Here is a 56,487-nt window from a genome sequence, read left to right as displayed (position 1 = left end):
AGCGCCCGGCCGAGGGCGGCGAGCCCTCGCGCGATCGTGGACCTGGCCGTGCTCGCATTGACGCCCATGGTCTCGGCGATCTCCTGGTCGGACAGATCGAAGTAGTAGCGCAGGGTCAGCGCCTCGCGCTGCCTGCGCGGCAGCTCCCGCAGGGCGAGCAGCACCTCGCGCCGCTCCTCGCCCAGCAACACGGCGCTCTCGGCCGACCAGACCGGCGGCTCGTAGGGCACCGCCCGCCGGAACACCGTCGCCCGTCTGCGCAGGACGGACCGGCACCCGTTGAGCACGGCTGACCGCACATAGGCCAGCGCCCTGTCGGCCTCCCGCAGGCGGGCCCGGCCGGCGTGCGTACGTGCGAACGCCTCCTGCACGACGTCTTCGGCGGTGGCCTGATCACCGACCATGATCAAGGCGAGCCGCACGAGGCCCACATGATGTTCGGCGAAGATCGACGCCACATCGACCCGCTGCCGCTCCAGGGCCTGTTGTTGGGAGAGCAGTTCGACTTCCACGCTACAGAGACGCCTCACGGGCTCGTCTGCTGCTCCGGTCACCCGGATATCTTTCCGCCTGCACAAGATCTCCGGCAGGCGAACCCTCAGGCGCCCCGGAACCGGCGCATCGAGCCGGCCAGCGTGCGGCGCACCGCGTTCATGAGCATCGAGGGGTCGCCGTCACCACCGCCGTCGGATCACGAAGGCGAGGGGCCGCAGGCAGGGGCCGAGACCAGGTCAGGCCGCCGCACGCAGCGACAACATCATCGCCTCCACGGCCATCTGCGGGTTGACGTTGGCGCCCAGCCGTTCCCGGCACCGCATGATCGCGTCGATCCGCCGCAGCGTCTCCTCCGGCGTGGACGACTTGGCGAGCTGGTCGAGGTCGAACCGGATGTCGTCGTTGGCCAGCTCCACCCCCGCCCCGAACTGCATGGCCAGCACGTCACGGTAGAACGACACCAGCTCCAGCAGCGCGGCGTCGAGAGAGTCCCGCTTGATGCGGGTGGCCCGGGACTTCTGCCGGTCCTCCAGCTCCTTGAGGGCTCCGGCCCCGCCGCGCACCAGCCCCCGGTTGAGCCCCTTGCCCGTGGACCCCTCGCCGTAGAGCTTGCGCAGCTCGGACGTCTCGTTCTCGTTGAGCGCCGCCGTGGCCGCCGCGGCCTCTTCCTCGGCCGTCTTGACCAGGCGTTCGGCGGCGGAGATGCACTCGCCCACGCCGGTCAGCGAGCGCGGGATGCCCAGCACGGCCTCCCGCCGGCGACGGGAGCCCTCGTCGAGGGCCAGCGACCGCGCCCTGCTGATGTGCCCCTGCGCGGCCCGGGCGGCGAACGCGGCGGTCTCCCACGGCACGCTGTCACGCGTGGCCAGCACGTGCGCGACGGCCTCGGTGGACGGCGTGGCCAGCGTGACCTGGCGGCAGCGCGACCTGATGGTGATCATGAGGTCGTCGGGGGCCGGCGCGCACAGCAGCCAGACCGTGCGCGCCGGCGGCTCCTCGATGGCCTTGAGCAGGGCGTTGGCCGCCGACTCGGTGGCGCGGTCGGCGTCCTCGAACAGGATGACCCGCCAGCGGCCCTGGGTGGGGGCGCCCGCGGCCCGCAGGATGAGCTCGCGGGTCTGCTTGACGCTGTAGGACAGCCCCTCCGGACGGACGGACTCCAGGTCGGGGTGGGAGCCGATCAGCACCTGGTGGCACTGGTCGCAGTGGCCGCAACCGCCGTCGGGGCACAGCAGCGCGGCGGCGAAGGCGCGCGCGGCCTCCTCCCGGCCCGACCCCGGCGGGCCGGTGAACAGCCAGGCGTGCGTCATGCCGGCGCCGCGACCGCCCCTGACGGCCTCGCCGGCCGCCGCCGCGGCCCGCGACAACACCGAGATCGCCTGGTCCTGCCCGACGAGGTCATCGAAAACCGTCACGGGGTAAGGCTAGTCGCGGATGGCGGGCATCGTGCCCGTGGCGTCTTCGGACTCCCGGGGAACCGGGTCGGGCAGGATCTCACGAATGCGGTCCTGGATCTGGCGGGTCAGCACCTCGGGCGCCATCGTGCCGTCGACCACGAGGTAGCGGCCTGGATCGGCGGCGGCCAGCGCGCGGAACTCCTTGCGCACCCGCTGGTGGAACTCCAGCGGCTCGGACTCGATCCGGTCGGCCGCCCCGCCCAGCCGGGTCAGCCCCACCTCGGGCGGCGTGTCGATGAGCACGGTCAGATGCGGTACGAGCCCGCCCGTCGCCCAGGCGTTGATCTTGGAGACGTCTTCGGGATCGAGCGCCCGCCCGGCGCCCTGGTAGGCCAGCGACGAGTCGACGTAGCGGTCGCTGATCACCAGCGAGCCCCGGTAGAGCGCCGGGCGGATCACCTTCTCGACGTGCTCGGCCCGGTCGGCCGCGTAGAGCAGGGCCTCCGAACGGGCCGACAGGCCACGCTCGGCCGCGTCGAGCAGGATGGCCCGCAGCCGCATGCCGATCTTGGTCGAGCCGGGCTCCCGCGTCTGGACCACGTCGTAGCCCTGGTCGCGCAGCCAGATGGCGATCAGCCGCGACTGCGTCGTCTTGCCCGAGCCCTCGCCGCCCTCGAACGCCATGAACAGCCCCGGCACGTGTTCGGCCGGCTCGGCGGGGTAACGCTCGCCGCGCACCGCCGCGATCAGGTCGGCCGAGAGCGAGACGCCCTTCCTGTCGTCCATGTGGCGCAGCGCCAGGATGCCGACGGCCACCGCGAGCACGCCGCCGATGACCAGCACCAGGTTGGTGCCGTCGAACCGGTAGGCGATCGCGCCCAGGCCGAACTCGTGGGCGCCGAACAGCGCCGCCAGCGGGTTGGCCACCGCCACCACGAGCAGCAGCGTCACCCGCGCGGTGGACTGCAGGAACGAGAACGTGCGCCCGCGCAGCGTGTCGTCGACCTCCAGCCCGATCAGGGTGTAGCCGATGATCCACGCGATGCCCGCGCACGCCCCGAGCAGCACCGTCAGCATGACCACGATGGGCAGGTTGTGGATCAGCGCGATGGCCACGAGCACCAGCCCGGCCACGGTGATGGCCAGGCCGAACAGCCGCCGCCGCGACAGCCCGTGCAGCAGCCTGAGGCCGACGAACATGCCCAGCGCCATGCCGACGAAGACCGCGCCGAACACGACGCCGTAGGCCGCGTCGCCGCCGCCGAGGGCCACCACGTAGATCTTGGCCACGCCGACCACGGCCCCACCCGCGGCGAACGCGCCCAGCATGCCGATGATCAGCCCGCGCACGAGCCGGTTGCCGCCCACGAACCGCCAGCCCTCGACGATCTGCTTGAGCACCGAGGGCGTCGAGATCGCGCCGTCGCGCCTGGGGATGCCGCGCAGCGTGAAGATCAGGAAGGCCGACACCAGGTAGGCCAGGGCATTGACGATCAGTGCCGGGGCGGTCGGGTCCATGCCGCCGAGCAGCGGCAGGACGCTGCGGCCCATGTCGCCGACCAGGGACAGCGCGGCGAACAGCAGGGCCGCGATCGGCGCGCTGCCGTAGGTGACCAGCAGGTTGAGCCGGTTGGCGGATTCGAGCTGGTCCTTGGGCACCAGGTTGGGCACCGTGGCGTCCTTGGCGGGGACCCAGAACAGGTTGACGCACTCGACCAGGACGGTCGCGACGATCACCCACTGGTACGTGCCGATGACGGGGATCGACAGCACGACCGCGAACCTGGCCAGGTCTGCCGTGAACATGGTCAGCCGCCGGTCGAACCGGTCGGCGAACACCCCGGCCAGCGGCCCGAGCAGCACCGCGGGCAACATCTTGGCGATGAACACGCCGCCCACGGCCAGCGACTGCATGCGGTAGTCGCCCTGGTTGAGGTTTCCGGCGAGGGCGGTCAGGGCCAGGATGTTGAGCCAGTCGCCGAGACTGCACACCGACATGGCCGTCCAGAGCCGGCGGAACGGCGCATGGGCCAGCACATTCGCGGCGCGCCTAGGGGCAGTCATGATTTCAGCGTATCCAGGTGTCGGCCGGACATGGGAAGACAAGAAGACAACGCGGAATTACCCGCTTGTCCGTGGCTGAGGGTATTACGGAGTCGGGTCTGCGCGCAGGTCGCGCACTCGGAACAGCCCACCGAAATCATCATCGATTCATTACTCCGGCCTCTTGTCTGATCTCCTCCACCAGAGGGGACCAGGCGGCACGGACGGCGGACGGCAGGGCCAGCTCGCCCCAGAGCTCGACGAGCAGCGCGCCGTCGACGTGGTCGAGCAGATCGGCGGGACCGCCCTCGCACAGCAGCGCCGAGTAGGCCGCCCGGCGTTGGCCGCGATCGGCCAGGTCGTAGACCTGGCCGCCGAACCGCAGGACCCCCAGCGCCGCGGCCACCGGCAGCCGCCGCAGCCGGCTCGGGACGTGGAAGCTGCGGCCGGCCGCCGTCTCCACGGCGAACTCGACCTTGGGCTCAAGCGCCAGCCGGAACCCGGCCGCGTCGAGGATGCGCCCGGCCGTCTCCAGCGTCGGCGACTTCCTGCCGTGCTCGTAGGCAGACAGTGTGGTGCGCGAGGTGCCACTCCTGCTGGCCAGCGCCTTCTGGTTCATGCTCGCCGCGTGGCGGGCCTGCCGGAACAGCAGCCCGCCGCGCCTGGCCCAGAACGCGACGTCGGGCGCGAGCGCGGCCGCCTGGCGCAAGGCACCTTCGGCGGGAGAGGAAACCATGATCACCTCCTGCGAGTATCCGGTCGGATACTACGCCAGGATGACACCACGTGGCCACCGCGTCGCGCAAAGTCAGGAGCGCAGCTCCAGCATAGTGATCTCCGGCGGCGCTCCGACCCGTACGGGCGGCCCCCAGAACCCGGCACCCCTGGTGACGTACACCTGCACGCCGTCGATCGTGGCCAGGCCGGACACGACGGGCTGTTGCAGGCCGACCACCAGGTTGAACGGCATGATCTGCCCGCCGTGCGTGTGCCCCGAGAGCTGCAGGTCGACGCCGAACCCGGCGGCCTGCTCCACCTGTACGGGCTGGTGCGCGAGCAGCACCGTGGACCGCCCCGGCTCACGTCCGCCGAGCGCCTTGCCGAAGTCGGGCCCGTCGCCCGTGGCCTCGCCGTTGAGGTCGTTCACCCCGGCCAGGTCCAGTACGGCGCCCTGGTGCGTGATCTCCACGCGCTCGTTGCGCAACGAACGGACGCCGAGCTGGTCGAGCTCCTCGACCCATTCCTGGGGGCCGTTCTGGGTGTAGTACTCGTGGTTGCCGGTCACGAAATATGCCCCGTAGCGGGACTCAAGGCTCTTCAGCGGTCTGGCCAGGGAGCCCAGTTGGGCGACGGACCCGTCCACCAGGTCGCCGACGATGGCCACCACGTCGGGACGCAGGCCGTTGATCATCCTGACGATGCGCTCGGTGTGGCCGATGCCCGTGAGCGGGCCCAGGTGGATGTCGCTCACCACGGCGAAGCGCAGGCCGTTCAGCCTCGGGTCGAGCTTGGGCAGTGTGACCCGCACCGGCTCCAGGACGGGGTCGCCCAGGGCGCGGCTCACGCCGTAACCGACCGTGCCCAGCGCGCCGACCCCGGCCACCACCGCGGTGGTGCGTCCCAGGAACAGCCGCCTGCTCATGGGCGGCTCGGCCGCGGGCGGCGCGGGGGCGGCCGCCACCGCGGGAACCGGGCTCGCCATGACCGGGATCGGCTCCTCCACCGCCACCGTCCTGCGCTCGCGCCTGCGGATGAGCACCGAGGCGACGGCCCGCGGCACCTCCAGCACGAGCAGGAACACCACGAGGTAGAACATCAACGCCACCCACAGGTAGCCCGGCCAGGCCAGCCAGTTGCCCAGCTCCATCCGCGTCCCCACGAACGTGGCCACCACGAGCAGGACCAGCCCGACCAGGCCCCAGGTCAGCGCCTTGCGGGCACGCCCGGGGCGGGTCGCGGAGCGCACCATGCGATGCCACAGATACAGGTGCGCCACCAGGACCAGAGCGACGAAGACCAGCACGATCACACGTCGATGCTACTGACGACTTGTCCGCCGGCTTCTCCGCGGTGCCACTGACGATTCACCGCCCCCTTCGCGGTGCCGCCTACGATCCGGCCGCCGGCTCCTTCGCGGTGCCACTCACGATTTGGCCGCCGGCTTCTTCGCGGTCGTCTTCTTCGCCGGCGCCTTCCGCGTGGTCTTCTTCGGCGCGGGCGCCCGCTCGCGGCGCTCGGCCAGCAGCTCGGCGGCCCGCTCGATGGTGATGTCCTCGACCGTGTCGCCCTTGCGCAACGAGGCGTTCGTCTCGCCGTCGGTCACGTAGGGGCCGAAACGCCCCTCCTTGACCACCACGGGCTTCTTCGACGCCGGATCGTCGCCCAGCTCCCGCAGCGGCGCCGCCGCCGCGGCCCGCCGCCCGCGCTGCTTGGGCTGCGCGAACAGCTCCTTGGCCTGCTCGATCGTGACCGTCAGCAGGTCCTCTTCAGAGGAGAGCGAGCGGGAGTCGGTGCCCTTCTTGATGTACGGCCCGAACTTCCCGTTGTGCGCCACGACCTCCTCGCCGTCGAGCTCGCCCACGACCCGCGGGATCGCCAGCAGCTTGAGCGCGTCGTCGAGGGTGATCGTGTCCAGCGACATCGTCTTGAACAGGGAGCTGGTGCGCGGCTTGGGGGCGTCTGCCTTCTTCGTCCGCTTCTTCGGCGCCTCGTCCTCGGCCGGCTCGGGCAGGATCTCCGTCACGTACGGCCCGTAACGGCCGTCCTTGGCCACGATCGTGTGCCCGCTCACCGGGTCGCGCCCCAGCTCACGGTCGCCGGTGGGCCGCGAGAACAGCTCCTCGGCCTTCTCCGCCGTCAGCTCGTCGGGCGTGGTGTCCTCCGGGACGTTGACCCGCGCGCCGTCCCTGTCCAGGTACGGCCCGTAACGCCCGACCCGCAGGACGATGTCCGTGCCCCTGATCGGGAACGAGCTGATCTCCTTGGCGTCGATGTCGCCGAGGTCGGTGACCATCTCCTTCAGGCCCTCGTCGCCGTCGCCCGCGCCGTAGTAGAACCGCTGCAGCTCGGGCACCCGCTCGGCGCGGTCGTTGGCGATGTCGTCGAGCACCTTCTCCATCTCGGCCGTGAAGTCGTAGTCGACCAGGTTGCCGAAATGCTGCTCAAGCAGGTTGACCACGGCGAAGGCCAGGAACGACGGCACCAGCGCGGTGCCCTTCTTGAACACGTAGCCGCGGTCGAGGATCGTGCCGATGATCGACGCGTACGTCGAGGGCCGCCCGATCTCCCGGTCTTCCATCTCCTTGACCAGCGACGCCTCGGTGTAGCGGGCGGGCGGCTTGGTCGAGTGGCCGGCCACGTCGAGCCGCGACACGGTCAGCGCGTCGCCCTCGGCCAGGTTGGGCAGCCGCTTCTCGGAGTCGTCGCGGTCGGTCGAGGGGTCGTCGGCCCCCTCCACGTACGCCTTGAGGAAGCCGTAGAAGGTGATCGTCCGGCCGGAGGCACTGAACTCGACGTTCTCGCCGGCGGCCGAACGGCCGCTGACCTTGACGCTGATCGACTCGCCGACCGCGTCCTTCATCTGCGAGGAGACCGTGCGCTGCCAGATCAGCTCGTAGAGGCGGAACATGTCGCCGGACAGCCCGGTCTCGCCCGGCGTGCGGAACTCCTCGCCGGAGGGCCGGATCGCCTCGTGGGCCTCCTGCGCGCTCTTGACCTTGCTGGTGTAGACGCGCGGCTTGTCGGGCACGTACGCGGCGCCGTAGAGCTTGATGGCCTGCGAGCGGGCGGCCGCGATGGCGGTCTCCGACAGCGTGATGCTGTCGGTACGCATGTAGGTGATGAACCCCTGCTCGTACAGCCGCTGGGCGACCTGCATCGTGTACTTGGCGGAGAAGCCCAGCTTCCGGCTGGCCTCCTGCTGCAACGTGGTCGTCCGGAACGGCGCGTACGGCTTGCGCGTGTACGGCTTGCGCTCGACGGACTTGACCGAGAACGACGTGCCCTGGAGCCTGCCGGCCAGCTCACCGGCGGCGGCCTCGGACAGGTGGAGCACGTCGGCCGTCTTGAGCTGCCCGGTGCTGGCGAAGTCGCGCCCCTGGGCCACCCTCTTGCCGTCGACCGAGCTCAGCGTCGCGGTGAAGTCACGCGGCCGCTCCTCGGGCTTGCCGGAGTCGAACAGCGCCTGCAGGTCCCAGTAGTGGGCCGAGGTGAACGCCATGCGCTCCCGCTCGCGCTCCACCACCAGCCGCGTCGCCACCGACTGCACCCGGCCGGCCGACAGCCGCGGCTTGACCTTCTTCCACAGGACCGGGCTGACCTCGTAGCCGTAGAGGCGGTCGAGGATGCGGCGGGTCTCCTGGGCGTCGACCAGGCGGAGGTTGAGGTCGCGCGGGTTCGCGACGGCGTCGCGGATCGCCTGCGGCGTGATCTCGTGGAACACCATGCGGTGGACGGGCACGGTCGGCTTGAGTACCTCGCGCAGGTGCCAGGCGATCGCCTCGCCCTCACGGTCCTCGTCAGTGGCCAGGTAGAGTTCGTCGGCGCCCTTCAACAGCTGACGCAGCTTGCTGACCTGCGCCTTCTTGTCGGGGTTGACGACGTACAGCGGCTCGAACCCGTGCTCGACGTTCACGCCGAGGCGCGCCCAAGGCTCCTTCTTGAACGCCTCGGGGATGTCGTCGGCCCGCTCCGGCAGGTCACGGATGTGGCCGATGCTGGACTCCACCGTGTAGCCGGCGCCGAGGTATTTCTCGATCGTCTTCGCCTTGGCGGGCGACTCGACGATCACCAGGCGTGTTCCGCCGGAGCTGCCGTTCTTGGCTGGCACGCTGCTTCCTACCTCACTGTTCGCTTGCAATCCCCCTACCGGGAGTCGGCATAGATCTGAAAGGTAACCCGACTCGCGGAAATTTCCTTCCCCCGGGCTACCCACTAGCTTCCGGGTCCACCCACAAGCACGCAGAATAAGGCCCATCGAGCGGCATGGCGCCCTGACTCACCCTGGAGACTAATCGTTGTGCTCGACTACTCCTACATGGATATCTTCATTCCGCGCGACCTCACTCGCGAAGCCGCACGTCAACTGCTGACCGAACATGCAGAGTACGGCCAGTGGGAACTCGCGCGGGTGCGGGTGCACCCCGACGGGAGCCGGCACGTACGGCTGCGCCGCAAGGTCATCCGTGTCCGCAGCACGCTCTGAGCCTGGACATGGCTTTGCCCGCCCCGGGCCGCGCCCCCGGAACGGGCAAAGCATCTATCGCCTACCACTCACGGCGGCGAGCGGTAGCGGTATCTGCGGTTACCTGCCTATGCCGTATATCTACTTACGGCCGAACCGGAATCGGCGAGCGGTCGCGAACAGCGTGGCCGAAGCGGCGAACATCGAGCCGAGCAGCAGCGCGAGCAGCGAGCTGGAGTTCATCCCGGTGAGACCGGCGGGCTGGGCGGCGCTCATCAGGCCCAGGTTGCCGACGGGCAGGCCACCGGTGGCGGAGGTCACAGCGCCGCCGACCGGGGTGGAGGTGAGCAGGTCGGTGGCCGGCGAGAGCGGCGACGAGGGGCGCGGCGGCGCCTTGCGCACGTTGTCGGCCCTGTCGGCGAGGTGACGCTTGCCGGGCCGGGTGGGCACCCGGTTCTGCGACGGCGTGGCCGGCACCTCCACGTTGCCGGGCGCGGCCTGCGTCGGAGCCTGCGCCTGGCCGGGGAGGCCGGGCAGCTCGGGAAGGGCGGGCAGGCCCAGCGTCTTGGAGGCGTCGTCCACGAGCGGCAGCGAGGAGAGGCCGCCGCCGACCGGCAGGCCCGAGCCCTGGAGCTGCTGCGTCACGTTGCCGGGAACCGGCAGGCCACCCACGTTCGGCACACCGCCGACGTTGGGCACGCCACCCACGTTCGGCACGCCGCCGACGTCGGGCAGCGCGGACCCGCCGCCGACGCTGTTGAGCGCGGGGACGGCGGGCACCGCGGGCAGCAGCCCGCTCTTGGCCGCGGCCGTGTGGCCGGTAGAGCGCAGGAACTGGTTGTAGCCGCCGCCCGGGTAGCCCGGCTTGCCGACGTGCGCGCCGCCGAGGCAGCCCGCCGCGGCGTCGCCCAGCACGGCCACCGCGTTGCCGCAGACGTTGACCGGAGCGGTGATCGGCGCGACCACCTGGTTGCCGCTCAGCACGCCCGAACGCCCCGAGGTGTGGTTGCCGCCGCCGCCCACGCCGTCGTGCGGCCAGACGGTCGCGCTGCCCTTGCAGTGGGCGTTGGAGGCGCCGAGCACCGCGGCCGCGTTGCCGCAGACGTTGAGCGGAGCCGTGATCGGCGCGATCACCTGGTTGCCCGCTCCGACGCCCGACTGCCCGGAGGTGTGGTTGCCACCGGCGCCGCGGCCGCCGTTCTTGACCGACACGACACCCCTGCACCCGGCGAACGCCTTGCCGAACGCGGCCACCGCGTTCCCGCAGACGTTGACCGGAGCGGTGATCGGCGCGATCACCTGGTTGCCGCTCAGCACGCCCGAACGCCCGGAGGTCGTGTTCCCGCCCGCTCCCGAACCGGCGCGGGTGTTCAGCACCGTCGCGCCGCCCCGGCAGTTGGCCACCGCGTTGCCGACGGCGTTGCCGCAGGCCGTGATGGGCAGGTTGACCGGCGCGATCACCTGGTTGCCGCTGCCCGCGCCGTAGCGCCCGTCGGTGTCGTTGCCCGTGGAGCCCGGCGCGGCCATGTGGTGCAGCCAGCCGCCGCCCGAGTTGGTGACACTGGCGCCGCCCTGGCAGCCCGCGAACGCCCGTCCGAACACCGCCACCGCGTTGCCGCAGATGTTGACCGGCGCGTTGACCGGCGCGACCACCTGGTTGCCGCCCAGCGCGGAGGAGCGCCCGGACGTACGGTTGCCACCCACGCCCACGCCGCTGTTGTGCACGGCGGCGCCGCCCTTGCAGCCCGCGGTCGCGTCGCCGAAGATGGCCAGCGCGTTGCCGCAGGCGTTGATCGGAGCCGTGATCGGCGCCGTGAGCTGGTTGCCGCCGATGAGGCTGGAGTCGCCCGAGGTCTGGTTGCCGCCGGCCCCGCCCTTGCCCTTGTTGTGGACGGTCGCGCCGCCCCGGCAGCCCGCGTCCGACCTGCCGAACAGGGAGATCGCGTTGCCGCAGGCGTTCAGCGGCGCGGTGATCGGCGCGTTGACCTGGTTGCCGCCGAGCACGCTGGAGTTTCCGGAGGTGCGGTTGGGGATGTCGCTCGGGCCGACGTTCTCGACCGAGGCGCCGCCCTGGGAACCGGCGGTCGACTGGCCGGCCGCGCCGACGGCGTTGCCGCTGATGTCGATGGGCAGGTTGATCGGCAGGTTGACCTGGTTGCCGCCGCCGACGGAGGAGTCTCCCGAGGTGTCGGCGAGGGCCGCGCTGCTGCCGAACGACATGACCGCGACCGCCAGAAGGGCCGCAGGGGTGGATGCTCTAGCCCACGTACGCATGCTGAATGCTCCTAGTGGTTCTTGGGGGGATACCTGAAACGGTTCGCGGGCAGCCGAGGCCGTGCGAGGACGTGCGAGGTCGCGCACAGCGGTGACCTCGGATTCGCGAACAGGTTGACTGACGTCTCACCCGCCGACGGAGGGGAAATGACCACGCTCCGCCGCCGCTCTCCGGACGGGTCGTCCGGGGCGTGCCTGGATGGCGGGATCAGTCAGGTGAGAAGGAAGGGTCGTCCGCCGCTGTGCGGACGACGGGGGGCAGCACGCGCGCCATGACGGCGGGCTGGTACTGCAGCCGCGGGTCGACACCGGACCTCGCGACATCCCCCATACCGGGCCCGAACGGGCCACTGCCACCACCGTTGGGCACCAATCCGTTGGTGTCCAAGATCTTTCCGGCGGAGGATGGTGGTGGCAGACCAGGATCCTGCTGGCTGTTGAGACCGTCCACGGTGCGCCCCGCCATCGCCTCGGCGTTGTCCGACGCCGAAAGCTGAACGGGGGCCGAAAGAGGAGCCGGGGCCGCGTCGGCGGCTCCTGTGGTGGCCGCGGTGGCATCCGCGGCCGCCGGAGCGGCGGACATCATGCCGAACACGACGGCGAGCAGCCACCCGGCCGCCACGAGGACGCCCATCGTGACCGCTCGCACGACAACTCCGCGAGCGCCGGCCGCGAACCGCGCCATCCGGTCGGCCCGCTCGGCGGTCGTGTCCTGTTCCGGGAACGTCGTGTCCTGTTCCGGGAACGTCGTGTCCTGTTCCGGGAACGTCATGGGCACGCGGCGCACAGCGAGGGACGACGCCCCCGACTGTCCGACCTTCGTGCGTGCCACCTGATCTCCCAGCTTCCGGAACCGGCCTCACATCGTGAGGCCGGTCCGTGGACTCACCCCTCAACGATCCGTAACCGTAGCAGCACCCAAAGTTGCCGCAAGGGCTTTTCAGCAGAGACCCCGAAAAAGGCCAAGGACACGCTGGCCCGCTTCACGTGAGACACCTGGAAGGGTCATCCCGGGGGTGCGGCGGGGACGCCGGGGAGGTGTCGCCGGCCGCTGTGCCGATACTTGGTATGACTCACCCCCCAGAGTTTGCTAACCTTACGGAGCCGACGCGAGATGACGGTCCCGCGTGCAGGCACCAAGTCCGGGTGGCGGAATAGGCAGACGCGCTAGCTTGAGGTGCTAGTGCCCAGTGATGGGCATGGGGGTTCAAGTCCCCCCTCGGACACACACCGCACGCACATGTGGGGGTTCCGGTTCGTTCCGGGCCTCCACATATTGCTTTTCCGGGTAGTACATGAGCTTCAGGCCGAGCCGGACGTAGAGTTCCGCCTTGTCGTCGGGGTCCGCTTCGGAGACCAGCCGCACGAGATCCCCGACTTCTTCGATCATCGACCTGATCTCCGCGACGGTGACGCCTTGTGCAGCCGGGACAGCCTTCACTGTTCACCTATATCGTCCGGATCGCGCTGACCATGGTCGTGATCGTGGCGGCGCCCCTTGCGTTGATCTTGCACGCGTTGCCGATGACCGAGGGGCTCGCCCGGCTGTGGTGGCGGGCGCCGCGATCGCACCACACCACCACCGGTCTCCCGCGCCACCGAACTGCCGCTCGACGGCCCCTCCGCCACCAACACACCACCGGGGTTCCTGACCGGACGCGCCGGCTACAGGCTCGCTCTCCACACCCTCGCCGACGACGCGCACCCACTACCACCAGGGACGCATGTCTTTTGCTGCGCTGACCTCGACAGGCCTCCGCCCAGATGACGCCTCCGCACCCTGAATGGAACACGTGCCTACTCAACACCCCGCCCCCGCACACCCACCTGTGCACCGAGCAAGATGGCCGAGGCCGTGCTCGCGGTCCTGGCCGGCCTCCCTGCCAAAGTGGCCGCAGGCGCGATCAACGTCCGCACCGAGACCCTCACCGAGGCCATCGAGGCATACCAAGCAGCCGGATACCGGGCTCTGGAGGCCCGCACGACCGATCACGGCTGGTACAGCATCCGCGCCCAGTTCGCCGACTGGAACACCGCCGAGCAGGCCGCCGCAACCGACCTCGGCCCGCGCTTGGACCACCTCCAGGACCGCAAGCTGATCGGCGAGTGGTGGTTCATCCGCAAGCCCCCATGCTGGCGGCTCCGGCTACGCCCGCTCGGCAACCTCGTCCCCGAAGCGAAGGCCTTTCGAGCGAAAGCTCCGATCCAGGGCCATAACACCGTTGATGTGGGACTGCATAATCAAGGGGAGCCCATCTCGTCGGCAGCCTTTCGTACAGGAGGTGCGATGGACGTTGTCGCCGTGGCCAACCAGGTCATGCCGTACGTGATGTCGGCCATTGCGGCCTACGGGACCGCCGTGCTGACCAAGACGCAGGACCTGGCCGCCGACGAGTCCGTGAATCTGGGCAAGCGGCTGCTCGAACGTTTCACCAAGCGCGATGAGAGCCGGGCGCAGATCGAGGCCGCGGTGCAGGACGTGGCCGAGGTCCCCGACGACGAGGACTTCCCGGCGGCTCTGCGCGTACAGCTCAAGAAGGCGCTCGCCGTCGATCCCGTGCTGGCCGAGGACGTGGTCCAATTGCTCGGTTCGGCCCCCGCGCCGTCGGTCAGCCAGAGCGTGGCCGGAAGCAGGATCGGGGGCGACAACATCCAGATCGGACAAGCACGTGACGTCCACATCGGGCGGCGATCCGAGACGTAGACACCATGACGGCTCAGGGGCGTCATCGCCGGTCCGTGCTCTGGCTGGCACTGCTGTGCGTCGGCTGCCTCGCGCTGCTGTCCCCGGCGCAGGCGGTGTCCCCGGCTCCGGTCAAGATCCCCAGTGGAGTGCGCTCGCTGCTGTGGAAGAGCACGTTCAAGGATGGTCTGTCCAACATTCTGCTGCTGGATGACGTTCTCGTCATCACGCACGGCAAGCGGGTGGAGGGCAGGAACGCCGTCACGGGCACGGTCGTGTGGGCGTTCGACACCTCCACGGTCGGCCAGTTCACGCCGCCCGAGGAGGCCATCGCCGCCACCGGGGACATCGTCTCCGTCTCGGCGCCGCTCGGGTCCAAGGACGAGGACGAGGAAGGCGACGGCAACGTTCTGTTCGCCTTCAACGGACGGGTCGGACGGGGGCTGTGGGCACTGGCCTCCGGGGCGCCCGGTGAGGGGCTGCCGCATCCCTTCTTCTCCCTGGTCGGCGCCGGCGGTGGACGGGTCGTCATCAACGTTCCGGCGCTCAGCGCGATCAGAGGGCTGGACGCGGCGGACGGCGCACGGCGGTGGGACTCCCTCCTGCCCCCCGGCTGCGCCTTCGAGGCCGGGGATGCCGACGACCGGGTGACCGGGGTGCTGATGCGGTGCGGCAAGCGATGGCGGCTTCGCGCGCTCGACTCGGGCAGCGGCGCGACCCTCTGGGAGCATCCGGTGTTCCCGCTGGGCAATCCGCTGGTGGAGGTGGACGGCGGGGCGGTCGGGCTGGAGAGCGACAACGCCTTCGACCTCTTCGACACGTCGGGGCGGCGCCTGTATCAGCACATCGGGGAGACCATCTGCTCCTGCTCCTTCGTGGCGACCTCCGACGCCGTCGTACTTGCCCGCTTTGAAGACGCCACCACCGACGCGCTGCTCGAAATCCTCGACCGGTCCTCGGGGCGCGTCGTCCTCACCCGCAAGGACGCGCGCTCCTACACGATGTTCGGCACCTCTGGCGGTAGACCGTATTGGGGGGAACATCGCGCCCATGGCGGCGTGCTGATCCAGACGCTGGGCCCCGGGGGCGTCGTGACGCCCGTGGTCGCGTTCCCGGACGGGGATCTGCATGCCATGAACGACCAGGCGTTCCTGGTCGTCACCGGCGATGACAGCCCGCAGCTGAACTCCTACGGGCTCGGCCTGCCCGCCGAACCCGAACCCGGCGTCGTGGCGCGAGGCGGGGTGGCGCGCGCCGCGTGGCCGGACGCGTGTGCGCTCCTGCCGACGTCCGTGCTGGCCCGTGAACTGCCGGGCGTGCACTTCCGCGCCGTTCCCCGGCAGGCGGCGCCCGAGCTGGACCTGGACACGCCCGTCGGCTGTGATCTGCTCCCCGAAGGACAGGGCGGGCGGCCGACGATCAGCGTCGACGTGGTGTGGGTGGGCACGACGCCCGGCGAGGCGAAGGAGCTGCTGGCGAACATGCCGTACGCCAGTCCCAAGAAGCTCGCGCCCGCTCCGGCCGACCAGCTCCTCGCCGACGAGGGGTTGGCGGACACGATCGCCCTGCGGGTCGGGAGCACGGTGGTGCGGATCGACGGCGCGGGCGACCGCGACCTGACCGTACGGCTCGCGCGCCTGGCCGCCCGATCCCTTCGGGAGTTGCCGCCATGACGCCGGCGCCCCCGCCCCCGCCCCCGGCCGCTCAGTCGCTGCAGGACTCGTCGGTCGGCGGCGACAACATCCAGATCGGGGCCGCCCGTGACGTCTCGATCGCCACCGGCACCAGGGTCCCACGGAAGTATCTGCTCGTCGTCCTGGTCGTGGTGCTTCTCGGAGCGATGGCGGCGAGTGGCGTGCTGAAGAGCCTGTCCGACGTGGGCAAGGACCTCACGGACGCCCCGGTCCTGTCCAGCAGGGTCACCTCAAGAATCAACGTGGGTGACGTCGTGGCCATGCGGGACGTCCTGACCTCGGGCAGCGACCTGGCGCTTCTCCAGCGTGGTCCGAACGATCGCCAGCTACGGGACATGCTCGACCGCCACCACGCCGCCCGGGTGGGCTCGATGAACATCGTCATCGTCCTCCAGGGCAACCGGAACAGGCCCGTGCGGATCATAGACGTACGGCCCCATGTCATCACCTCGGGCGCGAAGCCGGCCGGCACCTGCATCCGGATTCCCTCGCAGGGCGACAGCTCGGAGTTCAAGCTCAAGGTCGACCTCGACAAGCAGCGGCCCGAGCAGGCGGACAGCTCTCGGTTCCTGCCGCACAGCGTGGATCTGGAGATGGACGAGCGCATGACCATCGACTTCACCGCGGAGGCCGACGACCGCTGGTACGAGTGGGACATCGAGGTCGTCTACGACGACGGGACCGGGACGGAGCTGAAGAGCACCTTCATCCGCGAACCGAGCGGAGAACCCTTCAGGGTCACCGGGCAGGCGAAGAAGTACGCGGTGGCCTACGGCGACAAGGCCATGAGCGGCTACCGCACCTCCAAGGAGCCATGGATATGCGGCGTCGGCGACTGAGGGCACCGGTCGTGCTCGCGCTGCTCCTGTGCGCCTTGGCTCTGTCGCCGGCCGGCCCGGGGGCGATCGGGAACGATCGCTTCACCACCGCCTGGCAGGTGGATGTCACCGTACCGAACGGGACGTTCGAGGCCGACGTGACGGCAGGCACCTTCCTCGCCCGCACCAACCAGGGGGTTCTCGCGTACGACACCGCCGACGGGAGCAACACGTGGGCGTACCGGCTGCTGACCGCCCGGGCCGTGAACTGGCAGCCGGGACCCGAGATGATCGCGGTCGCCTACGACCGGCCGCGGCTGAAGGACGCCGACCAGTTCCTGGTCGGGATCTCGGTGGCCGACGGCAAGGAGCAGTGGCGCAGGAATGGTCTGTCCTTTCCCCCTGGCTGGTACGCGACGTCCGTGGGCGAGGCGCGTCCGGCGGCCTTCGTGGCCGGAGATCGCAAAGGCCTGCGCGGTGTGGACGTCGAGACCGGCGCGGATCTGTGGCATTTCCTCGTGCCCGACGGCTGCAAGGCGACCACGACGACTGCCCGCGCCCGCTCTGCGCTGCTCGTCCTCACCTGCGGCGCGACCGCTCACGTGCTGCTGCTGGACGCGCTCACCGGTGCCACGCGCTGGAGCGTGTCCTTCCCCGCCGCGCCGCCGCCGTTCGTCCATTTCGCCGGCGACGCGGTCGCGGTCCGTCAGGATCATGCGATCACGGTGCTCGGCTCCCGGGGCGAGACGGTCTCCAGGCAGACCGGCTGCTGGCCCGATTGCACGGTCGTCGGCAGAGGCGGCGAACTGTACGCCTTATATCGCAGCGGCAACGCGAACACCCTGGCCGAGGTGGGCGGCCCCGCCTGGTCCAAACCCGCATACACGGGGCTGCTCAACGCCGGCCCCTATCTCGTGGGCTCCCGGACGCGCGAGCCCGGAAGCCTTCGGATGATCGACGTCATCGCCCCGGACACCGGGCGGTCCCGGTCGTACACGCTTTCCGTGCCCGGTCAGATCGTGGGGGCGGCGGGCGGACGGCTGTACACGTGGACCCGGTTGCACGGGGTCGGGCAGACCACGCGCGTCCGGTTCACCGCGTTCCGGCGCGTCCGCGCACCGGCGGGGCCCTCGCCGCTGTCCGGCGTCGACCCGCACCGCTGGCCGGACGCCTGTGCGTTGCCGCCGGGGCCCGCCTTCACCGCCACCTCGGCGCAGAGCACGCTGGGGGACCTTTCGATGCCGCGTCCTGTGGCGTGCACGTACACGGGGGCGGACGGGATCACGCTGTCCGCGCGGGTCGTGTGGGTGGCTCCGAGTGTCGAGGAGGCCGACGAACTCCTGCGGACGCTGGCGGAGGCCGACGCTCTGGTCGGCGTGGCCGGTGTCGGGGATCGGGCGGCGAAGACGTCCGGTCTGGTCGTGTTCAGGGTCGGCACCGCCGTCGTGCGCGTCACGTCGGACCACGCAGCCGTGCGCGGACGTCTGATCGAGCTCGCCGGGTCCATGGCCGCCCGTCTGCGCGTTCCCGCCGCCGCTCAGGCGGTCCCCGGAGTTCCGGCCGAAGGCAGCGGGCCGATCACGCTCGTCCGACTGCCGGGCACGCAGGTCACGGTGGAGCGGGACGTGCTGCCCGCGTACGTGGTGAAACAGAACGCCTATGTCGGCGGCGAGCGGGTGGGCGGCAAGGTGGACGTGCTCTCGCCGGACCTCGCGCACACGGCCACCGGGACGGAACAGTGGCCCACGACCGGCCATCGCGACCACGTGACGATCACCGACGTCGCCACCGGGGACACGCACGTCGTTCCCACGGTCGCCGCGCCCAGGGGCACGTGGCGCCTGGTCTGGTCGCCGGACGGGCGGCGGTTGCTCATGACCGCCTCCAAGGACAACGACTCACTTGACGGGTTCGTCATCGTCGACATGGCGACGATGCGTGCGCGCTTCACCCGAGTCGGCCATCCCGACCGTTACACCGGCCGTTTCGTCTGGGGAGACACCCGGGGCACGACGGTGGCAGTCCAGAACAGGCCGGAGGACGACGAGCAACCGGCCCTGGACGTCACCTTGTTCACCCTCGATGGCAAGATCTCAAGGAAACTGCGACACGTCGGGCAGCTCTTCGGCGGCGTGAACTGGCTGTCACCGTCGGGGAACCGGTTCATGACCCACTGTCCGTCGCGCACGGACCAGACGTGCGTCTGGGAGAGCGCCGGCGGAGCACTGCTCACCCGGATCGGGATCGCCCCCAAGGACGTGATCTCCTGGTGGGACGAGGACCGACTGCTCGGCTGGCGCGACCAGAACGCATACCAGCGGGCGGCCGTCCCCATCGACTTCCACAACGAGACGGGGCCGCAGGTCGCGGCGGCGCCCACCGGCTACTCGGTCGAGAACCTCCAGCTCTTCTTCAGCCGCCCCTGACCGGCGATCGGATTTTCCATACGTTTCCACGGCTGCGAGATGCCGGTGTTGAGCTGCGGGTTCGTCCGGTGTGTGCTGTTCGTGGTGGTGGGTCGCGATGGCGGGGCGATGAGTTTCGTCGGTGGGCTTGGTCAGTATGGGGGTGACGAGGACTGCTGATGAGACCGGGAACCGCCAGGCCGGCCGTGACGATGCCAGGCCCGAATCCGATAGAGGTATCGTGTCCAGCCCACAGCTTGAGTCATCCACCACGGGTGTGAGCGCCGGCTCGCGCCGCACGCCGGCCGTGATCCGGTTGCTGGTGCTGGCGACGTTCGTGGTCGTGCTCAACGAGACGATCATGATCAACGCGATCCCGCGGTTGATGGACGCCATGCACATCACCGAGCAGACCGCTCAGTGGCTGTCCACGGCCTTCATGCTGACCATGGCCGGGGTCATCCCGATCACCGGCTGGTTCCTGCAACGGGTCACCACCCGCACGGCGTACACCACCGCCATGGGGCTGTTCCTGCTCGGCACGGCGCTGGCCGCCGTCGCGCCGGTGTTCGGGGTGCTGCTGGGGGCCCGGATCATCCAGGCGTCCGGCACGGCCGTGATGATGCCGTTGTTGATGACCACGCTGATGCAGGTCGTGCCCGAGAAGGACCGGGGGCGGGTGATGGGCAACGTCACCCTGGCGATCTCCGTCGCCCCGGCCATGGGCCCGGCGATCTCCGGCGTGATCCTGCACTTCGGGTCGTGGCGGCTGCTGTTCGCGGTGGTGCTGCCGATCGCCGGGCTGATCACGTGGAGCGGGTTGAGGCAGCTCAGGAACACCGGCGAGCCCGAGATCAGCACGATCGACTGGTTCAGCGTGGCCACGGCGGCGGCCGGCTTCGGTGGCCTGGTCTACGGGCTGAGCCGGTTCGAGGGCGGGGACTCGCGCGTGGCCGTCGCGATCACGGTGGCCGGGCTGGTCACCATCGCCGTCTTCGTCGTCCGGCAGCTCGCGCTGCAGAAGCGCGGCACGCCGCTGATGGACCTGCGCACGCTGCGCCATCGCACGTACACGGTCGCGCTCGTCCTGATGTCGGTGGCGTTCATGGCGATGCTCGGCTCGATGATCCTGCTGCCGCTCTACCTGCAGAACGTCCGGGCGCTCAGCCCGCTGGAGACCGGGCTTCTGGTGATGCCGGGCGGCCTGGCGATGGGCCTGCTCGGCCCGGCGGTCGGCCGACTGTTCGACAACCACGGCGGCCGGGTGCTGGTCATCCCCGGCTCGATCGGGATCATGCTCGCGCTGGCCGGGTTCACCCAGGTCACGATGACGATGCCCTACTGGCAGCTCCTCGGCCTGCACGCGCTGCTCATGGTGAGCCTGGCGGCGACGTTCACCCCGGTCTTCACGCTCGGCCTCGGGGCGGTCCCGCCGCACCTGTACTCGCACGGCAGCTCGATCCTGAGCACGCTCCAGCAGGTCGCCGCGGCCATCGGCACCGCGCTCGTGATCACCGTGATGAGCGCGCGGGCCGACACCCTGCGGGCCGAGGGCGTCACGCAGGCGCTGGCCAGCCTCGACGGCATGCGGCTCGCGTTCATCGTGGGCGCGGTCCTGTCGGTGGCGGTGGTGGTCACCGCGCTGCTCCTGCCGGCCCGGGCCGAGCGCGCCGTCGAGCACTAGGGGCCGGTGGCGCCCAGGTAGGTGAGGACGGCCCGCACCCGGCGGTTGGTGTCGTCGTCGGCGGCGAGGCCGAGCTTGGCGAAGATCGTGGTCGTGTACTTGCTGATGGCGCCCTCGCTGAGGAACAGCCGGGCCGCGATCGCCGTGTTGGACAGGCCCTCGGCCATCAGTTCGAGCACCGAGCGCTCGCGTTCGGTGAGGGTGGCGAGGGGGTCGGCGTGCGCGGGGCGGCCGAGCAGCTTCGCCACCACCGTCGGGTCGAGGGCCGTGCCGCCGCCGGCGACGCGGGTGAGCGCGTCCATGAACTCGCCGGCGTCCAGCACGCGGTCCTTGAGCTGGTAGCCGACGCCGCCCTGGCCGTCGGCCAGGAGCTCGCGGGCGTAGAGCTGCTCCACGTGCTGGGAGAGGATCAGCACGGGCAGGCCGGGCACCTCGCGGCGGGCGGCGAGCGCGGCCTGGAGCCCCTCGTCGGAGAACGTCGGTGGCAGCCGTACGTCCACGACGGCCACGTCCGGACGGGTGGCGAGCAGCGCTTCGAGCGTGGCGGGGCCGGAGTCGACGGCCGCGACCACGGTGTGCCCGTACGCCTGGACGAGCCGGACGAGCCCGTCGCGGAGCAGGAAGAGATCTTCGGCTATGACAACGCGCACGGCACCGCCACTGAGACGCGGGTGGGTCCCCCAAGGGGGCTGTCGATCTCCAGAAGGCCGCCGAAGGCCGCCATCCGGCGCTTGATGCCGTCCAGCCCGGAGCCGGAGGACGCGGTCGCCCCGCCGGAACCGTCGTCGGTGACGGCCGCGGTGAGGGTCCGCGTGCGCGGCTCGTAGTCGAGCTCGACGGTCACGTGGGTGGCTCGGGCGTGTTTGGCCACGTTCGCCAGCAGCTCGGCGACGGCGAAGTAGACCGCGGACTCGACCGGGCGCTCGGGCCGCGCGGGCACCGAACTGCGTACGTCGACCTCGACGGGCGCGTCGAGCGCCAGGGCCCGCACGGCGTCGACCAGGCCGCGCTCGGTGAGCACCGGCGGGTTGATGCCGCGGACCAGCGACCGCAGCTCGGCCAGCGCCGCGATCGACGAGGCGCGGGCGTCGGCCAGGATCGCGCGGGCGGCGGCGGGGTCGGTCTCCAGGAGGTGTTCGGCGGCCTGCATGGACATGCCCATGCCGACCACCCGCGCCTGGGCGCCGTCGTGCAGGCCGCGCTCGATGCGTTCGAGCTCGGCGGCCTGGGTCTGGGTCAGGTCGGCGCGGATGGCCTCCAGCTCCTCCACCCGCCGCCCGAGCCGCGAGTACGGGATCGGGCCCAGGAAGCGGCGGCCCAGGAGACCGAGGACCCGCCACGCGAACGGCGCCGCGGCCAGGCCGGCGACGATCAGGGCGACGCCGTGCCCCAGGAAGCCCGGCGTGAGCGTCAGGAGGACGCCGCCGGCGATCCCGGCCGGCGGCAGGGCCGCGACCGGCAGCACGCTCACCCCGGCGAGCAGGCACCACAGCCCGTCCCAGTGCAGCTGGGGATCGTGGAAGCGGGCGTTCATCCGGGCGCGGCGGCGGGCCTCCCGTTCGGACTTGTGGTACTCCTCGCCGTCCCACCAGTGGCCGGTGGCCATGCGGGTGACCGGCGCGGGGACGCGGTAGGCGACCTCGACGCGCAGGCCGAGCCAGCGCGCGGCGAGCCGGCGGGCGGCCTGGCTGAGGGTGCGGCTGGTCAGCGGGTGCACGCACCACAGGGCCACGGCGATCCACAGGATCACCACCAGCGTCTCCCCCAGGAGCGCCAGGGCAACGACGAACGGGGGCCCGGTCAGGTTCGCCGACCAGGAGTAGGCGAGCTTGGAGCCGCCGTAGCCGACGGCGACGCCGACGATCGGCATCAGGCAGGTGAGCAGGACCAGGACGGCCGAGCGGCAGAGCCCGAGCACGATCTCGGCGCCCCAGCGCAGGGGTCCGCCCCTCGTGGGCGACCTCACCTGCCAGCGTCCTTCGGCACGACGCCAATTGTGGCAGGCTGCCCTTTTGGGAGATGTCCGGGCACCTCCTCGACCGTCCGTGGTGGGCATGTCTGTCTTCTCCGGTTCCCGGGCGGTTCCGCCCGACCTCGGAGAACGTACGATCGTGCGCCGGTCACCCGGTATCCCGCCACGCCCCGTACGACGTGGGTCCAGCCCCACCCGAGGCGACGGCGACGGCGGCGCGGACGAACGCGGCCACGGCCGGTGAGCGGGAGCCCTGCGGCCACCCCACGGCGAGCACCGACGGCGACAGGTCGGCGACCTCCCGGTAGGCGACGCCCGGCCGGGGGTGCCGCCGCGCCACCGAGACCGGGACGAACCAGATGGCGCTGCCCAGCTCCACCAGGTTGCAGATCTGCGCCAGGTCCAGGCCGGTGCGCGGCGGGCGGCGGCCCGGGGGCGGTTCGGCGCCGTCCCACTCGGCCAGGGTGCCGTCGGGCAGCGGCCGGCCGGCCAGGTCGGCCACGGACAGGCGGGGACGGGCGGCCAGCGGGTCGGCGGGCGACAGCGCGACCAGGCGGGGCTCGGTCAGCAGGGGCTCGGTGTCGAGGTCGCGGTCGTCGAAGGGGGTGACCAGCAGCGCGACGTCGGCCCGGCCGTCGCGCAGGGCCGGCGCCTGCTCGTTGCGCCCGCCCAGCAGCAGCTCGGCCGGGAGCGCGGCCTCCTCCTCGCGGTAGGCGGCGAGGATGCGGGGCAGCAGCCCGGCGTCGTAGTCGGCCTTGAGCGCCACCCGGAGCCCCGGCTCGGGACGGGCCGCGTGCCGGACCCTGCGGGCCGCCGCGGTGACCGCGTCGATGGCGATCCTGGCGTCGCGCAGGAAGATCTCGCCCGGCGGGGTGAGGGTGACCTGCCGCGTGGTGCGCTCCAGCAGGCGCACGCCCAGCCGGCGTTCCAGCTCGCGGATCGCGCGGGACAGCGGGGGCTGAGCCATGCCGAGCCGCGCGGCGGCCCGCCCGAAGTGCAGCTCCTCGGCCACGGCCACGAAGTAGCGGAGCTCGCGGACCTCCAGGTCATTCATATCGGCAGGGTATCAATGGTGATCGGATCGGTCCTTCAGGTTCGCCGCCGTGCTCGGTTGACTGGCCGTACCCCCCCAGTACGACACCGTCGATTTCCCCTGGAGTTCTCCATGATCGTCATCACCACGCCCACCGGCCGGATCGGCCGGCAGGTCCTCGACCTCGTCCTGGCCGCGGACGAGCCGGTCCGCGTCGTCGTACGGGACCCCGCCCGCCTTCCGGCGCCCGTCCGCGAGCGGGTGGAGGTCGTGCCGGGGTCGCACGGCGAGGCGCGCGTCGTCGAGGAGGCGTTCGCGGGCGCCGACGCCGTGTTCTGGGTCGTCCCGCCGAATCCGCGGGCCGCCGGCCTCGACGCCGCCTACCTGGACTTCACCCGGCCGGCGTGCGAGGCGTTCGTGAGCCGGGGCGTCGGCCGGGTGGTCGGGGTCTCGGCCCTGGGCCGCGGCCTGCCCCTGGACGCCGGTCTCGTGACGGCCTCGTTGGCCATGGACGACCTGATCACGGGCACGGGCGTGCACTACCGGGCCCTGACGCTGCCTTCGTTCATGGACAACCTGCTCGACCAGGCGGCGGTGATCAGGGACCAGGGCGTGTTCTTCTCCCCGGTGCACGGCGACCTCAAGGCCCCCGCCTGCGCCACCCGCGACATCGCGGCGGTGGCCGCCGGGCTGCTGCTCGACCGTGGCTGGACCGGGCGGGCCGACGTCCCCGTGCTCGGGCCGGAGGATCTGTCGGGCGAGGACATGGCGCGGATCATGTCCGACGTGCTCGGACGGCCGATCCGGCTGCGGCACGTGCCGGTGGCGGCGTTCAGGGCCATGATGGTCGAGCAGGGCAGGTCGGAGGCGATGGCCCAGGGGATGGCCGACATGATGGAGGCCAAGAACCGGGGCCTGGACAACGCCGAGCCGCGTACCCCGGAGGCCACCACGCCCACCGGTTTCCGCCAGTGGTGCGAGGACGAGCTCAGGCCCGTCGTCCTGGGCTGAACGTGCCCCTTGTACGCGGCACCGGCGCGGCGTAGCGTGACTGATGACCAGATTTCTTATCTAGTCACGAGGTGTGGCGATGGTCGAAAGGGCGGACCGGATCCTCGACGCCGCGGGCGAGCTGCTGCTGCGTCACGGGTACCGGAGGGTCACCGTCGAAGACATCGCGGGCCGCGCCGGAGTGGGCAAGGGCACCGTCTACCTGCACTGGCGGACCAAGAACGAGCTGTTCGAGGCGCTGCTCCTCCGGGAGTCCATCGAGGTCGTGGAGGAGTCCGCGGCGATGTTGCGGCGCGACCCCACCCAGGTGCTGCCCCACCGCTTCTCGCGGGCGGCCTTCGTCTCCATGAGCCGCAGACCGCTGCTCCAGGCGCTGTTCACGACCGACTTCGAGCTGCTGGGCAAGCTGGCCAAGCATCCGCTGCGCAGCCACGACCTCCTCGCCTCCCAGCGGTTCCAGCAGGTGGCCGACCGGTACGGGCTGCTCAGGGCGGACATGCCGCACCCCCGGTACACGCTGAGCGCCGCGTCCACGGGCTTCTACCTGATCAACGGCGTCGACGCCACAGGGTCGGAGCTGAGCGTCGAGGAGCGGGCGGACGCGCTCGCCTTCACCGTGCGCCACGCCTTCGAGCCCGCCGAGGAGCCGTCCGCCGAGGTGCTGGAGGCGGCGGCGGCGGAGTACGTCGCGATTCTCGAGGAGCTGATCCCGCCCTACCGCAAGTGGATCTACGACTAAGGAGAGGCGATGTCCGACATCGTCGAACGGTACAAGATCTCCAAGCAGCACTTCTGGTTGCACGGGCCCCGATCGGGCCCGTCCGTCGAGTACGACGCCGCCGCCGGGATGTACAACGTCCACGGCTACCAGGAAGTGCACGACGTTCTCGGCGACCCCACCACGTTCTCCTCCGACACCATGCGGCTGGTCCCCAAGGGGCTGCTGCCGCAGGGCGACGAGATCTCGCTGGAGGGGTTCATCACCCAGATCGACCCGCCGGAGCACGGCAAGCTGCGCAAGCTGGTCAGCAGCGCGTTCACCCGCAAGGTCGTCGCGGACCTCGAACCGCGCATCGCCGCCGTCACCCACGAGCTGCTCGACGCGACCGAGGGCCGCGACCGCCTGGAGCTGGTGACCGACCTGGCCTACCCGCTCCCCGTCATCGTCATCGCCGAGCTGCTGGGGGTGCCGAGCAGCGACCGTGCCCTGTTCAGGAAGTGGGCCGACGGACTGTTCCAGCGCGACGCCAAGGTCTCGCTCGCCGAGCCCACGGAGGAACAGAGCGCGCAGGTGGCGAGCACCCTCAAACCGTGGCGGGAGATGACCGAGTACCTCGCCGGGCACTCCGCCGAGCGCCGGGCGCGGCCCCGCGCCGACCTGCTCACCAAGCTGGTCGAGGCCGAGGTGGACGGCGAGCGCCTGCCCGACGACCAGGTCGTCAACTTCGCGATGGTCCTGCTGCTCGCCGGGCACATCACCACGACGATGCTGCTCGGCAACACCGTGGTATGCCTGGACGCCTTCCCCGACCAGCAGGACAAGGTGCGGGCCGACCGCTCCACGGTGCCGGCCGTGATCGAGGAGTCGCTGCGGCTCTTCACCCCGTTCTCCGCGCTGGGCCGGTCGACCACCCGCGAGGTCGAACTGGGCGGGGTGACGATACCGGCCGACAAGATGGTCATGCTCTGGCTCGGATCGGCCAACCGGGACCCCCGGCAGTTCCACGACCCCGAGGTCTTCGACGCCGGCCGCGATCCCAACCCGCATCTCGCCTTCGGCCGCGGCATCCACTTCTGCCTGGGCGCCCCCCTGGCCCGGCTGGAGGGACGGGTGGCGCTGAACATCCTGCTCGACCGGGTCGAGGTCCTGCGCACCGACCCCGACGACCCGGTGCTCTTCATCCCCACGCCGACCATGACGGGGGTGAGCCGGCTTCCGCTCGTGCGGTGAGCCGCCGTCCGCGGAACGCACAGGCCGGGTGATGGCGGCGCGGGCGGTTCCCGTCCTCGGCAAGGGCGGGCTCAGGAGGCGGCAAAGTGCCGCGCGTTGCCGTGGGCGTCCTGCTCTGTGGGGGCCAAGGTGGCTTGTTCACCTTCGTCGCAGCACAAGAGGGGACGATCCTGGCTATGGGCGGCAAGCAGCGGAAGCTGGAGCTGAGCGGGCCGCAGATCGTGGGAAGCGCCCTGGCCGCGGTCACCGCCGCGGTCGCGGCCTCGTACCTGGGCACGGCGGGGACGGTGATCGGGGCCGCGATGATGAGCGTGGCCAGCACCGTCGTCGCCGACGTCTACACGCATTACCTCAAGCGCACCGGCGACAAGGTGAAGCGGCGCACGGCGGTCGCCCTGCGCGGCCACCCGGCCCTGCCCGACCCGCCCGCCACCCCTGACCCGCCGGGCCCGCCCGTCGCTCCCGCCGCGGCGCGGGCTGTCAGGGGGAAGGGGGGCAAGAGGCCGCGGTGGGCCAGGGTCTGCGGGGCGGCGGCGCTGGTGTTCACCGTCAGCATGGGGAGCATCGTGATCTACGAGCTCGTCGCGGACCGCACGGTGGCCGATCAGGTCGCCGGGCGCACCTCGGGCGAGGCCGGCAGGGCGCCGGGCAGGAAGGACCGCCGGGATGGACGGGCGGTCGGCGAGCCGCGGCACGAACGTCCCGCCACCCGGCAGCCGAGCCCGACGCCGTCACCCGGGCCGTCCACAGGGCCGTCCGCGACGCCCAGCCCGTCGGCGCCGGCCACGGTCACGCCGACGCCGACGCCCGGCGGGACGGGCACCACCGTCCCGTCCCCCGCGCCCACGCCGGACGCCGGCCCTTCGGAGCCCAGCCCCACCTCCTTCCCCTCGCCGACCGGCCACGACCCGACCGACGCGCCCGACCAGAGCTTCCCCGACCTCCTCTTCCGCTGACCGTTCCGCCGCCCCTTTCGGTGGCCGGGGGGGCCGGGGGGTAGGGCTTTGTGGTTAGGCGGGTTTGGGGGTCAGGCGGTCGTCCAGGAGGCAGGCGGCGCCTTCGCCGTCGAACCAGCCCGGCACCCACGAGTGGCGGTCGGGGCCGAGGTGGGTGAGCCAGATGGACTTCCGGAGCGTGCCGTCCTCCTCGATCACCTCGTTGACGACGTCCCAGGCCCGTACCTTGCCCTTGTGCGCGTCAAGCAGTCGATCCCAAGTGGCTTCCAAGTAGGCGTTCCTAGCCTTTGTCGTGACTTGAGTGGAGGGGCAGGTGGGCCATGGGGTGGCGGGTCAGGCAGACGACGGTCCGAGGCGGGGGGCGCCGGCCTTGAACGATCCGTACGGCACGACGCGCCCGATCCCGCGTCACGCCGCACCACACCCCCGCCACGCGGCCCCCCACCCACCCCAGCCGGTGCAGCCGGGTGGGCAGGACAAGAGCGGGCAGGACGGGCAGGGGCTCTTCCGGGAGGAGGCGTTGCGGCATCGGGCGATGTCGCGGGTCACCCGGATGCCACTGGTGATCAGCACCCCGTCGTTCCTGGCGTTGTGGCTGCTGGCGGCCGTGCTCCTCGTCATCGGCGTCCTGCTGACGATGGTCGCGGTCGAGGCGGTCGCCTGATGTTCCGCCGCGTCCCCGTACTGCTCCAGAACACCGACACCGAGTGCGGCGCCGCCTGCCTGGCCATGGTGCTGTGCCACCACGGGCAGCGCACCACCCTCCACCAGATCGCCGAGCAGCTCCGGGTCGGCCGGGACGGCCTGAGCGCCAAGGCCATCGTGGACGGCGCCCGCGAGCACGGCCTCAAGGCCCGCGCCTTCTCCCTGGCCCCCGAGGACCTGGCCCGCGTGCCGCTCCCCGCCGTCGCGCACTGGGAGTTCAACCACTTCATCGTGGTCGAACGCTGGTCCCCCGACCACGTGGACGTCGTCGACCCCGGGTACGGCCGCCGCAGGCTGACCGCGGAGGAGTTCGGCGCCGGGTTCACCGGCGTGCTGCTGGTGTTCGAGCCGGGCGAGGGCTTCCGGCGCGGCACGACCTCGGCGGCGGGGGCCTGGCGCAAGGAGTTCGTCCGGACCCTGTTCCGGCGGCGCAGGGGCCTGCTCGCGCAGCTCATCGCGGCCTCGTTGCTGCTCCAGCTGCTCGGGCTCGCCCTGCCGATGTTCTCGCAGCTCCTCCTGGACTCCATCGTGCCCAGGCGGGCGGTGGAGGTGCTGTCCCTGCTGGGCGTCTCCGTGCTGCTCGCGGGGGCGGCCCAGCTCGTGATCGGGTACCTGCGGGCGGCCCTGCTGGTCGCCGTGCGGGCCCGTGCCGACCAGGAGCTCACCGAAAGTCTGGTGACCCACCTGGTGACGCTGCCGTACCGGTACTTCCAGCAGCGCGGCAGGGGCGACCTGGTGACCAGGGCGGGCAGCGTCTCGACGCTCGGCGACATCCTCACCGGGCAGGTCGTCGCGGCGCTGCTGGACGGCCCGCTGGCCGTGGGCTACCTGGCGCTGGTCTACCTCTGGGACCCGGTGTTCGGGCTCGCGCTGACCGGCGTGGCCGTGCTGCAGACGATCCTGCTGCTGGCCACGACGAGCCGGATCGCCACGCTCACCCGGCAGGAGCTGACGGCGCTGGCGGCGTCCCAGACCAGCCTCATCCAGACGATCACCGGCATCGAGACGCTGAAGGCGTCGGGCGCCGAGAAGCGGGCCGTGGACCAGTGGTCGTCCCACTTCGCCAAACAGCTCAACGCGGACGTGCGCGCCGGGCTCACCAGGGGGCTGCTGGAGTCGGCGCTGGCCGCGATCCGGGTGACGGCGCCGCTCGGGCTGCTGTGGCTGGGCGCCTGGCGGGTGCTCGACGGGCAGCTCACGGTGGGCGAGCTGGTCGCGCTGAACGCCATCGCGCTCGGCGCGCTGACCCCGCTCGGCTCGCTGATGACCGGGTTGCAGAGCCTCCAGCAGGCGGGCGCGCACTTCGACCGGCTCTCCGACATCCTGGCCTCGGAGCCGGAGCCGAGCAACGGCATCGAGGTGCTGCGGCTGCGGGGCTCGGTCGAGCTGCGCGGGGTGAGCTTCCGTCACGACCCGCGCGCCCCCTGGACCGTGCGCGACGTCTCGGTCTCCATCCGGCCGGGGCAGAAGGTCGCCCTGGTGGGCTCGTCCGGCTCGGGCAAGAGCACGCTGGCCCGGCTGCTGCTCGCGCTGCACACCCCCGTGCTGGGCGAGATCCGTTACGACGGCGTCCCGGCCGCCGAGCTGAACCTGCGCACGCTGCGCCGCCAGTTCGGCGTGGTCACCCAGGACCCGTCCCTGTTCAGCGGCTCGATCAGGGAGAACATCGCGCTGAACGAGCCCGGCGCGTCGCTGGAGCGGGTGGTCGCCGCGGCCCGCCTGGCCGCGCTGCACGACGAGATCACGGACATGCCCATGGGGTACGAGACGATGCTCACCGACGGCGGCGGCCTGTCCGGCGGGCAGCGGCAGCGGCTCGCCCTGGCCCGTGCCGTCCTGTCGCGCCCGAAGGTGCTGCTGCTCGACGAGGCCACCAGCAACCTGGACAGCGCCACGGAGGCGGCCATCGAGGCGAACCTGAGCCGGCTCGTCCAGACCAGGATCGTGATCGCCCACCGGCTGAGCACGGTCAGGGACGCCGACGTGATCCTCGTGATCGACGCGGGCCGGGTGGTGGAACGCGGCACCCACGACGAGCTGACGGCCGTGGGCGGCAAGTACGCCGAACTGGTCGCCGCCCAGGCCGTCATGTCCTGACGTTCATGCGAGCCGCACGCTCACCGTGACGGAGGCGCCCTCCAGGCGGACCAGCGGCCCGAAGGTGAGCGTCAGCCGGTCGCCCGTCGCCGCGCCCACCACCGGCGGGTCGCCGCGCAGCACCTCGGCGACCGGCCGGTCCCAGGTCACGGTCAGCCCGTCCAGGTCGCACCGGGGATCGGCCACGGTCACCGTGGCCGTGCCTTCGGCGTCCTCCCTGACCAGCACGGCGCAGGGCCCGGACGCGGCCAGCGGGCCGGCGACGCCGTCGTTCCAGAAGGCGGCCGCGGTGACGCCCAGCGCGTCCACCTGGACGGCCTGCTGCCGCGCGGTGTTGGCCAGCACGCGGGCCCACCCGGGATCGGCGGCCCTGGCGATCGTGCGTTCGCGGCTCGCGCCGGGCAGGAGCAGGTAGACGTAGTCCGCCTGGTCGGGGTCGATGCCGTGGTCGAGCCAGAGCGTGCGGTAGTCGCGGTTCCCGCGCCGCTCCCGGAGGGTGCGCAGGCCGTCCGGGACGACGTAGCCGCCGTGGCCGTCGAGGTGCGCCCAGCCCGCCCGGGGATCGACGGTCAGCGGGGCGGCGGTCCTGCGGTTGTCCACGATCGTCTCGACCGGCACGCCGTCCGCGCCGCTGATCCCCGCGCCGAGGCAGACCACCGCGTCGTCGAGGAAGAACCAGGACTTGAACGCCTCCATCGTGCTGTCGAGGCCGTTGAGGTGCTGGCCGACGACGGCGTACAAGCCGTCCGTGGCGCCGCCGACCCAGCGGCCGGGCGGGCAGGTGTCGCCCCAGGCCGGGCCGGCGCCGTCGGGCAGCCGCCGGGTCGAGACCGTCGTGCCGGGCAGCCGGTAGGGGTCGACGGTGGTCCAGAACGAGTCGGAGTACTGGTCGGCGTGGCCGTCGGCCCACCAGTAGAGCATGCCCGAGCCGGTGTGCCAGCCCCGCAGGTTCTCGCCGTTGCCGTGCTCGTAGTGGCCGATCCTGGACGAGGCCATGCTGAGCGCGGCGCACCAGCCCGGCCGGCGGTGCACGGCCCGCGCGCTCATCGGGAACAGCCGGTGGCCGACGGGCTCCGGCGCGGCGGGCACGGCGTCGTCGCCGAGGACGGCGGCCAGGCGGGCGTGGAAGCCCGGCTCGGCCTCAGCCAGCATGGGACGGCACGTCTCGCGTACGGCCCAGCCCTTGACCATCGCCTGCCAGCGGGCCCGGTCGGCGGCCGGGGCCACCTCGCCGAGCAGCAGGATCGCGTCGGCCAGCTCGCGCCCCCTGTCGTGGTCGCCGAACGGCTTCCTGCCGGCCCCTCTGCCGCGCACCAGGTCCATGCAGAACCCGTCGCGGACGAACGGCGCGAACGACCGCTCCACCATGGCGAACACGGTCGGGTCGGCGACCTCCCACGGCGTGCCGCGCAGCACCGCGAACAACGTCGCCAGCCCGGCGAGCAGCGTCACCCCGTAGGCCCCCTGGTAGGGCACGGTCGAGTGCTGGACGAACGACCCGTCCCGGTAGAAGCCGTCACCCTCGGAGACCGTGCGGAACACCGGGGAGAGCGCCGAGACCGCCAGCCCCGCCTTGCCCGGGTCGGCCCTGAGCATGGCGCGCAGCAGCATCACCACGCACAGGTCCACCCGGTTGGCGGCGGTGCTGGTGCCGCTGTAGTCGCCCAGGCGGCTCTCGGGCACGAAGTGGTCGACGGCGTCCCGTAACGCGGCGCTCCGCCGCTCGCCCAGGTGCGGCCCGACCAGCACGGCGGCGTCGAGCAGCGCCTTCGGCACGCCGATCTCCCAGTGCCACCAGTTGCCGGCCGGGTCGGCGCCGTCGGCGTACACGTGGCGGCGGTAGTGGTCGATCCCGGCGGCGACAGCGGCGGCCAGGCCCGCGTCGCCGGTCAGCCCGGTCCCGGGCGACGCGTACGCGCGGGCCATGGCCAGCAGCCTTCGCGGCGTCGCGACGAACGACGGGAACGGCTGGTCCGGCCAGAGCGACGTGCCCGTGTACGCCATCGCCGCCCGGTGGCGGGCCGCCCGCCGCCCCGCCTCGGCCAGCCGCGTCCGGTACGGCTCCGCGCCCGCGTCGAACCCCGACCCCGCCGTCACCTCCCGCCACCGGCGGCGCAGCGTGACGAAGGAGTCGTCCGGCGTGTGGGCGGGCTCGACCCGGGCGAGCGCCCCCGCCACGCCGGCCACGGCGACCGCGCCCGCCTGGAGCAGAAGTCGCCTGGACGGCCGGTGCACGCCTCGATTATGACCTCATGGCCCGCCTGGATCGGGCCGCCGGCGGTCAGACCTCCAGCAGGGTCTTGCCGTTCACCGCGCGGGCCTCGATCGCCGCGTGCGCCTCGGCCGCCCGCTCCAGCGGGAACGTACGCCCCACGACCGCCCTGAGCCGCCCGCCCGCCGCCTCGGCGATCGCCCGCTCGGTCCGCTCGTTCCCGTCGCCGCTCAGGGCGGCCAGCTGCTCCAGGCCGATCACGGTGACGCCCCGCCGGGCGGCCTCCTCGGGATCGACCGTCGTGGTGCTGCCGCTGGACGCGCCGTGCACGGAGAACCGCCCGCCGCGCGCGGTCACCTCGAACGCCTGGCGGCCGAGGTCGCCGCCCACGCCGTCGAAGACCACGTCGGCCCCGCGCCCGCCGGTCGCGTCGAGCACCTCGTCGGTCCAGCCGGGACGCGAGTAGTCGACGGTGACCTCGGCGCCGAGCCCGGCCACCACCTCCAGCTTGGCCGCGCCGCCCGCCGCCCCGATGACCCGCGCGCCGGCCCCCCGCGCGAGCTGCACGAGCAGGCTGCCGAGCCCTCCGGCGGCGGCCTCGACGAGCACCCATTCGCCGGGCCGGATGGCGGCGTTGGCGAACAGGCCCACGGCCGTGTTGCCGTCCACGAGCAGCGCCGTCGCGTCGGCCAGTTCGAGCTCGTCCGGCACCTCGACCAGGTCGGCGGCCCTGGCTACCACCAGTTCGGCGTTCCCGCCGCCGAAGCCCGGCGTACGGGTCACCACCCGCCGCCCCACCAGCCCGGGATCGACGCCCTCGCCCACGGAGAGCACGAGCCCGCCCACGCCGCCGCCCGGCACGTACGGGAGCTCAGGCAGCGGCGGCCCCGGCGTGAACCCCCGCCTGAGCTGCGTCTCGATGAAATTGATCTCGGCGAAGGCGACCCGCACCACGACCTCGCCCGACCCGGCCACCGGGTCGGGGACGGTCTGCGTCTCCAGCACCTCGGGCCCGCCGAACCTCGTCACCCGCACAACTCTCATGCCCACTCCTCATCCGGAACAGCTTCCCTGCCAGGTTGCTACCTCAAGGCGACTTGAGGTCAACCCGTCCGGGCCGGCGGGAATCCCGGGTCAGTGGACGCGGCTCCTGATCAGCGTGTCGAGCAGGTCGTGCACCTGGGCGGGCGACAGGCCGGCCCCCTCGCGCAGGCACTCGGCCAGCTCGTCGGCGGGAAGCGCGTGGCGGATCAGCCGCTCCCGCTCGGCGCCGTCGGCCGGGTCCAGCTCCGGCGGCGAGAAGCCGACCCGGGCCCCGACCGCCTCGACCGCGCCGAGCAGGCGGGCGCCGTCGCGCGGCAGCCCGCCCGCGGCGAGCACCCCGGCCAGGGTGTGGGCCATGACCAGCCAGGACGTGACGTCCTTGTCCTCGTCGAGCATGCGCAGGATCGGCAGCCCGGACGCCAGCGGCCGGTCGGTACGGCCGGTCAGCAGGTCGATCTTCATCAGCAGCCAGGTCGAGGAGGCGGTGACGAAGCGGTGTCCCGTCCCGGTGGCCACCGCGATCGAGTCGGTCAGCCACTCGGCCGCCTCGCCCGTCTCCCGCGCGAACACCAGCAGCATGCCGAGCACCATCAGCGCCTCGGCGTGCAGCCACTCCATGCCCGCGACCTCGGCCAGGTCGAGCGCCGCCCGGGCGTCGGCCAGAGCGTTGGGCGCCCCGCACAGGCCGCCGAACAGCGCCCGGTAGGTCAGGGCCTGTCCCTCGGCGACCAGGTCGTCGGCCAGCCGGGCCATCTCGGCCGCCTCCCTGGCCCGCCGGCTCGCGGCGACGAAGTCGCCGGCCAGGTAGTGGAGGCCGGCCATGCCGATCAGCGCCTGGGAGCGCACGCCGGGCTCGGCGTCGGGGTAGAGCTCCATGGCGGCCGACAGGCTGGCCAGCCCCTCGGCGACGTGCCCCCTGCGGTACCAGAACCACGACAGCAGGCCGGTGAGCCGCAGCGCGTACCCGCCGTCGCCGGCCAGCATCGCCGAGGTGAACGCGGCCCGGTGCTCGGCCTGGTCGGCGAGGAGCACCTCCATCGCGGCGGCCGCCCCCTCGCCGCGGATCCTGGCGTCGGCGGCCTCGGCGCGGCCCAGCACCCAGGCCCGGTGCGCGGCCTGGGCCTCGGCCAGCTCGGCCGGGTCCTGCCGGGCGCGGGCGAACTCCTTGATCGTCTCCAGCAGCCGGTAGCGGCGCGGCGAGGTGCCGGGCTCGACCGCGACCAGCGACTTGCGCACCAGCGCGCCCAGGCCGCCCAGGACCGGCCGCCCGCACACCGCGGCCGCCGCGTCCAGGACGAAGCCGGAGGCGAACGCGCCGAGCCGGTGGAACAGCTCGCGCTCGGCGGGTTCGAGCAGGTCGTAGCTCCACTCCACGGTACGGGCGAGCGTGCGGTGCCGCCGGGGGCCGGCGCCGTCGGTGAGCACGCTGAACCTGTCGTCCATCGAGGTGAGGATCTGCTCGACCGACAACATGCGGCACTGCCCGGCGGCCAGCTCGACCGCCAGGGGCAGCCCGTCGAGCCCCTGGCAGAGGCGTTCGGCGTTCGCCAGCTCCGCCGGGGTCGGCTCCCAGCCGGGCGCGGCGGCCCTGGCCCGGCTCAGGAACAGGTCGCGGGCGTCGGCCGTGGACAGCGGCGGCACGTCGTACAGGGCCTCGCCCGGCACGCCGAGCGTCTCGCGGCTGGTGGCGAGCACGCGTACGCCGCCCGCCCCGGCCAGCAGCTCGGCCACCGTGTCGCGGACGGCCGCCACGAGGTGCTCGCAGTTGTCGATCACGATCAGCGGGCTCCGGCCGCGCAGCGCGTACGCCAGGCGCTGCGCGGTGACCGGCCCGGTGAGCCCGAGCACCTGGGCGATGGCCCCGGCCACCAGCGAGGGGTCGGCCAGCCCGGCCAGCTCGACCAGCCACGGCCCGTCGGCGTCGTCCCTGGCCCGCGCGGTCTCCAGCGCCAGCCGGGTCTTCCCGATGCCCCCGGGCCCGCCGAGCGTGACCAGCCGGTGCTCGGCGAGCAGCGCGGCCACCTGCTCGACCTCGGCCGTTCTGCCGACCAGAGCGGTCACGGGGAAGGGCAGGTTGCCGCCGCTTTCCGGCAGCGGCGCGGCGCCCCCGGGCCGCAGCGTGTCGTCCTGGGCCAGCACCGCAGCCTCAAGCTCCCGCAGCCCCGGCCCCGGATCGATGCCCAGCTCCTCGGCCAGCACGCGGCGTGCCGACCGCAGCGCGGCCAGCGCGTCGCCCTGGCGGCCCGACCGGTACAGGGCCAGCACCAGCAGCTCCCAGCCGCGCTCGCTCATGGGCTGCTCGGCGGTGAGCTTCTCCAGCTCCGGCACCGCGACCGTGTGCCGTCCGAGCGCGAGCTGCGCGGCGTACAGGCTCTCCCGCGCCGACAGGAACAGCCCCTGGAGCCGCGCGATCTCCGGCACGGCGAACGCCGCGCCCGCGAACTCCCCGTACGGCTGGCCGCCCCACAGCTCGACGGCCTCGCCCAGCACGGCCAGCGCCGCGCTGTGGTCGCCCGCCTCCAGCAGGAGCTGTCCCTCGCCGACCTTGCGGGCGAACCGCTCGGCGTCCACGGCGTCGGGCTCGACGCGCAGCGTGTAGCCGTTGCCGACGCGGGCCAGCACGCTCTCCGGGGACCGGTTGGTCCGGCCGGGTTCGAGTGCCTTGCGCAGCCTGGTGATGTAGGAGTGCAGGGTGGGCATCGAGGCGGGCTCGCCCTCGTCCCAGGCGGCGTCGAGCACGCGTTCGGCCGAGACGACCTGGCCGCGCGCCGCGACCAGCACGGCGAGCACCGCGCGCTGCCTCGGGCCGCCGAGCGCGACCTCCACCCCGTCGATCTCGGCCACGATCGGCCCCAGCACCTTGACGCGCAGCGCCACTATCCACCTCGGTTCAGCGCCCCGGGCCGCCCCGGGTCAAGGAAGCTTAGATGAGGTTTGCCGGTTATCGCCGCTTCGTAATGACTTGACTTATTCGTCATCTCCCCAGTTCGGAGCCAGGTTCCTGGCGATCCGGATGTCGTCGTTGCTCGTGCCGGCCGGGACCATGGGCCAGACCATGGCGTCCCGGTGCACGACGAAGTCCACCACCACCGGCAGGTCGTCAATGGCCATGGCCTTCTCGATGACGGCGTCCACGTCTTCGGGCCGTTCGCAGCGCAGGCCGTGGCAGCCGTACGCCTCGGCGAGGGCGACGAAGTCGGGGATGCGGCGGGCGGGACGCAGGTCGGTGTTGGAGTAGCGGCCGTCGTACAGGAGGGTCTGCCACTGGCGGACCATCCCGAGGCTGCCGTTGTTGATGACGGCCACCTTGATCGGCACGCCCTCCAGGGCGCACACGGCCAGCTCCTGGTTGGTCATCTGGAAGCAGCCGTCGCCGTCGATCGCCCACACCGTGCGGTCGGGACAGCCGATCTTGGCGCCCATCGCCGCGGGGACCGCGAAGCCCATCGTGCCCGCGCCCCCGGAGTTGATGAAGGAGCCCGGCCGCTCGTGCCCGATGAACTGGGCGGCCCACATCTGGTGCTGTCCCACGCCGGAGGTGTAGACGGCCTCCGGCCCGACCAGGGCGCTCAGCCGCTGCATGACGTACTGCGGGGCGAGCGCGCCCTCGAACGTCTCGTAGCCCAGCGGGTACGTGCGCCGGTACCCCTCCAGCGTGCGCAACCAGGCCGTACGGTCACCCGGCCGGCCGTCGAGGGCGATGATCAGGTCGGCCAGCACCTCCTGGCAGTCGCCCACGACGGGCACGTCGGCCCGCCGGTTCTTGGAGATCTCGGCCGGGTCCACGTCGGCGTGCACGACCTTGGCGTGCGGCGCGAACGTGGCCAGGTCGCCGGTGACGCGCTCGTCGAACCGGGTGCCGAGCGCGATGATCAGGTCGGCCCGCTGGAGCGCCCCGACGGCCGGGACCGAGCCGTGCATGCCGGGCATGCCCATGTGCAGGGGGTGGCTGTCGGGGAACGTGCCACGGGCCATGAGCGTGGTGACGACCGGGATGCCGGTCAGCTCGGCGAACCGCAGCAGCTCCGCGGACGCGCCCGCCTTGTGCACGCCGCCGCCGACGTACAGGACGGGCCGCCGGGCCTCGGCGATCAGCTCGGCGGCGGCCCTGATCTGCCGGGCGCTCGGCCGGGCGACCGGGCGGTAGCCGGGCAGCCGCATGACCGGCGGCCAGACGAAGGCGGTCTCGGCCTGGAGCGCGTCCTTGGTGATGTCCACCAGCACCGGCCCCGGACGTCCCGTGGAGGCGATGTGGAACGCCTCCATGATCGTACGGGGGATGTCGGCCGCGTCCGTGACCAGGAAGCTGTGCTTGGTGATCGACAGGGTGATGCCCGTGATGTCGGCCTCCTGGAAGGCGTCCGTGCCGATCTGCGAGCTGGGCACCTGGCCGGTGATCGCGACGATCGGCACCGAGTCCATGTAGGCGTCGGCGAGGGGCGTCACCAGGTTCGTGGCCCCCGGGCCGCTGGTCGCCATGCAGACCCCGACCTTGCCGGTGGCCTGCGCGTACCCCTCGGCCGCGTGCCCGGCGCCCTGCTCGTGCCGGACCAGCACGTGCCTGATCGAGGTCGAGCGGTAGAGCGGGTCGTAGGCGGGCAGTACGGCGCCGCCGGGGATGCCGAACACGGTGTCCACGCCGACCCGTTCAAGCGCCCTCACCAGAGCCTGCGCGCCCGTCATCCCGTTCTCCCCTCCTGGCGATCAACTGGCGATCGACCGGCGATCGACCGGCGATCCACCGGCGACCGGTGCACCAGTCGACCAGGAGGCCCTTGTCATCCGCTGGTGGCCAGTTGCAGGCGCTTGCGGCCGGGCCGCCGGGCCTCGGCCGCCCGTTCGCGCCACCAGGCCAGGCCGTTGCGGGCGGCCAGCCGTTCGAGCGCGCTCAGGTGCCGGACGGCGCTCTCGTGCCGGCCGGTCGCCTCGGCCAGCAGCGCGAGGTGCCAGTCCACCGGGCCCACCCAGGCGCAGGCGGACAGGACGCTGATCCGGCCGCTGAAGGGCAGCAGCGCCTCGTAGAGCGCGCGGCACTCGTGCACCCGGCCGAGCGCGACCGCGGCGGCGGCCCGCAGGCACAGGGTGGACGGGCGCGACCGGTCGAGCAGCGGCTGCCCGTTCAGCTTGCGGGCCTCGTCCAGGCGGCCGAGCGCGTGCAGGTGGAGGGTGGCGGCGGCCTGGTCGAGCGCGTGGTTCGCGCCGCGCAGGACGTCGATGAGCGGGCCCGCGGCGGCCATCGTGCCCCGGTGGTAGTCCAGGGCGAGGCGGCCGGCGGTGACGGCACGGGCGGCGTGCCAGATGCCGAGGCCGGTCGCCTGGTCGGCGGCGTCGGCGTACAGGTCCTCCGCCTCGTCGAAGTGGCCGCAGAGCACCAGCCGGCCCGCCCGCCACAGCGTGTGCTGGAAGCGCGGCCAGGGCAGCGGGAGGCGTTCGAGCAGGTCGTCGCAGCGGGCCGCGGCCAAGTCGGCGCCGGTGACGTCGAACAGTTCCAGCCGGTTGTGGGTGTCCATCATGCTCGCCAGGAGCTGGTACGCCGGTTCGCCGTCCGCCAGCTCGTGCAGCTCGGCGGCGAGGTCCACCAGCTCGTGCACATGCAGGGGCCGGGGCAGCGACAGGTGCCTGGCGTTGAGCGCGCGCATCAGCAGCCGCCGGTCGCCCAGCCGCCTTGCCATGGCCACGGCCTGCGCGGACAGCCCCTCGGCCCGCGGGTCGCCGGAGGCGTCGTAGAGCTCCTGGGCCAGCCCGGCCAGCAGCATCGCCCGGTCGGGGCCGTCCGCCTCGGGCAGCTCGCGCAGCGCGTCCTCGAAGCGGCGGACGAGCAGCGGGTCGGCGGCGCCGTACGGGTCGCGCAGCGTCCAGATGGACGGCGTGTCGAACGAGGTCAGCGCCCGGACCCGCACCTGCGAGCCGCCCTGCGCGATGCGGCCGGACGCCCGCACGGCCTCGTCCCTGACCCGGCGGGCCCTGGCCGGCTCGCCCGCCGCCAGCAGCGCGCTCACCTGCCGCAGCAGCAGCTCCACGTGCTCGGCCGGATCGCCGCCGCAGGCGTCGTGCGCGGTCACCGCGTGCCCCAGCCAGGACGCGGACTCGGCGTACCCCAGGCGCAGCTCGGCCTGCTCGGCGGCGGCCCGCGCCCACCGCACCGCCTCCTCGTACGCCACCGGCCCCGCCTGCACCGCGTGGTGGGCGATCACCGCGACGTCGGTCGCCGGGCGGGCGGACAGGGCGGTGGCGAGGTCGCGGTGCAGCGCGGCCTTGCGCAACGGCGGCAGGTCCCTGACCAGCGCCTCGCGCACCAGGTCGTGCACGAACGCCAGCCGGCCGCCCGTACGCGCCGCCAGCAGGCCGCCGCGCACGGCCCGGTCGAGCGGCCCGTACGCCTCCTCCCCCGCGACCCGGGCCACCACGGCCGGGTCGAACTCCCTGCCGATCAGCGCCGCGACCGCCAGCACGTCCGTGACCTCGGCGAGCGCGTCCAGGCGCAGGCGGACCAGCTCGGTCACCGCGGCGGGCACCTCGTACGCGTCCGGGTCCACGTCCGGGTCCTGGGCCATCAGCCTGATGCTCTCGCGCAGGAAGAACGGATTGCCGCCGGTGCAGTCGGCCATCCTGGCGCACGACTCGTCGTCCAGCTCGACGCCGAGGTCGGCCGCGATGGCGCGGACCGCCTCGGGGCCGACGCCGGTCAGGCGCAGCCGCAGCAGGTCGTAGCGGACCAGCCGCCCGAGCACGTCACCGGTGCCGGTGCGGAAGGCGGCGACCAGCGTGACCGCGCCGCCCCGCAGCAGCATCACCAGATGCCTGAGCAGGTCGAGCGAGGCGGGGTCGGCCCACTGGAGGTCGTCCAGGACGATCACCAGCGGCTGGGCGCGCGAGGCCGTGACGAGCCACCGGGCGACGGCCTGGTTCCGGCGCGACACCAACGCCTCGGCCGACCCTCCGGCCACCGGCGCCACGGCGGCCGGGGCGTCGAGGAGGCCGGACAGGGCCTCACGGTCCGGCGGCGGGCAGTGCGGCTCCAGCGCCTCGAACACCTGCGTCCACGGCCACAGCGCGGGGGTGCCCTCGGCGTCGTGGCAGCGTCCCCGGAGCACGAGCCGGCCGAGCCGCGCGCAGCGCTCGCCGAACGCCTCCAGCAGCCTGGTCTTCCCGATCCCGGGCTCGCCGCTGACCTCGGCGACCGCGAGCCCGGCGGGCGCGGCCGGCTCGGCCAGCGCCATCAGCTCGGCGAGCTGGGCCTCACGCCCGTGCAGGGTGTTCGGTGAGCGCGGCGCGGCGGCCACCAGCGCCGGGGTCTCGTTCACCGGCGCGAGCGAGTCGACCTGGCGCAGGATGTCCGACTCCAGGGAGCGCAGCTCGGGCCCCGGGTCGAGGCCGAGCTCGTCGGACAGCCGCCTGGCCGCCGTGCGCAGCACGGCCAGCGCCTCGGCCTGGCGCCCGGTGCGGTAGAGGGACAGGGCGAGCAGGCTCCACAGGCGTTCGCGCAGCGGGTTGGCGACGGTCTCCGCCTCCAGCTCGGTGATCAGCGGCTGGGGGCGGCCCAGGTCGAGCAGCGCGCGGGCCCGCCGCTCGACCGCGACCAGGCGCAGCTCGCGCAGGCGGCTCACCTCGGTGAGCGCCCACGGCTCGTCCTGGAACTCCTCGTACGGCGAGCCGCGCCACAACCCCAGTGCCTCGTCCAGGCAGGCCAGCGCCTCCTCGGCCGACCGGAACTCCGCCCGGTTCACCAGCTCGGCGAACCGGCGCGCGTCCACGTGGTCGGCGGCCAGCAGGTAGCCGGGCGCGCGGGCGATCAGCGTCCTCGGCCGGACGCGCGGCCCGCGGTCCGGCTCGACCGCGCGGCGCAGGTTGGAGACGTAGGAGTGCAGGGTGGGCAGGGCGCTGGGCGGGGCGGCGCCGGCGTACAGGTCGTCGATCAGCGTCTCGGCGGGGACCACGGCCCCCTGCGCGACCAGCAGCCGGGCCAGCACGGCCCGCGGGCGGGGGCCGCCGAGGCCGACCGCGGCCCCGTCGGCGTCGCGGACCTCCAGCGGCCCCAGAACTCGGAATTCCACGTTGTCCCACTCATCGGCTTCATCCTGATCGATCACAGTATGGTCGAGCCGACTTGAAGGAGACTGGAACCCGTCACGTGCCCGCTCTGATCGGCACCACGTTGCCGGGCCCGCCGCGGCGTGGCAGCGCGAACCAGGTGGCCTTGCCGACCAGGTCGGGGTGGGTCAGGTAGCGCTGGGGATGGCAGCCGTAGAAGCCGTCGGAGAGCCGGGCGACGATGCGCAGCCCCCTTCCGTGCTCGGCGGCCGGGTCGGGGACGGACGGCGCGGGCAGGGGCGGGCCGGCGTCCACGACGACGCACATGATCTCCTTGGCGTCCACGTGGAGGAGCAGCTCGTACGGGCCCTCGCCGTACATGAACGCGTTGGTGACCAGTTCGCTCACCATGAGGACGGCGTCGTCCACGACGTCGTCGTGCAGGTCGAGCCCGGACAGCTCCGCACGGATGATCGACCGGGTGTGGCCGACGGTCCGGGCGTCCGCGCGCAACGGCCATACGTACTGGTTCCTGATCCGCCGGGCCGACCGCAGCCTGGACATGGCCTCTCCATCCTGGGAAGGGCGGCGAAGAACGCTCGTTTCACTCAACACGAGACCTGCCTCCGAGTTGACGGACATGCGGCTGTCCAAACCTGTACGCACGCAAGGGCCGAACGGGTCGAACGTTTTCCGAGAAATCCCGACTTTCTTCGCGCCCGACATGTCTTCCCAGGTCAGCGGGTACGGACAGGGCCATGAGCAGTCCTGACGAGAGCAGCCCCAAGACCGACACCAAGCCCCTCCTCGACGCGGCCAGGCGCCCGGCCGAGGAAGGCGGAACGCCGTCGGGGCACCGGACCGCCGGGCAGGCGGCCCTGGAACAGGCCCTGTCACAGGCGGGCAAGGACCTGGAGGACCTCACCGGCGAAACAGCCGGCGGGGGGACCGGCGGGGCCCGCGGCTAGGGGCGGCCGATACCGGCGCCCACCTCCTCGATGACGTCGTCCACCCGCCTGGCCAGGTCCACGTCGAGGGCCGTGACCGCGCCCACGGAGACGGTCCTGACCACGATGGCCAGGCCGTCGGCGGTGTCGTGGAGCTGGGGCTGGCGGCCGTAGGTGACCTTGAGGTGGTCGAGCGCGCGGCGGACGGCCCGCAGGTTCTCCCGCGGCAGGGAGATCTCGCGGCGCAGCGCCGAGCGGTCGCCGGTCCACAGGGGCAGGCCGGCCAGCGCCGAGGCGATCTCGTCGTCGGTGAGCGGGGCGGTGTGCCCCTTGGGGCCGGTGATGCCGCCGCCGCTGCCCGGCGGCTCGAACAGGGGGCGTACCTGCTCCGGGATGTGCAGCCGGGCGATCAGCTCGGGGTCCTGCTCGGCGACGGCGGCCAGCACGGCCTGGGCCCTGAGCCTGGCCTGTTCGGGCGGACGGCGGCCGAGCAGCGCGGCCTGGCGGACGAAGCCCTCCTCGGTGCCGTCGTTGCGCGGATGGTCCATGGGGAAGTCGTCGGTCAGCTCGGGCGGCAGGGCCTCGATGAGCTCGCGGCGGTCGTCGTCGTCGAGCGTACGGGCCAGCGTGGTCAGCGTGGCCTCCGCCGCCGCTCTGGCCGGGCCCGCCCCCAGGCCCGTCATGCGGCCGATGGAGGCCAAAAGTGCACGATATTCCATGATTCGTCCCCCGATCCTTCAGGCTCCTCGTGCCCAGGTCAGAGGTGTCGACACCTCCACACGACCTGCGGGGTGAGGGGCACGTCGGTGACGCGTCCGGCCAGCTCGGGCATGGCGGCGGCGACCGCGTTGCCGATGGCGGCGGGCGGGCCGATCGTGCCCGCCTCGCCCGCTCCCTTCATGCCGCCGGGGGTGCGCGGCGACGGGGTCTCCAGCAGCACGACCTCGATGTCGGGCACCTCGCGGGTGGTCGGCAGCAGGTACTCGGCGAGCGGCTGCCCGTCCTCGGTGTGGACGATCTCCTCGGTCAGCGCCATGCCGATGCTCTGCGCGACCCCGCCCCGGATCTGGCCCTCGACCAGGGACGGGTTGACCAGCGTCCCGGCGTCGTTGACCACCCAGTAGCGCTCCACCTCGACCGCGCCGGTCTCGGGGTCCACCGCGACGGCGGCGGCGTGCGCGCCGTAGGCGAAGGTGTAGGCGGACGGGTCGTAGCTGACCCGCTCCTCCAGGCCCGGCGTGACGCCTTCCGGCAGGTCCCAGGCCCGCCAGGCGGACGTGGCCAGCTCCCGGAACGACACCGACGCCCGCGGGTCGCCCTTCACCCGCACGGACCCGTCGACGATCTCCAGGTCGCCGGGCGCCGCCTCCAGCCGGTGAGCGGCGATGGCCAGCAGCTTGTCACGCAGCCTGGCGGCGGCCTGGACGAGCGCCCCGCCGCCGACCGCGAGCGAGCGGCTGGCGATCGACCCGACCGACGAGTACGGCGTCGCCGCGGTGTCCCCCAGCACCACCCGCACCCGCTCGATCGGCACCCCCACCCGGTCGGCCGCGAGCTGGGCCAGCGCGGTCTCGATGCCCTGCCCGATCGAGACCACCCCGGACGACACCACCACCGACGCGTCCTGCTCCATCCGCAGCACCGCCGTCTCGTAGCCGCCCGCCTGGATGCCCGTCGCCTTCATCTCCATCGACGGGCCCAGGCCGGTGGTCTCGACGTGGCAGGAGTAGCCGATGCCGCGCCGGCGCCCGTCGTCCACACCGGTCACCGGGGTGACCAGGTCGCGCAGGGTGCGCAGGGCCAGCGGATAGTCGCCGGAGTCGTACGTCTGGTACACCCGGCTCGTGACCGGCAGCTCGTCCGGCTCCGGCATGTTGCGCAGCCGCAGCTCGACCGGGTCGAGGCCGAGCCGCCGGGCCGCCTCGTCGATCAGGCGCTCCCTGGTCCAGGTGCACTCAGGCTGCCCGAACCCGCGGTAGGAGCCGGTCGGGGTGGTGTTCGTGACGACCCCGCGCACGCGCACGCCGACCCGCTCGAACCGGTACGGCCCCGGCAACAGCGTGGCCGAGACCGCGAAGGGCGAGATGCCGACGTTCGACGGATGGGCGCCGAGGTCGCCGAGGATGTCGGCGTGCAGGGCGACGAACCGGCCCTCGCCGTCGAGCGCCAGCCTGGCCCGGTGGACGGCGGCCCGCGCGGGCAGCGTCGCCGACAGCCGGTCGCCGGGCGACTCGGTCCAGCTCACCGGACGGCCCAGGCGCATCGCGGCCAGGCAGACGGCCGCCTCGTCGGGGTAGACGTGCTCCTTGCCGCCGAACCCGCCGCCGGTGTCCCGGCTGATCACGCGCACCCGGTCGTGGCTGAGCCCGAACGCCTCCGCCAGGTGCTCGCGCACGTGGTGCGGGGCCTGGGAGGAGATGTGCACGGTCAGCTCGTCGTCGGCGTAGGAGGCCACGACGCCGCGCGGCTCCAGGGGATGCGGCGAGATCCGGCCCATCCTGAACGTCATCTCGACGACGTGCTCGGCCGACTCGACGAACTCCGCGCAGTCGGCGTCGCCGATCGGGAAGTCGGTGACCAAATTCGTGCCCCAGTCGGGGTGGAGCAGCGGCGCGTCCTCCTCCAGGGCGCGTTCCGCGCCGACGACCGCGGGGAACTGGTCCAGCTCCAGGTCCAGCAGGTCGGCGGCGTCGCGCGCGGCGGCGGGGGTCTCGGCCACGACGACGGCGAGCGGCTGGCCGGCGTACCTGATCGTGTCGTCGAGCGCCCGGTAGGAGGCGAGCGGCTGGCCGGGGGCGAGGGTGACGCAGGGCAGCAGGACCCCGGCCGCGTCGGCGGGGGTGACGACGTCGAGCACCCCCTCGACCGTCCAGGTCGCCTTGGCGTCGCAGCCCAGGAGCCGTCCGTGGGCGACGGGGCTGCGCACCACCACCGCGTACGCCATGCCCGGCAGCCGTACGTTGCCGACGTACCTTCCCCTTCCGGTCAGCAGTCTGGCGTCTTCCCTGCGAGGCGTCCGCGCGCCGACATAGCCCATGGGCCGATTGTGCGCGCCGGAAGGCGTGTGGTCTATACGATCGCGCGGGACGGCAGGCGCGAAAGACCAGGTCAGCGAGGGTATTGATGCAGACTTTTCTTCCATATCCGGATTTCACGGCAAGTGCCGGGGTTCTGGATGCCCTGCGGCTGGGCAAGCAGCGGGTGGAGGCCCTCCAGGTGTTGCGCGCCCTGATCGTCCCCGGCTACGGCTGGCGCCACCATCCCGCCGTCAAGATGTGGGCCGGCTACGAGGAGGCCCTGGTCCGTTACGGGCTCGACGTGTGCGACCGCTGGTGCTCGACCGGCCGGGCCGACACCTGCGCGGCCTCGATGTCCGTCGAGCTGGGCCGCGCCTGCGGCACCCCCGTCGTCCGCACCCAGCACGAGCTGGCGGCGGCCGACGAGCTGCCGCCCTGGCTCGGCGACGACGCCTTCCACCTCAGCCACCGCTCCGCCCTCCTGCGCAAGGACCCCGACCACTACCGCCCGCTCTTCGGCGACGAACCGGACGACCTCGAATACGTCTGGCCCACCTCCGGCCGCCCCCCGGCCTGCCTGCCGACCGGCCCCGCCCAGACCTGACCCGCCCGACCAGGCCCTACCCGAGTGCCGCCCCGCCCGGCTCGGCGTGGGCTCCCGTGAGGCGGGCCTCCTGGTGGCGGGTCGCCGTGGCGGCGCCGAAGGCGATGAGCCGCACCAGGTCGCCGTCCGTGTATCCGGCCGCGTATCCGGCCGTCGGCGCGGTCGCGTGCCAGGCGGCGACGTCAGGGTCGGTGATCCGGTAGGGCGCCAGGGCGGTGAGCAGGGCGAGCCTGGCTCCCGGCCGTTCCGCTGCGGGCACGCCGGTCAGCGGGCCCGCCGACAGGTCGCCGCCCATCGGCGGGTGCTCGCCGTCCCAGACCGCGACCGCCTCGGTGACGGCCGTCCGCGCCGCCTCCCCCAGCAGCTCCCCGCCCGCCTCCGCGACGGCCATGAGCGTGGCGTACGCCGTGCCGACCGGCGAACCGGCCGCCCAGGCGGGCCCGGCCGACGCGGGCAGGCCGTCCAGCACGTCCAGGCCCGCGCCGGGCGGCAGCTCGCGGCGTACCGTGCGGGACATCGCCCGGCCGCCCACGCTGCGCACCAGGCGCGACTTCTGCAGGTTGCCGGGCAGCAGGTTCTCGGTGAGCAGGGCCGAGGCGATCCGGTTGACGAAGTGGAAGGTCAGCGCGGTCCCGACGTACCCGGGCGCCTGGTCGGCCGGGAAGGGCGCGGGCACGCGCCGGTCCTTGGCCCACCGCAGCAGCGCGGCGTGCCCGGGGTCCTCCGGCACGCCCCCGGCCGCGACAGTCTCGGCCAGCCTGTGGTCGCCGGTGGCGTGCAGCAGCGTCGTGTGCGCTGCCACGCAGAACGGGCATCGGTTGGCCAGCGACACCCCCAGCGCCACCACCTCCCTGCCGGTCCTGGATCCCGGCCCGGCCAGCAGCGACTCCCGCAGCAGCGCCCAGGTCCCGGCCAGCACGGCGGGGACGGGCGACAGCGTGAGGAAGACCGCCATGCGGGCCATGCCGAAGTCGTCGGCCAGGCGCGCGTACACCCGGGCCACCCGGCCCGTGGCGTCCTGGGGCCGGACGGGCGTGACGTAGCGGAACTGGCCTCCGGCCATCGGCGTCGTGTTCATGCCCGCCATGGTGGGCCGGGAGAAGGCGCGGAGTCGTCCCGCCCGGGATGACTTCCGCGGCTACGGCACAGGGCGCAGGTGCGGGCGGCGTACGACGGCGGGAGTAGTGCCCATTTCCGCCCGAATGAGGACGAACATCGACACATCACGATCTACTGTGCTTGGCATGAGCTTGCAGCACCGATGGCGTCCCGCCGCCATGGACGTGGCGCTCGCGGCGGTGGTGGCCGTGCTGCTGACGGCGACCGCGGTGACCACGCCGGGCGCGGGCCCGGTGGACTACGTCGCCGTGCTCGCCGGAGCGCTCACCCTCGTCGTCTGGCGGCGGGCGCCGGTGCCGGCGCTGCTGGTCACCACGCTGTGCATGCTGGTCTACTCCGCGCACGCGCAGCCCGGACCGCCGGCCTCCTTCCCCGTCATGGTGACGGTGTTCGCCACGGTCAGGGCCGGGCACCGGGCGCTCGCGGCGGTCGCCGGCGCGGTGTTCCTGGGCGGCACCCTGGCGGTCAACCTGGCCGCGGCCGCCGGGCAGCCCCCGCAGGAGATCGTGCAGAGGACGACGCTGCTGCTCGGCTGGTTCCTGGCGGCCGGGGTGACCGCGACCGTGACCCGGCACCGGCAGGCGTACCTCGTGCAGGTCGAGCGGCGGGCCGCCGAGGCCGAGCGGACCCGCGAGGAGGCGGCGCTGCGCCGCGCCGGCGAGGAGCGGCTGCGCATCGCCAGGGAGCTGCACGACTCACTCACCCACACCATCTCGGTCATCAAGGTGCAGGCGGGCGTGGCCGTGCACCTCGCGCGCAAGCGCGGCGAGGAGGTGCCGGCGGCGCTGCTGGCCATCCAGGAGGCCAGCGGCGAGGCCATGCGCGAGCTGCGCGCCACGCTGGAGGTGCTGCGCGAGCCGGACGGCGACCCTCCGGCCAGCGGCCTCGACCGGCTCACTCACCTGGTCGAACGGGCCCGCTCGACCGGCGTCCCGGCCACGGTGACGGTCACCGGCGACCGCCGTGACCTGCCCGCCGAGGTCGACCGCGCGGCCTACAGGATCGTCCAGGAGGCGCTGACCAACGTCTCCAAGCACGCCGGGCCCGCCACCGCCTCGGTACGCGTCGACTACGGCAAGGAGGAGCTGACCGTGCAGGTGGACGACGACGGCCGCGCGAACGGCGACCCCTGCGACCCCGGCGTGGGCCTGCTGGGCATGCGGGAGCGGGTCACGGCGCTCGGCGGACGGCTGCGCACCGGGCCGCGTCCCGAGGGCGGGTTCACCGTACGCGCCGAGCTGCCGTTGCAGGAGGCCCGATGATCCGCGTGCTGCTGGTGGACGACCAGGCCCTCATCCGCGGCGGCTTCCGCGCCCTGCTGGAGGCCGAGGACGACATCGAGGTCGTCGCCGAGGCGGCCAACGGGGAGCAGGCCGTCGCCCTCGCCCTGGAACACCGTCCGGACGTCGCGCTCGTCGACGTGCAGATGCCCGTCATGGACGGCATCGAGGCCACCAGGCGGATCGCCGCGGACGCACGCCTGTCCGAGGTCCACGTGGTCATCCTGACGAACTACGGCCTGGACGAGTACGTCTTCCACGCCCTGCGCGCCGGCGCGAGCGGCTTCCTGGTCAAGGACACCGAGCCCGCCGACCTGCTCCAGGGCGTCAGGGTGGCCGCCCGCGGCGACGCCCTGCTCTCCCCCGCCATCACCCGCCGCCTGATCGGCGAGTACGTCGCCCGCCGCCCCGAACCCGACCCCCAGGGCCTGGACGTGCTCACCAACCGCGAACGCGAGGTGACCGCCCTGGTCGCCCGCGGCATGTCCAACGACGAGATCGCCGCCCAGATGGTGATCAGCCCGACCACCGCCAAGACGCACGTGAGCCGGGCGATGACCAAGCTGCACGCCCGCGACCGCGCCCAGCTCGTGGTCTTCGCCTACGAGTCCGGCCTGGTGACCCCGCGCGAGCGCTGACCCGAGGCTTGACCGTCAAGGAACGCGGTCCCTCCTCATACCCGTCCCGGACTGAGTACACTCGGGCACGTTCAACGGCCGAGACTTGTACGGCGAGGCTCTTGGCCCGGGGCGGTGGCCCCTTGGCCCCCGTCCTTCTGGAGTCACGTGAGCAGCGGGCTTGTCGACGCTCCGCCCTCCAGCGACCCCGGCGCCCCCAGGCGGCGCCGCCGGCGCTGGCTGCGCTGGGTGATCGCGATCGCGGTCGCCGTCGTCCTCCTGGTCGGCGGTGTGGCCGTCGGCGTCACCGCCAAACTCAGCGGCAACCTCAAGCGCTCGACGGTCACCAAGGAGGACCTCGGCGAGACGCGGCCCCCCAAGGTCGCCACCTCGGCGATGAACGTCCTGATCGTGGGCTCCGACCAGCGCGACGGCAAGAACGCCAGGTACGGCCACCGCATCGCGGGCGAGCGCACCGACACGATCATGCTGGCGCACGTGTCGTCCAAGCGGGACAACGCCATGGTGATCAGCTTCCCGCGCGACTCGCTGGTCCAGCTCCCCGCCTGCCGGGCCACGGGCGGCCTGCCCGGCCAGCAGCCGCACCTGGGCATGATCAACGAGTCGTTCAACTCCGGGGGCATCGCCTGCACCTGGAAGACGATCGAGTCGCTCACCCGCATCCACATCGACCACTTCGTGAAGGTCGACTTCACCGGCTTCAAGAGCATGGTCAACGCCGTGGGCGGCGTCGAGGTCTGCCTGCCCTCGCCGGTGAACGACAAGAAGGCCCTGCTCCACCTGCCCGCCGGGCGGCAGACGCTCAACGGCGAGCAGGCGCTCGGTTACGTCCGCGCCCGCTACAGCCTCGGCGACGGCTCCGACATCGGGCGCATCCAGCGGCAGCAGATGTTCATCGCCTCCATGCTCAAGAAGGTGATGAGCGGCGAAACGCTCACCGACCCGTCCAAGCTGTTCGGCTTCCTCGACGCCGGCACCAAGTCGGTGACCGTCGACGACGACCTGTCGGTCGGCGTCATGAAGGACCTCGCCACCAGCCTCCAGGGCCTCAACGCCGGGCAGATCCGCTTCATCACCACCCCCTGGCACTACTCGCTGACCCAGCCGGGCCGCGTCGAGTGGGTGCAGCCGCAGGCGGGCCGGCTGTTCCAGATCGCGGCCAGGGACCAGAGCGTCCAGGGCGTCAAGGGCGGCCAGGCCAAGGTGGGGCGGTCGAAGATCCAGATCGAGCTGCGCAACGGCACCTACCGCGGCGGCCTCGGCACGCAGGTGGCCGCCTTCCTCGAACAGCGCGGCTACCACATCAGCAAGATCGGCGACTCGGCGAAGAAGCCCCAGCCGAAGACCACGCTGCTGTACGGCCCCAACGCCGAGACGCGGGTGCCCACCCTCACCAACGACCTCCTGGCCGCCACGCCGAGGCTGGTCCCGGGCGCCCGGACGAACCACCTGGTGCTGGTGATCGGCGACGACTGGAAGGGGCTCAAGCCGCTGCGCGCCGACGACACCGAGGCGATCAAGGGCTTCGACGCCACCCACGACACCTGCGCGGCCTGACGCCGCTCACAGGGAGCTCAAGGGGGGCTCACAGGGAGTCGGCCAGCCCGCCGCCGTCGATGGCGGTGAACCCGGCGTCCTCGATGAGCGGCACCACGACCTTCTTGGCGGCGTCGTCGTCGCCCCAGTAGGGCATGTCGGCCCGCGGACCGCCGCGCTGCCCGGCCGTGCCCAGCTCCAGCAGCTCGTTGGGGTACTTGGTGTTGAACGTGCGCACCACCCGCACCTCGGGGCCGAGCACGTGCTGCTGGTACTGCGGGCTGGTGAGCCCGTCCGGGACGGCCACCACCGCCTCGGCGCCGTCGCGTTCGGTGATCGGGTTGCTGGGATCGATGACGATCTTGCCTGCCAGCGCCGCGCCCAGCTCCTCGACCACCGTGGGGAAGGCCTCCCACCACACCGCCATGACGACGACCTCGCCGAAGCGCGCCGCCTCGATCGGCGAGCCGCCGCCCGCCTGCCCCTCGGCGGCGACCGCGGCCTCCTCGGCCAGGGTCAGCCGGGCGTCGCTGAAGAGCACGTCGTGACCGGCCGCCGCGAGCAGCCGGCCGAGCGGCGCGCCGAGCCTGCCCGCACCCACGATTCCTATGCGCATGTCTCGATCTCCTTGTCGGGCCCGATCGGCACCTGCCCATCGGCCTTCCCGGCATGCCTGTCTTTGCGCCGGAGCTGGGAGACCTTTGCCGTCGGGTGATCCCTACACTCGTCGTCCATGAGCGATCCCGACGTCCATGAGCTGCGCAGGGGCAGCGCCGAGCGGGCGCACCTGCGTGCGCGGGGGCCCGAGCTGCCGCACGTGACCGAGCTGACCGGGCCGCGCGGGCTGCGCCTGCGGCACTACCGGCCGGCGGAGGAGCGGCGGCCGCTCGTGGTGTACGTGCACGGGGGCGCGTGGGTGTTCTGCGGCCTGGACACGCACGACCGGATCTGCCGCCTGCTGGCCGACGGGTGCGGCGTCGAGGTGATGGCCGTGGACTACCGGCTGGCGCCCGAGCACCCGTACCCGGCGGCGGTCGAGGACGTCGTGGAGGTGCTGCGCACGGCCCGTCCGGTCGCGGTGGCCGGGGACAGCGCGGGCGCCTACCTCGCCACGATGGCCTGCCTGGAGCTGCGCGACGCGGACGACCCGTCGCCCGCCGCCCAGATCCTGATCTGCCCCAACACCGACCTCACGCTCTCGCAGCCCAGCGTGCGGGAGAAGGGCACCGGTCACGGCCTCGACGAGAGCTTCCTCGCCTGGGCCGTCCGGCAGTGGGCGCCCGATCCGGCGCGGCGCGCCGACCCGGAGCTGAGCCCACTGCTCGTGCCCGACCTGCGCGGGCTGCCCGCCACGCTGATCGTCACCGCCGAGCACGACGCCCTCAGGGACGAGGGCGAGGCGTACGCCCGGCGGCTGGCCGAGGCGGGCGTGCCGGTCACGTGCCGCAGGGAACCCGGCCTCGCGCACGGCTTCCAGCAGAACGCCGACCCGGTGTCGGAGGCGGCCACCGGCCGCCTGCTCGCCGACGCGCGCCGCCTGCTCGAAGCGGTGACGGGCTGACCCCTCCGCACCACGGCGGCGTGACCGCACACCGCGGCACGCCACCGGGCGGGCACAGAAGCACCGCCTGGAACTCGCGGCGACCGGTCAGGCGCCGAAGGCCAGGCGGCCCAAGAACGTCGCGGACGCCCCCGCGAAGCCGGCGCGCGTCAATGCGCGCGCTCGGACTCCTGCTCGGACGCCGTAGACGGGTACATCTCCTCGCGCGGCGTGTCCGCACCCAGCTCCTCGCGCAGCCGGTCGTAGTCGATGTTGTGGTTGGTGTACTTCAGCTGGCGAGCGACCTTCGTCTGCTTCGCCTTGGCTCTTCCTCGGCCCATGGCTACTCCCTAGTCCCCGCTGTCATGCTATCCAACAACGTTACGACTTGAAGAATTATGCAACTGCGCTCGATTAGTCTTGCAATATGCACGTGGAGGTCCACCAGGCCAAGGCCGACTTCTTCAGGACGCTCGGCCACCCCGCTCGCATCAGAGTGTTGGAGCTACTCCAGGAAGGTCCACTGCCCGTCAGAGACCTGCTGGCCCAGATCGACATCGAGGCGTCGAGCCTCTCACAACAGCTGGCGGTCCTGCGCAGGGCCGGGATCGTGAGCGCAATCCGCGAAGGCAGCACAGTGGTCTACACGCTGGCCACTCCCGAGCTGGCCGACCTGCTCGGAGCCGCCCGCCGCATCCTCACCGACATGCTGGCCGACCAGGGGGAGCTCCTGGCCGAGCTGCGGGCGGAGGTCACTTAGCGGCGGCCTCGGCGCGACGCCTGACGACCTTCGGGTAACGGGCGGTGAAGACGGCGGGGACGACGAACGAGAGCACCTTGATCGCGATGACGACCGTGGTGGCGTGGGGGGCCGCGGCCAGCACGAACGTCAGCGAGACGGCGGCGAGCGTGAACGCCACCGCCCACACCGCCGTGATCACCACGTTGACGCGGTGGAAGGCGGGGGTCTCCCAGATCTCCTTGGGCGCCATCGTGCGCGCGATGCCCAGCGTGAACGGCTTGCGGATGGCCATCGAACCCCAGGCGGTGCCCGCCAGCCACACGTTGACCAGCGCGGGCCCGTACGGCGTGAGCGGCGAGTGCGGGGCCACCAGGGAGAGCACGGTGAGCAGGGCGAAGAAGACGGCGGCGCTCGTCTCGATCACGATCTCGTCCCAGGCCCGCCCGGAGCGGCGGTCGACGACCACGAGAGCAACGGCGATCACGAGGCCGGTGATGGCGCCCCAGCGCCATTCGTCGCCGGTGGCGATGACCGCGTAGACGACCCAGGGGAGGAAACCGAGCAGACCGCGCATCGCGCAACTCCTTTGACGTTCCTAAGTAGACATGTCGAAGGTAGAACCTCCTGTGGAGATATGTCAATATAGGAATATGAGCTTGAGACACGCCGTGCTGGGTCTGCTCGCCGAGGGGCCGGCCAGCGGCTACGACCTGCTGAAGACCTTCGACGTCTCATTGTCCAACGTCTGGCCCGCGACGCAGAGCCAGCTCTACGCCGAGCTCGGCAAGCTGGCCGACGCCGGTCTCGTGAGCGTGGCGGCCGAGGGCCCCCGGGGGCGCAAGGAGTACGCGATCACCCAGGAGGGCCGCGCCGAGCTGCGCCGCTGGATCACCGAGGTCGAGCCGGTCAGGGTCGGGCGCAGCGACATGCTGCTGCGCGTGTTCTTCCTCGGGCAGGTCGATCCCGAGCAGGCCCGCGCGTACCTGCGCCGCCAGGCCGAGGTGGTGGGCAAGCACCTGGAGCACATGGAGGCCATCAAGGGCTTCGTCGAGAGCGGCCAGGACAACCTGTCGGTCTACGGCCGGCTGGCCCTGGAGTACGGCCTGCGGCTGGGCGCCGTCCAGAAGGAGTGGGCCGAGTGGGCCGAGGGGCAGATCCGTTAGGCTCGCTCCCATGGTCTCCGAGCTGTTCGATCCGAAGATGTGGCAGGTAGTCGAGGGCTTCGACTTCACCGACATCACCTACCACCGGGCCCTCGACCAGGGCACGGTGCGGGTCGCGTTCAACCGGCCCGAAGTGCGCAACGCCTTCAGGCCGCAGACGGTCGACGAGCTCTACCGGGCGCTCGACCACGCCAGGCAGACCACCGACGTCGGCTGCGTGCTGCTCACCGGCAACGGCCCCTCGCCCAAGGACGGCGGGTGGGCCTTCTGCTCCGGCGGCGACCAGCGCATCAGGGGCAAAGACGGCTACCAGTACGCCGACGGCACCTCCGCCACCGGGCGCCTGCACATCCTGGAGGTGCAGCGGCTGATCCGCTTCATGCCCAAGATCGTGATCTGCGTGGTGCCCGGCTGGGCCGCGGGCGGCGGCCACAGCCTCCACGTCGTGGCCGATCTCACACTCGCCAGCGCCGAGCACGCCCGCTTCAAGCAGACCGACGCCGACGTGGCCAGCTTCGACGGCGGTTTCGGCTCGGCCTACCTCGCGCGGCAGGTCGGGCAGAAGTTCGCCCGCGAGATCTTCTTCCTCGGCGACACCTACAGCGCGGCCGACGCCCACCGCATGGGCATGGTCAACGCCGTCGTCCCGCACGCGGAGCTGGAGGCCACGGCGCTGGAGTGGGCGCGCAAGGTCAACGGCAAGTCGCCGACCGCCCAGCGCATGCTGAAGTTCGCCTTCAACATGATCGACGACGGGCTCGTCGGGCAGCAGGTGTTCGCGGGCGAGGCGACGCGGCTGGCGTACATGACGGACGAGGCGGCCGAGGGGCGCGACTCCTTCCTGGAGAAGCGGGCGCCCGACTGGTCGCCCTACCCCTGGCACTTCTAGCCACGGGCTCCCCGGTCGGAGGCAGACTGGGGTGATGCGGATCAAGGTTCCCGAGGCACTGACCGAATCACATGTGAAGATCGACGGGGAGCGGGGGCGGGTGTGGTCGGCCGGCCTGCCGGCACTGGCCGAGCGCTACCTGGAGGAGTGGGGGCTGCGCCTGGACGAGGGGCCGCCCATGCACGGCGTGGTCTCCCTCGTGCTGCCCGTCGTACGGGACGACGGCACCAGAGCGGCGCTCAAGCTCCAGCCCGTCACCGACGAGAACGCCACCGAGGCGCCCGGCCTGCGCACGTGGGCCGGCAAGGGCTCGGTGCTGCTGCTGGACGAGGACCCCGAGACCGGCACCCTGCTGCTGGAACGCCTCGACTCCGACCGCCCGCTGTCGGCCGTGCCGGACGACGTCGAGGCGCTGAAGATCCTGACCGAGTTGCTGGGCCGGTTGACCGCCTTCCCCGCCCCGCCGGGCCTGCGCCGGTTGGGCGACATCACCGCGGAGATGCTGGCCGACGTCGACCGGGCGGCGGCCGCGCTGCCCCGCGAGCAGGACAGGTTCTGGCTGCGGTGGGCCGCGGACGCGGTCGCCGAGCTCGTCTCCGAACCCGGCGACCGGCTGCTGCACTGGGACCTGCACTACGACAACGTGCTGGCCGCCGAGCGGGAGCCGTGGCTGGCCATCGACCCCAAGCCGCTGGCCGGCGACCCCGGCTTCGACCTGTGGCCCGCCCTGGACAACCGGTGGGAGGCCGTCGTCGCCACCGGCGACCCGATCAAGGGCGTGCTGCGGCGGTTCGACCTGATGGTGGACGGACTGGGCCTCGACCCGGCCCGGGCGGCCGGCTGGACCCTCGGCCGCCTCCTGCAGAACGCCCTCTGGGACGTCGAGGACGGCGAGAGCGAGCTGAACGAGGTCGGCCTGGTGATCGCCGAGGCCATGCGCCACCGGCAGTGACGCGTGGCCCGCGGTCAACGCCAGTAGGCGGGGTACTTGTGGCCCGGCAGCGCCCTGCCGAGCGCCACACCGCCGGCGATCACCACGATGCCGGCCACCAGTACCGGGTCGAGCAGGTACACGGGGTCGGGGGCGGTGAGCCCGATCAGCGCCGCCGCGGCGACCGCCGCCCACAGCGAGGGGCCGGTGAGGGTGGTGACCAGGGCCAGCAGGGACAGCCCGGCCAGCGCTGCCACGGTGGCCAGGGCCACCACCCTTCCGGGCGGTCGTGCGGGCGCCCCCGACGCAGCGGCCCGCACGTACCTCTTCAAGGTCGCCGCCGCCGGCGAGGGCGGCGGCTCGGGCGTCACCGCCGCCCGGCCCACCGCGAGCC

General features: G+C 72.5%; 48 protein-coding genes and 1 tRNA gene (1 of these 49 only partly in view). 23 read left to right on the top strand and 26 right to left on the bottom strand.

The window, feature by feature from the left end:
- From ABZ815_RS25885 to topA, 6 genes are all read right to left on the bottom strand, one after another.
- Positions 1 to 512, bottom strand: the 5' portion of a protein-coding gene (locus tag ABZ815_RS25885) for a SigE family RNA polymerase sigma factor (protein WP_357702146.1). Its footprint begins 16 nt before the window's first position; 512 of the gene's 528 nt are visible here — the first part of the coding sequence; its start codon is at positions 510 to 512; its stop codon lies off the left edge, out of view.
- Positions 513 to 731: 219 nt separating this feature from the next.
- Positions 732 to 1,910 (bottom strand): DNA polymerase III subunit delta', encoded by a 1,179-nt coding sequence (locus ABZ815_RS25880; RefSeq protein WP_357702144.1) that lies wholly within the window; start codon positions 1,908 to 1,910, stop codon positions 732 to 734.
- Between the two features lie 9 nt (positions 1,911 to 1,919).
- Positions 1,920 to 3,956 carry a dTMP kinase gene (tmk, locus tag ABZ815_RS25875; RefSeq protein WP_357702142.1) on the bottom strand — a complete coding sequence of 679 codons (2,037 nt, stop codon included), beginning with the start codon at positions 3,954 to 3,956 and terminating at the stop codon, positions 1,920 to 1,922.
- Between the two features lie 139 nt (positions 3,957 to 4,095).
- Positions 4,096 to 4,671 carry a helix-turn-helix transcriptional regulator gene (locus ABZ815_RS25870; RefSeq protein WP_357702140.1) on the bottom strand — a complete coding sequence of 192 codons (576 nt, stop codon included), beginning with the start codon at positions 4,669 to 4,671 and terminating at the stop codon, positions 4,096 to 4,098.
- Between the two features lie 72 nt (positions 4,672 to 4,743).
- Positions 4,744 to 5,964, bottom strand: coding sequence for a metallophosphoesterase (locus ABZ815_RS25865; protein WP_357702138.1), 1,221 nt, complete (start codon positions 5,962 to 5,964; stop codon positions 4,744 to 4,746).
- Positions 5,965 to 6,078: 114 nt separating this feature from the next.
- A complete protein-coding gene (gene topA, locus ABZ815_RS25860) occupies positions 6,079 to 8,763 on the bottom strand; it encodes a type I DNA topoisomerase (RefSeq protein WP_357702136.1) in 2,685 nt (894 codons plus the stop codon).
- A 189-nt stretch (positions 8,764 to 8,952) separates the two neighbouring features.
- On the opposite strand from topA, the gene ABZ815_RS25855 reads away from it, so the two are divergent.
- On the top strand, positions 8,953 to 9,138 hold the full coding sequence (locus ABZ815_RS25855) for a DUF5703 family protein (protein WP_125641854.1): 186 nt from the start codon (positions 8,953 to 8,955) through the stop codon (positions 9,136 to 9,138).
- Between the two features lie 120 nt (positions 9,139 to 9,258).
- Here ABZ815_RS25855 and ABZ815_RS25850 read toward each other — a convergent pair whose 3' ends face one another.
- Entirely contained in the window at positions 9,259 to 11,391 is a 2,133-nt protein-coding gene (locus ABZ815_RS25850; RefSeq protein ID WP_357702134.1) for a chaplin family protein, read from the bottom strand.
- A gap of 208 nt (positions 11,392 to 11,599) precedes the next feature.
- Positions 11,600 to 12,223 carry a hypothetical protein gene (locus ABZ815_RS25845; RefSeq protein WP_357702132.1) on the bottom strand — a complete coding sequence of 208 codons (624 nt, stop codon included), beginning with the start codon at positions 12,221 to 12,223 and terminating at the stop codon, positions 11,600 to 11,602.
- 308 nt (positions 12,224 to 12,531) lie between these two features.
- Here ABZ815_RS25845 and ABZ815_RS25840 point away from each other — a divergent pair.
- Positions 12,532 to 12,617: transfer RNA gene (locus tag ABZ815_RS25840), tRNA-Leu, on the top strand.
- On the opposite strand, the gene ABZ815_RS25835 is transcribed toward ABZ815_RS25840, so the two are convergent.
- Positions 12,599 to 12,832 carry a hypothetical protein gene (locus ABZ815_RS25835; protein WP_357702130.1) on the bottom strand — a complete coding sequence of 78 codons (234 nt, stop codon included), beginning with the start codon at positions 12,830 to 12,832 and terminating at the stop codon, positions 12,599 to 12,601. The genes ABZ815_RS25840 and ABZ815_RS25835 overlap by 19 nt on opposite strands.
- A gap of 402 nt (positions 12,833 to 13,234) precedes the next feature.
- Here ABZ815_RS25835 and ABZ815_RS25830 point away from each other — a divergent pair, with 402 nt between their 5' ends.
- The 5 genes from ABZ815_RS25830 to ABZ815_RS25810 all read left to right on the top strand — a co-directional run bounded on the left by ABZ815_RS25830 (position 13,235) and on the right by ABZ815_RS25810 (position 20,675).
- Positions 13,235 to 14,095 carry a hypothetical protein gene (locus ABZ815_RS25830; protein WP_357702128.1) on the top strand — a complete coding sequence of 287 codons (861 nt, stop codon included), beginning with the start codon at positions 13,235 to 13,237 and terminating at the stop codon, positions 14,093 to 14,095.
- A 35-nt stretch (positions 14,096 to 14,130) separates the two neighbouring features.
- Entirely contained in the window at positions 14,131 to 15,747 is a 1,617-nt protein-coding gene (locus ABZ815_RS25825) for a PQQ-binding-like beta-propeller repeat protein (protein WP_357702126.1), read from the top strand.
- The gene (locus ABZ815_RS25820) at positions 15,744 to 16,607 is read left to right on the top strand and encodes a hypothetical protein (RefSeq protein WP_357702124.1); all 864 of its coding nucleotides are present in this window, start codon (positions 15,744 to 15,746) and stop codon (positions 16,605 to 16,607) included. The genes ABZ815_RS25825 and ABZ815_RS25820 overlap by 4 nt, the downstream gene beginning before the upstream one ends.
- Positions 16,589 to 19,012: a PQQ-binding-like beta-propeller repeat protein gene (locus ABZ815_RS25815; protein ID WP_357702122.1), complete on the top strand. Its 2,424-nt coding sequence runs from the start codon at positions 16,589 to 16,591 to the stop codon at positions 19,010 to 19,012. The genes ABZ815_RS25820 and ABZ815_RS25815 overlap by 19 nt, the downstream gene beginning before the upstream one ends.
- Positions 19,013 to 19,268: 256 nt before the next feature.
- On the top strand, positions 19,269 to 20,675 hold the full coding sequence (locus ABZ815_RS25810; RefSeq protein ID WP_357702121.1) for an MDR family MFS transporter: 1,407 nt from the start codon (positions 19,269 to 19,271) through the stop codon (positions 20,673 to 20,675).
- On the opposite strand, the gene ABZ815_RS25805 is transcribed toward ABZ815_RS25810, so the two are convergent.
- From ABZ815_RS25805 to ABZ815_RS25795, 3 genes are all read right to left on the bottom strand, one after another.
- Positions 20,672 to 21,325 (bottom strand): response regulator transcription factor, encoded by a 654-nt coding sequence (locus ABZ815_RS25805; RefSeq protein WP_357702119.1) that lies wholly within the window; start codon positions 21,323 to 21,325, stop codon positions 20,672 to 20,674. The genes ABZ815_RS25810 and ABZ815_RS25805 overlap by 4 nt on opposite strands.
- Positions 21,310 to 22,641, bottom strand: coding sequence for a histidine kinase (locus ABZ815_RS25800; RefSeq protein ID WP_357702117.1), 1,332 nt, complete (start codon positions 22,639 to 22,641; stop codon positions 21,310 to 21,312). Before ABZ815_RS25800 ends, ABZ815_RS25805 begins: the two co-directional genes overlap by 16 nt.
- 154 nt (positions 22,642 to 22,795) lie before the next feature.
- Positions 22,796 to 23,701 carry a LysR substrate-binding domain-containing protein gene (locus ABZ815_RS25795; RefSeq protein ID WP_357702115.1) on the bottom strand — a complete coding sequence of 302 codons (906 nt, stop codon included), beginning with the start codon at positions 23,699 to 23,701 and terminating at the stop codon, positions 22,796 to 22,798.
- Between the two features lie 111 nt (positions 23,702 to 23,812).
- Between ABZ815_RS25795 and ABZ815_RS25790 the strand changes: the two genes are divergently transcribed.
- The 4 genes from ABZ815_RS25790 (at position 23,813) to ABZ815_RS25775 (ending at position 27,598) form a co-directional block, all read left to right on the top strand.
- A complete protein-coding gene (locus tag ABZ815_RS25790; RefSeq protein ID WP_357702113.1) occupies positions 23,813 to 24,691 on the top strand; it encodes an NAD(P)H-binding protein in 879 nt (292 codons plus the stop codon).
- A gap of 79 nt (positions 24,692 to 24,770) precedes the next feature.
- Positions 24,771 to 25,430, top strand: a complete 660-nt coding sequence (locus ABZ815_RS25785) for a helix-turn-helix domain-containing protein (RefSeq protein ID WP_357702111.1) — start codon at positions 24,771 to 24,773, stop codon at positions 25,428 to 25,430.
- Positions 25,431 to 25,439: 9 nt separating this feature from the next.
- Positions 25,440 to 26,642 carry a cytochrome P450 gene (locus ABZ815_RS25780; RefSeq protein WP_357702109.1) on the top strand — a complete coding sequence of 401 codons (1,203 nt, stop codon included), beginning with the start codon at positions 25,440 to 25,442 and terminating at the stop codon, positions 26,640 to 26,642.
- 176 nt (positions 26,643 to 26,818) lie between these two features.
- Positions 26,819 to 27,598, top strand: a complete 780-nt coding sequence (locus ABZ815_RS25775) for a hypothetical protein (protein ID WP_357702107.1) — start codon at positions 26,819 to 26,821, stop codon at positions 27,596 to 27,598.
- A 54-nt stretch (positions 27,599 to 27,652) separates the two neighbouring features.
- On the opposite strand, the gene ABZ815_RS25770 is transcribed toward ABZ815_RS25775, so the two are convergent.
- Positions 27,653 to 27,868 carry an endo-1,4-beta-xylanase gene (locus tag ABZ815_RS25770; RefSeq protein ID WP_357702105.1) on the bottom strand — a complete coding sequence of 72 codons (216 nt, stop codon included), beginning with the start codon at positions 27,866 to 27,868 and terminating at the stop codon, positions 27,653 to 27,655.
- Between the two features lie 100 nt (positions 27,869 to 27,968).
- On the opposite strand from ABZ815_RS25770, the gene ABZ815_RS25765 reads away from it, so the two are divergent.
- Positions 27,969 to 28,262 (top strand): hypothetical protein, encoded by a 294-nt coding sequence (locus tag ABZ815_RS25765; RefSeq protein ID WP_357702103.1) that lies wholly within the window; start codon positions 27,969 to 27,971, stop codon positions 28,260 to 28,262.
- Entirely contained in the window at positions 28,262 to 30,400 is a 2,139-nt protein-coding gene (locus ABZ815_RS25760; protein ID WP_357702101.1) for a peptidase domain-containing ABC transporter, read from the top strand. Before ABZ815_RS25765 ends, ABZ815_RS25760 begins: the two co-directional genes overlap by 1 nt.
- A gap of 3 nt (positions 30,401 to 30,403) precedes the next feature.
- Here the strand turns inward: ABZ815_RS25760 and ABZ815_RS25755 are convergent, their stop codons facing one another.
- The 6 genes from ABZ815_RS25755 to ABZ815_RS25730 form a co-directional block, all read right to left on the bottom strand.
- On the bottom strand, positions 30,404 to 32,635 hold the full coding sequence (locus ABZ815_RS25755) for a polysaccharide lyase 8 family protein (RefSeq protein WP_357702099.1): 2,232 nt from the start codon (positions 32,633 to 32,635) through the stop codon (positions 30,404 to 30,406).
- 46 nt (positions 32,636 to 32,681) lie between these two features.
- Positions 32,682 to 33,656, bottom strand: coding sequence for a zinc-binding dehydrogenase (locus ABZ815_RS25750; protein WP_357702097.1), 975 nt, complete (start codon positions 33,654 to 33,656; stop codon positions 32,682 to 32,684).
- A 90-nt stretch (positions 33,657 to 33,746) separates the two neighbouring features.
- Positions 33,747 to 36,533, bottom strand: coding sequence for a BTAD domain-containing putative transcriptional regulator (locus ABZ815_RS25745; RefSeq protein WP_357702094.1), 2,787 nt, complete (start codon positions 36,531 to 36,533; stop codon positions 33,747 to 33,749).
- Positions 36,534 to 36,623: 90 nt separating this feature from the next.
- On the bottom strand, positions 36,624 to 38,339 hold the full coding sequence (locus ABZ815_RS25740; protein WP_357702091.1) for an acetolactate synthase large subunit: 1,716 nt from the start codon (positions 38,337 to 38,339) through the stop codon (positions 36,624 to 36,626).
- A gap of 95 nt (positions 38,340 to 38,434) precedes the next feature.
- Positions 38,435 to 41,710, bottom strand: a complete 3,276-nt coding sequence (locus ABZ815_RS25735; RefSeq protein ID WP_357702089.1) for a BTAD domain-containing putative transcriptional regulator — start codon at positions 41,708 to 41,710, stop codon at positions 38,435 to 38,437.
- Between the two features lie 73 nt (positions 41,711 to 41,783).
- Complete coding sequence (locus tag ABZ815_RS25730) at positions 41,784 to 42,251, bottom strand: ATP-binding protein (protein ID WP_357702087.1); 468 nt, start codon at positions 42,249 to 42,251, stop codon at positions 41,784 to 41,786.
- Between the two features lie 194 nt (positions 42,252 to 42,445).
- On the opposite strand from ABZ815_RS25730, the gene ABZ815_RS25725 reads away from it, so the two are divergent.
- Positions 42,446 to 42,655 carry a hypothetical protein gene (locus ABZ815_RS25725; RefSeq protein ID WP_357702084.1) on the top strand — a complete coding sequence of 70 codons (210 nt, stop codon included), beginning with the start codon at positions 42,446 to 42,448 and terminating at the stop codon, positions 42,653 to 42,655.
- Here ABZ815_RS25725 and ABZ815_RS25720 read toward each other — a convergent pair.
- The gene (locus ABZ815_RS25720) at positions 42,652 to 43,353 is read right to left on the bottom strand and encodes a DUF2267 domain-containing protein (protein WP_357702082.1); all 702 of its coding nucleotides are present in this window, start codon (positions 43,351 to 43,353) and stop codon (positions 42,652 to 42,654) included. The genes ABZ815_RS25725 and ABZ815_RS25720 overlap by 4 nt on opposite strands.
- Before the next feature lie 38 nt (positions 43,354 to 43,391).
- Positions 43,392 to 45,671 carry a xanthine dehydrogenase family protein molybdopterin-binding subunit gene (locus ABZ815_RS25715; protein ID WP_357702080.1) on the bottom strand — a complete coding sequence of 760 codons (2,280 nt, stop codon included), beginning with the start codon at positions 45,669 to 45,671 and terminating at the stop codon, positions 43,392 to 43,394.
- A gap of 86 nt (positions 45,672 to 45,757) precedes the next feature.
- Here ABZ815_RS25715 and ABZ815_RS25710 point away from each other — a divergent pair, with 86 nt between their 5' ends.
- A complete protein-coding gene (locus tag ABZ815_RS25710; RefSeq protein ID WP_357702078.1) occupies positions 45,758 to 46,255 on the top strand; it encodes an MSMEG_6728 family protein in 498 nt (165 codons plus the stop codon).
- Positions 46,256 to 46,271: 16 nt separating this feature from the next.
- On the opposite strand, the gene ABZ815_RS25705 is transcribed toward ABZ815_RS25710, so the two are convergent.
- On the bottom strand, positions 46,272 to 47,333 hold the full coding sequence (locus ABZ815_RS25705) for a carboxymuconolactone decarboxylase family protein (protein ID WP_357702076.1): 1,062 nt from the start codon (positions 47,331 to 47,333) through the stop codon (positions 46,272 to 46,274).
- A 166-nt stretch (positions 47,334 to 47,499) separates the two neighbouring features.
- Between ABZ815_RS25705 and ABZ815_RS25700 the strand changes: the two genes are divergently transcribed.
- The 3 genes from ABZ815_RS25700 (at position 47,500) to ABZ815_RS25690 (ending at position 50,849) form a co-directional block, all read left to right on the top strand.
- Positions 47,500 to 48,636 carry a sensor histidine kinase gene (locus ABZ815_RS25700; protein WP_357702073.1) on the top strand — a complete coding sequence of 379 codons (1,137 nt, stop codon included), beginning with the start codon at positions 47,500 to 47,502 and terminating at the stop codon, positions 48,634 to 48,636.
- Complete coding sequence (locus tag ABZ815_RS25695) at positions 48,633 to 49,292, top strand: response regulator transcription factor (protein WP_357702071.1); 660 nt, start codon at positions 48,633 to 48,635, stop codon at positions 49,290 to 49,292. Before ABZ815_RS25700 ends, ABZ815_RS25695 begins: the two co-directional genes overlap by 4 nt.
- Before the next feature lie 147 nt (positions 49,293 to 49,439).
- Positions 49,440 to 50,849, top strand: a complete 1,410-nt coding sequence (locus tag ABZ815_RS25690) for an LCP family protein (protein ID WP_357702068.1) — start codon at positions 49,440 to 49,442, stop codon at positions 50,847 to 50,849.
- A gap of 28 nt (positions 50,850 to 50,877) precedes the next feature.
- On the opposite strand, the gene ABZ815_RS25685 is transcribed toward ABZ815_RS25690, so the two are convergent.
- A complete protein-coding gene (locus ABZ815_RS25685) occupies positions 50,878 to 51,444 on the bottom strand; it encodes an NAD(P)-binding domain-containing protein (RefSeq protein WP_357702066.1) in 567 nt (188 codons plus the stop codon).
- A 117-nt stretch (positions 51,445 to 51,561) separates the two neighbouring features.
- On the opposite strand from ABZ815_RS25685, the gene ABZ815_RS25680 reads away from it, so the two are divergent.
- A complete protein-coding gene (locus ABZ815_RS25680; RefSeq protein ID WP_357702064.1) occupies positions 51,562 to 52,389 on the top strand; it encodes an alpha/beta hydrolase in 828 nt (275 codons plus the stop codon).
- A 149-nt stretch (positions 52,390 to 52,538) separates the two neighbouring features.
- On the opposite strand, the gene ABZ815_RS25675 is transcribed toward ABZ815_RS25680, so the two are convergent.
- The gene (locus ABZ815_RS25675; protein ID WP_357702062.1) at positions 52,539 to 52,709 is read right to left on the bottom strand and encodes a DUF3073 domain-containing protein; all 171 of its coding nucleotides are present in this window, start codon (positions 52,707 to 52,709) and stop codon (positions 52,539 to 52,541) included.
- Between the two features lie 86 nt (positions 52,710 to 52,795).
- Here ABZ815_RS25675 and ABZ815_RS25670 point away from each other — a divergent pair, with 86 nt between their 5' ends.
- Positions 52,796 to 53,128 carry a metalloregulator ArsR/SmtB family transcription factor gene (locus ABZ815_RS25670; protein ID WP_090938046.1) on the top strand — a complete coding sequence of 111 codons (333 nt, stop codon included), beginning with the start codon at positions 52,796 to 52,798 and terminating at the stop codon, positions 53,126 to 53,128.
- Here the strand turns inward: ABZ815_RS25670 and ABZ815_RS25665 are convergent.
- Positions 53,121 to 53,684, bottom strand: coding sequence for a hypothetical protein (locus ABZ815_RS25665; protein WP_357702060.1), 564 nt, complete (start codon positions 53,682 to 53,684; stop codon positions 53,121 to 53,123). The genes ABZ815_RS25670 and ABZ815_RS25665 overlap by 8 nt on opposite strands.
- Before the next feature lie 76 nt (positions 53,685 to 53,760).
- Here ABZ815_RS25665 and ABZ815_RS25660 point away from each other — a divergent pair, with 76 nt between their 5' ends.
- The 3 genes from ABZ815_RS25660 to ABZ815_RS25650 are packed head-to-tail and all read left to right on the top strand — an operon-like array spanning position 53,761 to position 56,114.
- Positions 53,761 to 54,273 carry a PadR family transcriptional regulator gene (locus ABZ815_RS25660; protein WP_357702057.1) on the top strand — a complete coding sequence of 171 codons (513 nt, stop codon included), beginning with the start codon at positions 53,761 to 53,763 and terminating at the stop codon, positions 54,271 to 54,273.
- A gap of 10 nt (positions 54,274 to 54,283) precedes the next feature.
- Positions 54,284 to 55,162: a 1,4-dihydroxy-2-naphthoyl-CoA synthase gene (locus ABZ815_RS25655; RefSeq protein ID WP_357702055.1), complete on the top strand. Its 879-nt coding sequence runs from the start codon at positions 54,284 to 54,286 to the stop codon at positions 55,160 to 55,162.
- A gap of 34 nt (positions 55,163 to 55,196) precedes the next feature.
- Positions 55,197 to 56,114 carry an aminoglycoside phosphotransferase family protein gene (locus ABZ815_RS25650; protein WP_357702052.1) on the top strand — a complete coding sequence of 306 codons (918 nt, stop codon included), beginning with the start codon at positions 55,197 to 55,199 and terminating at the stop codon, positions 56,112 to 56,114.
- Positions 56,115 to 56,128: 14 nt separating this feature from the next.
- Here the strand turns inward: ABZ815_RS25650 and ABZ815_RS25645 are convergent.
- Positions 56,129 to 56,487: hypothetical protein (locus tag ABZ815_RS25645; RefSeq protein WP_357702049.1), on the bottom strand; the 359-nt coding region annotated here is incomplete at its 5' end.

Source organism: Nonomuraea sp. NPDC047529 (assembly GCF_040642995.1).
Lineage (GTDB): Bacteria > Actinomycetota > Actinomycetes > Streptosporangiales > Streptosporangiaceae > Nonomuraea.
This window is presented reverse-complemented; position numbering and strand designations above follow the sequence as displayed.

Excerpts from the sequence above, each read along its gene's own strand:
- ABZ815_RS25650 (WP_357702052.1), top strand. The coding sequence starts at position 55,197 with ATGCGGATCAAGGTTCCCGAGGCACTGACCGAATCACATGTGAAGATC.
- ABZ815_RS25775 (WP_357702107.1), top strand. The coding sequence starts at position 26,819 with ATGGGCGGCAAGCAGCGGAAGCTGGAGCTGAGCGGGCCGCAGATCGTG.
- ABZ815_RS25685 (WP_357702066.1), bottom strand. The coding sequence starts at position 51,444 with ATGCGCATAGGAATCGTGGGTGCGGGCAGGCTCGGCGCGCCGCTCGGC.
- ABZ815_RS25815 (WP_357702122.1), top strand. The coding sequence starts at position 16,589 with ATGCGGCGTCGGCGACTGAGGGCACCGGTCGTGCTCGCGCTGCTCCTG.
- ABZ815_RS25720 (WP_357702082.1), bottom strand. The coding sequence starts at position 43,353 with ATGGAATATCGTGCACTTTTGGCCTCCATCGGCCGCATGACGGGCCTG.
- ABZ815_RS25710 (WP_357702078.1), top strand. The coding sequence starts at position 45,758 with ATGCAGACTTTTCTTCCATATCCGGATTTCACGGCAAGTGCCGGGGTT.
- ABZ815_RS25680 (WP_357702064.1), top strand. The coding sequence starts at position 51,562 with ATGAGCGATCCCGACGTCCATGAGCTGCGCAGGGGCAGCGCCGAGCGG.
- ABZ815_RS25790 (WP_357702113.1), top strand. The coding sequence starts at position 23,813 with ATGATCGTCATCACCACGCCCACCGGCCGGATCGGCCGGCAGGTCCTC.
- ABZ815_RS25665 (WP_357702060.1), bottom strand. The coding sequence starts at position 53,684 with ATGCGCGGTCTGCTCGGTTTCCTCCCCTGGGTCGTCTACGCGGTCATC.
- ABZ815_RS25795 (WP_357702115.1), bottom strand. The coding sequence starts at position 23,701 with ATGAATGACCTGGAGGTCCGCGAGCTCCGCTACTTCGTGGCCGTGGCC.
- tmk (WP_357702142.1), bottom strand. The coding sequence starts at position 3,956 with ATGACTGCCCCTAGGCGCGCCGCGAATGTGCTGGCCCATGCGCCGTTC.
- ABZ815_RS25705 (WP_357702076.1), bottom strand. The coding sequence starts at position 47,333 with ATGAACACGACGCCGATGGCCGGAGGCCAGTTCCGCTACGTCACGCCC.
- ABZ815_RS25700 (WP_357702073.1), top strand. The coding sequence starts at position 47,500 with ATGAGCTTGCAGCACCGATGGCGTCCCGCCGCCATGGACGTGGCGCTC.
- ABZ815_RS25675 (WP_357702062.1), bottom strand. The coding sequence starts at position 52,709 with ATGGGCCGAGGAAGAGCCAAGGCGAAGCAGACGAAGGTCGCTCGCCAG.
- ABZ815_RS25785 (WP_357702111.1), top strand. The coding sequence starts at position 24,771 with ATGGTCGAAAGGGCGGACCGGATCCTCGACGCCGCGGGCGAGCTGCTG.
- ABZ815_RS25850 (WP_357702134.1), bottom strand. The coding sequence starts at position 11,391 with ATGCGTACGTGGGCTAGAGCATCCACCCCTGCGGCCCTTCTGGCGGTC.
- ABZ815_RS25870 (WP_357702140.1), bottom strand. The coding sequence starts at position 4,671 with ATGGTTTCCTCTCCCGCCGAAGGTGCCTTGCGCCAGGCGGCCGCGCTC.
- ABZ815_RS25730 (WP_357702087.1), bottom strand. The coding sequence starts at position 42,251 with ATGTCCAGGCTGCGGTCGGCCCGGCGGATCAGGAACCAGTACGTATGG.
- ABZ815_RS25830 (WP_357702128.1), top strand. The coding sequence starts at position 13,235 with ATGGCCGAGGCCGTGCTCGCGGTCCTGGCCGGCCTCCCTGCCAAAGTG.
- ABZ815_RS25760 (WP_357702101.1), top strand. The coding sequence starts at position 28,262 with ATGTTCCGCCGCGTCCCCGTACTGCTCCAGAACACCGACACCGAGTGC.
- ABZ815_RS25820 (WP_357702124.1), top strand. The coding sequence starts at position 15,744 with ATGACGCCGGCGCCCCCGCCCCCGCCCCCGGCCGCTCAGTCGCTGCAG.
- ABZ815_RS25725 (WP_357702084.1), top strand. The coding sequence starts at position 42,446 with ATGAGCAGTCCTGACGAGAGCAGCCCCAAGACCGACACCAAGCCCCTC.
- ABZ815_RS25715 (WP_357702080.1), bottom strand. The coding sequence starts at position 45,671 with ATGGGCTATGTCGGCGCGCGGACGCCTCGCAGGGAAGACGCCAGACTG.
- ABZ815_RS25740 (WP_357702091.1), bottom strand. The coding sequence starts at position 38,339 with ATGACGGGCGCGCAGGCTCTGGTGAGGGCGCTTGAACGGGTCGGCGTG.
- ABZ815_RS25670 (WP_090938046.1), top strand. The coding sequence starts at position 52,796 with ATGCACGTGGAGGTCCACCAGGCCAAGGCCGACTTCTTCAGGACGCTC.
- ABZ815_RS25780 (WP_357702109.1), top strand. The coding sequence starts at position 25,440 with ATGTCCGACATCGTCGAACGGTACAAGATCTCCAAGCAGCACTTCTGG.
- ABZ815_RS25750 (WP_357702097.1), bottom strand. The coding sequence starts at position 33,656 with ATGAGAGTTGTGCGGGTGACGAGGTTCGGCGGGCCCGAGGTGCTGGAG.
- ABZ815_RS25695 (WP_357702071.1), top strand. The coding sequence starts at position 48,633 with ATGATCCGCGTGCTGCTGGTGGACGACCAGGCCCTCATCCGCGGCGGC.
- ABZ815_RS25660 (WP_357702057.1), top strand. The coding sequence starts at position 53,761 with ATGAGCTTGAGACACGCCGTGCTGGGTCTGCTCGCCGAGGGGCCGGCC.
- ABZ815_RS25655 (WP_357702055.1), top strand. The coding sequence starts at position 54,284 with ATGGTCTCCGAGCTGTTCGATCCGAAGATGTGGCAGGTAGTCGAGGGC.